We start from the raw sequence: 55,411 nt of genomic DNA, 5'->3' as shown, positions 1-55,411 counted from the left end.
GTCTTCAAGGCGCTCGATGAAGAGGAAAAGGCGGCTCAACTCAAGCGTCGGCCCGTCGATTTCAAGACGTACGGCGTCGGCGCGCAGATTCTGCGCGATCTCGGCGTCGGCAAGATGCAAGTCTTGTCGAACCCTCGCCGGCTCGGCAGCATGTCGGGCTACGGCCTCGAAGTAACGGGTTTCGTGCCGATGCCGGGCGCACCCGTGCGGCCTGGCGCATAATCGCCGGCAACGCATCGACGCACACCTTTTCTCACCTTTCTACGGACTCCTTATGGAAATCGGACAATACCAACCGAACCTCGACGGCGACGGCCTGCGCGTCGGCATCGTTCAGTCGCGTTTCAACGAGCCCGTCTGTAACGGCCTGGCCGATGCCTGCATCGAAGAACTCGAACGCCTCGGCGTCGCGGGTGAAGACGTGCTGCTCGTCACCGTGCCCGGCGCCCTCGAAATCCCGCTCGCGCTGCAAAAACTCGCCGAAAGCGGCCAGTTCGACGCGCTGATCGCGCTTGGCGCCGTCATCCGCGGCGAAACGTACCACTTCGAACTCGTCTCCAACGAAAGCGGCGCCGGCGTCTCGCGTATCGCGCTCGACTTCGGCATCCCCGTCGCCAACGGCGTGCTGACGACGGAGACCGACGATCAAGCCGTTGCGCGCATGACCGAAAAGGGTCGCGACGCCGCCCGCGTGGCCGTCGAAATGGCGAACCTGTCGGTCGCGCTCGAGCAACTCGGCGGCGATGAAGACGAAGACGAGGATGAAGAAGAAGAGGACGAGGCATGAAGAGCGCCCGCCGACGCTCCCGCGAACTGGCCACGCAGGGGCTTTACCAGTGGCTGCTATCGGGCGCGCCCGCCGGTGAAATCGACGCCCAGCTACGCGGAGCGCAAGGCTTCGACAAGGCCGATCACGAGCACCTCGACGCATTGCTGCAAGGGGTGATCCGCGAAAACGCCGAGATCTCGGCCGATCTCGCACCGTGCCTCGATCGGCCGATCGAACAGCTCTCGCCCGTCGAGCGGGCCGTGCTGCTCGTCGCCGCGTTCGAATTCAAGCATCACGTGGAAATTCCGTATCGCGTCGTCATCAACGAAGCGGTCGAACTCGCCAAGACGTTCGGCGGCTCCGACGGCTACAAATACGTCAACGGCGTGCTCGATAAGCTCGCCGTGAAACTGCGGGCCACGGAAACGCAGGCGGGGCGAGCCAACCGCTGAGCCCTCGCCGGTCACGTCTCTCGTACGTGTGCCGCTACCCGCGGCCGCGTCGATCGAATCCGGAAAACTATGAACACCGCAGCAGAACCGCTCACGAAGCTCGCGTCGCGCGTCGACGCGATCGCTCCGTTCCACGTCATGGAGCTCGCCAAGGAAGCCCGGCAGCTCGAGTTGGCTGGGCGCCACATCATCCACATGGGCATCGGCGAGCCTGATTTCACGGCGCCCGAGCCCGTCGTCGAAGCTGCCGCGCAAGCGCTGCGCCGCGGCGTCACGCAGTACACGGGCGCGCTCGGCATCGCGCCGCTGCGCGAAGCCATCGCCGCGCACTACCAGCGCAGCTACGGGCTCGTCGTCGATCCCGCGCGCATCGTCATCACGGCCGGCGCGTCGGCTGCCCTGCTGCTTGCCTGCGCGGCGCTCGTCGATCGCGACGACGAAGTGCTGATGCCCGACCCGTCCTACCCCTGCAATCGCCACTTCGTGGCCGCGACCGAAGGCAAACCCGTGCTCGTGCCGAGCGGCCCCGAGGCGCGGTTTCAGTTGACGGCCGCCGACATCGAACGCCTCTGGGGCGAAAGAACGCGCGGCGTGCTGCTGGCGTCGCCGTCGAACCCGACGGGCACCTCGATCGAGCCCGCGGAACTCGAACGCATCGTCAGAGCCGTGCGGGCACGCGGCGGGTTCACGATCGTCGACGAAATCTATCAAGGGCTGTCCTACGACGCGCGCCCGGTATCGGCGCTTTCGTTCGGCGACGACGTCGTCACCGTCAACAGCTTCTCGAAGTACTTCAACATGACGGGCTGGCGGCTCGGCTGGCTCGTCGTGCCGACGTCGATGATCGGCGCATTCGAAAAGCTCGCGCAGAACCTGTTCATCTGCGCGTCAGCGCTCGCGCAGCACGCCGCGCTCGCCTGCTTCGAGCCCGAGACGATCGGCATCTACGAGGGGCGCCGCCTCGAATTCAAGCGGCGGCGCAACTTCATCGTGCCGGCCCTCGAACGGCTGGGCTTCTCGGTGCCCGTCATGCCGGACGGCGCGTTCTACGTCTATGCAAACTGCCGCGGCGTCCCCCACCCGGCGGCCGGCGACAGCGCCGCGCTCACGAAGGCCATGCTTCACGATGCCGGCGTCGTGCTCGTGCCCGGCCTCGATTTCGGGCAGCACGCGCCGCGCGACTACATCCGCTTGTCGTATGCAACGGCTTACGCGTCGCTCGAGGAAGCCGTCGAACGCCTCGCACGGCTGTTTGGACATTAAGTGAGGAACTGCGTACCCGGCAAGATCGGTACGCACCCAACAAAAAAAAGCACCCGCGGGTGCTTTTTTTCGTTCGCGTTCGTCGCAGCTCAGGCGCCGAGCTCCGTTTGCGCGTCGCGATGCGGCCCACCCACGTTGACGGCATCGTCGGACGCTGGCGCCGATGAACCGGCGGCGCTCGTCTTGGCTTGGACGGTTGCCGTATGGCTGTTGTCGAGCGCCACCTGAACGCGCTTGGTTGCGGCCACCACTTGCTTTTGCGGCGCCTGCGGCGCGTTGATCGGCACCGAACGGCCGCGCGCCACGTCGCGCAACCGGCCGCGCTCAGCCAATACCTTGGCGCCATAGCCGCCGTCGTCCTGCGAGGTCGAACCGACATAGAGACGCAAACCGTCGGCCAGCGAACCGCCGCGCGCGATGCAGTCTTTCAGCACGACGGCGCCGACCGTGATGTTCGCGAGCGGCTGGAGCGCCGCGCCGGGGCCGCCGAAGTACTGGAATTTGTCGGAGTGAACCTTGGCCATGACTTGCATGAGCCCCTGCGCGCCGACACCGCTTTCGGCATAGGGATTGAAGCCCGATTCGATCGCCATTACCGCGAGCAGCAGCAGCGGATCGAGGCCGACCTGGCGGCCGGTATCGAAAGCGGCCTTGACGAGATCGCCAACGGGCTCCTGCGCAACGTGGTAGCGGCGCGCCAGATACGACGTCACGAGCGACTGCTCGCGAGCCGACACGAGCACGCGATCGTCGCGCGCGTCGGCCGAAACGGGCTGCGACGAGATCATCTTTGCGAGCAAGTACAGATTCGACGGCGTGATGCTCGTCGACAGATGCGTGTCCGCGGGAACGGCAGCACCGGCCAATGCGAGACCGCTCGCACCGCTGCCGTCGAACGCACCGTCATAGCGCGCGTTGTCGAGGCCGGGCACGTCGTCTCCGCTGTCGGGCGTGGCCGCGGCGCCGAATGCCGGTAGCGGGTGTCCGCTCAACAAACGCGCCGGGCCGGCCTGGACCGCGGCTTCGATGAACGGCATCATGCGCGCAGCAAGGGTGCCGCGCACGGTCGGCAAGAGCCACAGCGCGAGCGCGGCGAGCACGGCGCCAGCGCCGACGACGCTGAACAGATGGTGACTGACACGCGTCCCGCGGCGCAGCGCGGTTCTGACCGCTGCGGCGATGCTGCCGTCGGGACGCGACGATAACCAAGTATTCATTCGGTTCCCCCATTGAGCATGGCTCGCCTCGACGGGTACGGCAGCGCGCAAAGCGCCTATCGCGGGAGCCAAGGCATCGCTGGCCTTGGTTGGGACCAGGGCGACGCCGGGATACGGCACGCTACCGCGCAACGCGGCAACGGACCGTGTGGAGAGCCACATCGGAGCAAAAGGACCGGCGGCATATCGTCAGACATGCGCGCGCGTGGCTCTCACGCAAAGCCGACGGCAACGCGCCGGCACAAAGACAACTAATTAGACCAATAGACCGTTAGAGCGCCGTGCAGGGCGGCGTACGGTGGCGCGACACTTCGCGCCGCGAGCTGAAATCGGGGGCAGTGAACACAAAACTACTTGGCCCTGCAGCCAATGTGGGACGGATTCTAGCAGGCTTTTATAGATCGTCAATGCTACAAAATCGTAAAACAATAACAAAATGTAATAAAGAACGGGGCCTGTGCGGCTAAAATCCGCGCCCCGTGCGCGTTTCGACCGTTTTGCGGATATCACCCGTCACGAACGTCCTTGCCGCGCGCAGGTAAAATCGTCGCCTGCCTGGCGCCGACAATCGTCACGGCTCCGTCAGCTCAACTATTACGCTATGAAATACAAGGACTTGCGGGACTTCATCGGCCGTCTCGAGACGCTGGGCGAACTGCGGCGCGTGCCGGAAAGCGTCTCGCCCGTGCTCGAAATGACCGAGCTTTGCGACCGCGTACTACGCGCCGGCGGTCCGGCGCTGCTGTTCGAAGCGCCGGCGGGCCATACCTTCCCCGTCATCGGCAATCTGTTCGGCACGACGCGCCGGATCGCGCTCGGCATGGGCATCGACGAGACGGCGGCCGCCGAGGAAGGGGCGGCGCTGCGTTCGCTGCGCGACGTGGGCCGGCTGCTGTCCGCGCTCAAGGAACCCGAACCGCCTAAGGGTCTCAAGGATGCCGGCAAGCTGCTGACGCTCGCCAAGGCAGTCTGGGACATGGCCCCGAAGACGGTCGGCGCGCCGCCCTGCCAGGAAATCGTCTGGGAGGGCAACGACGCCGACCTCGCTCGGCTGCCGATTCAAACGTGCTGGCCGGGAGACGCCGCGCCGCTCGTCACCTGGGGGCTGACCGTCACGCGTGGGCCGAACAAACCTCGGCAGAACCTGGGCATCTACCGTCAGCAGTTGATCGGGCGCAACAAGCTCATCATGCGCTGGCTCGCGCACCGGGGCGGCGCCCTCGATTTCCGCGAATTCGCGCTGGCGAATCCGGGCAAGCCGTACCCGGTGGCGGTCGTGCTCGGCGCAGACCCGGCGACGATCCTGGGTGCCGTCACGCCCGTGCCCGACACGCTATCGGAATATCAATTCGCGGGGCTGCTGCGCGGCGCACGCACGGAGCTCGCGCGCTGCCTCACGCCGGGCCTCGAGACGCTGCAAGTGCCGGCTCGCGCCGAAATCGTCCTCGAAGGGTTCATCTATCCGCAAGACGGCGAGCCGAGCGCGGCGCCGGCCGGCGCACCGCCGCGGCCCACGCACGGCGCCAGCGCGCGCTACGAGCACGCGCTCGAAGGGCCCTACGGCGATCACACGGGCTATTACAACGAGCAGGAGTGGTTTCCCGTCTTCACCGTGGAGCGCATCACGATGCGCCGCGACGCGATCTATCACTCGACGTATACGGGCAAACCGCCCGACGAGCCCGCGATGCTCGGCGTCGCGCTGAACGAGGTCTTCGTGCCGCTGTTGCAAAAGCAGTTTCCCGAGATCACCGATTTCTATCTGCCGCCCGAAGGCTGCAGCTATCGCATGGCGATCGTGCAGATGAAGAAGAGCTATGCCGGGCACTCGAAGCGCGTAATGTTCGGCGTCTGGAGCTTCCTGCGCCAGTTCATGTATACGAAGTTCATCGTCGTCGTCGATGAAGACGTCGACGTGCGCGATTGGAAGGAAGTCATCTGGGCGATCACGACGCGCGTCGATCCGGTGCGCGACACTGTACTCGTCGAGCGCACGCCGATCGACTATCTCGATTTCGCCTCCCCGGTCGCGGGCCTCGGCTCGAAGATGGGACTCGACGCCACCAACAAGTGGCCTGGCGAAACCGATCGCGAATGGGGACGCCCCATCGCAATGGACGCCGCCGTGAAGACGCGCGTCGACGCTTTGTACGAGCGTCTGGGGCTTGCGCGCTGAACCCGCGCGCAAGCATGCCGATTCGATCCGCAGAGAAGAGACTGTCGCCCGCCATGAATACCGATCTCGCTTCCCAAGTCGCCGCCACGACCTATCGCGGCCCGGCCGTCGAAAACCGGCATCTCGCCCACGTCGCTATCGTGGATGCGACCGGCCGCCTGCTTTACGCGTTCGGCGATCCGCATCGCCTCACGCTGCCCCGCTCGGCCGTGAAGCCCGCTCAGGCGCTGGCCGTCCTCGAAACGGGTGCGCTCGAACGCTTCGGCTTCGATGAAGCCGATCTCGCCTTGATGTGCGCATCGCACAGCAGCGAGGATCGTCACGTCGAGCGAGCGCGTACCATGCTTGCGAAAGCGCACGTGACCGAAGGCGATCTGCGTTGCGGCGGCCATCCGGCCATCTCCGACGACGTTCAACGCGCTTGGATCAAGCGCGATTTCACGCCGACACCCGTTTGCAGCAATTGCTCCGGCAAGCACGCCGGCATGCTTGCGGCCGCGCTGGCCATGGGCGGGCAGATGCAAGACTACGAACAGCCCGAGCATCCGCTGCAACGACACGTCAAGCGCACGCTGGCCGAACTCGTCGATCTCGACGAAACCGACATCGCCTGGGGCACCGACGGCTGCAACCTGCCGACCCCGAGTTTCGCGCTCGACCGCCTCGCGCGCTTGTTCGTGAAGCTCGCCGACGCTGCAGATGCTACCCAGCGCCGGGTACCCGCTGCGCAGGCATCGCCGCGCGAAGCAGCGCTCGCGCGCATCTATCGCGCGATGACGGTGCACCCCGAGCTCGTCGCGGGCAACGGACGGTTCTGCACGGCGCTGATGAGCGCGTTCGGCGGCAACGTCGTCGGCAAGGTCGGCGCCGAGGGCAGCTATGGTCTGGGCGTACGAGCCGGCGCGCACGGCGTCGACGGCGTCGAAGGCCCGATTGGACTGGCCGTCAAGGTCGAAGACGGCAACGGCGCGGTCCTCACCGCCGTCGTCACCGAGCTGCTTCACCAGTTGCAAATCGGCACGCCATCGCAACGCGCGCAGCTCGACAAGTTCCGCGCACCGACGATCAAGAACACGGTCGGGCTCGAGGTCGGGCGCATCGACATAACAATTCCGCTGACACGCCAAGCGACCTGAACGGAATGGGGGCAACGGCGATCACTCACCTACCTGCCCCGGCTTCACTCGACATGCCGACACGACGGTAAACGCCGACGGCGCAACGCGGCGGGAAGCCGGCGTTGCGCCGTCGAGGGACATGCTGTGCGCGTTATCAGGTCAGGCGAGCGCTGGATCGATCATCGCCCTTCATCGCTGCCTCAGCGACGGTAATACCCCCGACGCCAATGGTGGTGGTAGCCGTAATACCCACCGTAGTAGCCGCCGACGACCACGGGCGGCGGGCCATAATAGACCGGGGGCGGCGCATAGACGACGGGCGGCGGCGGGGCGTAATACACCGGCGGCGGCGGTGCATAGACGGGGTAAGCCGGCGCGATCGGAATCCCAATGCCGACGCCGATGGAGACGTGTGCCTGCGCCGTCGCGGCGAACCCCACGCCCAGTGCTGCAACGGCAACTAACGAAACGAGCTTTTTCATTACTGATCCTCTGGCGAATGTGCAACCGCGCTGCCGAAATACCGAGCGGCACGAGCGCAACCTACGCTTTAAATGTATAGAAAAAGCCGGGACGAGGGGCAGGGCATTTGTTGCAAAATGCAATCCTGGCGCGGCTGAGCGGCCATGAGGGGGCGCGCCGGCGGCACGTAGCAGGGCGCAATGGGTGAAGTTTTACCGCCGAAAAGCCAAACAGTGAGACATCGTCGGTAATGTTTAATTACAAATTCGTTGCAAGCGAAAAGCGGTGACGGCCCGCCGTCGTGCGAACACGGACGGCAGGCGGCATTCGATCGTCATGGCACCAAGCTGGCGAACGGCCCTGGCCCATCATCCGACTTTGACGTAAGTGAACTCGCGCGTGATGCTGGGCGGCACGTAGGCCTCCCCAATCCTGACTCGCGGCGTCAGCCGCTTTTTCTGATCCCACCAGTGGCGCCGCTGCGCGCGGCTCAGAAATCGCAAATGCTTGCGATAGGAAAAAACGTTCATCGTGACCTCCCATGCATGACTGCGACGCAAGAACGAAGAACGAAGCGTTCAGTCCGATGCCGCGATGTGACGTTGCGACATGCGGACTACGCATCTCAATACGACGCCGGAAACGCATCGGCGAAAATCGGCACGAACCCCCGTTGCGTGACGGCGCGCGGCGAGGTATGCGCAACGGGTGCACCCCATCGGGGCGCCGATGCGCGATACTGGCGGTTTCGTCGTCTTGGCGCGAACGCGCGACGCCCGCGCTTCGTCCCGTTTGACCATGCCGCTTCCCGCTTTTCCACGACTCGGTTTCATCGGCGCGGGCCGCTTGGCGCGCTGTCTTGCCGCGGGATTCGCCCGCGCGGGCTATCCCGTCGCGGCTGTCGCCGCCCGCACGCCCGACTCCGCTCGGCGTCTCGCGCAGGCGTTGCCGCAGTGCCGCGCCGTGACCGACGCACAAACCGTCATCGACACCTCCGACGTTGTCTTTTTAGCGGTTCCCGATGACAGCATCGGTACGATCGCGAACAATTTGACGTTTGACGGGAGCAATGAACGCACCACCGCGCTCGTGCACTGCAGCGGTGCAACGAGTGTCGCGGTGCTCGCGCCGGCGCGCGAGGCAGGCGTGGCGATCGGCGGCTTCCATCCGCTTTACCTATTCACCGGAGACGAAGCGGACGTCGATCGAATCGCCGGCTGCTCGGTGACGATCGAAGCGCAAGGCGAGCTCGTACCGCTGCTCAGCGCGCTCGCCCGCTCGCTAGGCTGCGAAGTGCTGACGCTCGCGGGCGCGCAGCGCATGCTCTACCACGGCGCGGCGCATTACGCGGCCAGCTTCGCGCTCGCGGCGCTGGCCGAGGCCGTGGACATATGGCGCACGCTGGGCTTCAACGACGACCAATCGCTGCGCGCACTGTTGCCGATGCTGGCGGGTACGGTCGAGGCCGCGCGCGCGAAAGGCTTGTCGAGCGCGCTGGCCGGGCCCGTCTCGCGCGGCGACGCGGCCGTCCTAGCGCGGCAGCTCACGGCATTCGAAACGCTCGGGGAAGACCACGCGATGCTGTACGCGCTGCTCACGCGTCGCGCGCTTTCGCTCGCGCGCCGCCGCACGCATCCCCCGGCATCGATCGACGCGATGACCGACACAGTCGAAGCCGCGCTGGCGCGCTCGCTCGCGCGAGGTGCGAGGGCCACGTAAGCCGTGATATGGTGACGACCGGCGCGGGCGGGCACCTTCATGCCGCCCGCGCCGCCCAGTAACCTGACGAGAACGCAAGAATGATCAAAGTCAGCATCCTCTACCCCTATCGAGAAAACGTTCGTTTCGACATCGACTACTATTGCCGCAAGCATATGCCGCTTGCCGCGAAGTATTTCGGAACGGCGCTGAAAGGATGGTCCGTCGATCAGGGCATGAGCGGCGGCGAGCCCGGCTCGGCGCCCAGCTATGCGGTTGCCGGCCATTTTCTGTTCGATTCGCTGGAGGCGTTCAAGCAGGTATTCGAACCCGTGGCCGGCGAACTCGTGGCCGACATCCCGAATTACACCGATAGCGCTCCGCAGATTTTGATCAGCGAAGTGATTGCGAACGTTTGACGTTCGCCGCTACAGGTAAGAGATAAAGAGAAACACGCCGCACGCCTCGCGTCGGTGCCTGACGTTCGCCAAGCAAGACCCTCAAAGAAGGAAAGGATCGAAGATGTTCGGGGATATTGCCCGCTTTCTGCTCAATACCGTTTTCACGTTGTTCGGTGCCGCGCTAATGCTGCGCGCTTGGATGCAAGTCATCCGGCTACCGCCGTACAACCCTGTGTCGAACGCGATTTTCCAAGCGACGAACTGGCTCGTGCTGCCGCTCAGGCGCATCTTGCCGAGCGCACGCCGCGTCGACGTCGCAAGCATCGTCGCGGCGCTGTTGGCGGCGGTGGTCTACGTCGTCGCGATGGTGGCGATCGCGGGCGTCGATCCGCTCGGGGTCGCGCCCATCATCGCGATCGTATCCTTGCTGACCGTCGTCAAATGGGTGCTGAACCTCGTCATCTGGTTGACGATCCTGATGGCGCTGCTCTCGTGGCTGAACCCGCACTCGCCCGCGATGCCGATCCTCTATCAGTTGACCGCCCCGTTCCTGAACCCGCTGCGACGCGTGATTCCGAATCTCGGCGGCATCGATCTCTCGCCCATCCTGCTGTTCGTCATCGTGCAGGTGCTGTTGATGGTGGTCACGCGGATGGCCGTGTCGCTGACGTTGTTCGGTATCTAGCGAAGCGGCTTGCCGCACACGCCGATCACGCGTCGAGGCCGATCACGCCGAACGTGGTCGGAATCATCGTGTAGACGGCACGTACCTTCTCCTGCGATACGAGATGAATGAGTTGCTGCGCATCGGCCTGCGTGGCGACGAACTCGACTTCCACCGTCAACGATCCTTGCAGTTCGAAGAAGCGGTCCTCGTGCAGGACGCGATGCGCGCCGAAGCCGGCCATCGCACGAAACGCCGAGCCGCCCATGACGCCGAGATCCTTGGCGCAACGCAGCAGCCACTCCCAGAGCAGTTTGCCGTGCAGCCGGTGATTTTCGTGGACGTAGAACCGCAACAACACGTATTGCTCGGATTGCATAAAGCCTCCTGGTGCTAACGTGGCGTGATTCGATTGTGCCTGCGGCTAAGCGCCGCCACAATGATGCCGACGTAGCAGGCGCGGCTGCTCGTCAAGCCGAAACGAGCCACGTGCGCGCCGTCCACATCCCGAGCGCCGTAAGCGAGAACGAGCCGAACAGGTGCACGCCGGCCTCGGCGAGCGCCCAGCCGAACTGGCTTTGCGACATGGCAGTCACGACTTCGGCGGAGAACGTCGAGAACGTCGTCAGGCCACCCATGAAGCCGGTGATGACGAAGAGCCGCCATTCGGGCGGAAGGCCCGCCCGGGTGGTGAAGAACACCGCGGCAACGCCGATGCAATAGCCGCCGATCAGGTTCGACGCGAGCGTGCCGAGCGGAATCTCCGGAAAGACGGCATTCAAGCCGAGGCTCAACACCCAGCGCAGCAAAGCGCCGAGGCCGGCTCCGATAAAAATGGAGAGAATCGAGTAAATCAACGTGCGGTCCTGGTTCGAATCGTGTTTTCAATCGAACCGGAAAGCGGCGCGCCGAACGAGCGAACGCCTACCGATTCCGGCTCGGGGAATGGTAGGCATCATCAGCCACGAGGGCGGTTGAAGGAGGAATGCCATCTCCCGCACAGCGGGACTCGGCCGGAGAGAAAACCGCCCGGCCGCGCAGTGCGACGACACGATACTTTAGGGGTTTGGGCGCCGCTAGGCAATATTCAGCGCTTTGGCTGGACCAGAAAACCCGCGTATGATAGGTGGCAGTTGGTACCATTCGTTGCACGACGCCCAGTCGCTCGTCGCGCCTCCTTCTTCCCCTGTCCGCGCACGCTGCTCCCCGCGCGAGACAATCAGTGCCCCGTCCACCTTCATGCTCCGCGCATGAACCGTGCTCCCTACCAGACATCGGCGAATCGCTGCATGCGTTCGCCAGGAGATTGCCATGAGCATCCATATTTATCGTGGATTCGAGATCCACCCCCTGATCTATCCGCACAACCGCGCCGAGGATGGGCGGGCCCATAACTACGAAGCGGGCTTCGACGCTGCCGTCCGTATCTGCATCAGAGGCACGGACGCCACGCAGACGCAAGCTCGCACGTTCAAGCTCGTCGACAACTCCCCGTTCATGAATGCAGGCGACGCGCGCCGGGCGTCGCTCCAGTACGCGGAAGATGTGATCGACGCGCATGACGGCGGCCAGCAAGTGCTCTGCGAAGCGGGTTAGCCGCCGGGTTGACCGTCACGAACGCACGACGCGCGTATCCATTCGCAGCGCCTGCGTCGCCATTTTCACCATGAGGGTCGAGCACTGTCTCGACGATCCGACATGAACGCGGCGTGACGAGCTCGGATAAACCGCTTGCCCCGAACGTTCTTCCCTCCCTCCACCAAGGAACCACTTGACTACCGTCACCCCCAAGCTCAACGAACCCATCGACGTCGCCCTGCGGCGCTTTCGCCGAGAAATCGAACGCACCGGCCTGATCCGCGAACTGCGCGATCGGCGCAGTTACGAAAAACCGACCACCGCGCGCAAGCGCAAGAAGGCCAGTGCCGTGGCGCGTCTGCGCGCGCAGATCAAGCGCTCGATGCCGCCGAAGAAACGATACTGACGCGAGCCCGTCTCGTTGCATCGATTCGCTTGCTGGGATTCCCTTGTTCGGATTCGCTCGAATAGCGAGCGGGAGATTGTCGTCGTATCGAATATCGTCCATACGACGGCTATCCGACCGTCCGGCCACGCTGATCGTCGATATCGCGCGTGAAACACAAAGAGGACGGCATGACCACACATCTATCGCGCAGGGACAAAGCGTTGGCAACGTCAAAACGAGCCAAGGCGCTGCCTGGGCTCGGCATCGCGCTCAATTGGGTACCACCGCCCAAGGCACCCGCCCCCGTCAAATCGCGCACGAAGACGCATTCATCCAAGACGGAATAGCATACTGCTCAGTGCAAACACCGGCGTGCGTCTCGAAATGAAACGCGCCCATATTCTTTGTTTATTGATCGGTCTTGCGGCCGGACGCGCGTTCGCCGCTTATGCTCAAGCAGGCCACCCGTCATGACGTCGGAACCGGCAAATTCTTGAGAAGACCTTGAGGCGTTCGTCAGAAAGGAAGCCTGCATTTCATCGAAAAAAGCCATAACCCAGAATCGACAGTCGAAGGGGATTTAGGCCAACACGGCGATGATGCCGACGAATTCATGCAGCACTTCTTTGAAGTGTTTTGCTTGGACAGGGGCGATTACGACTTTCATCGCTACTTCCTGATGGAAGGAGAAGGAATGCTTTACCACCTCGTAATGAAGCTAATGAGAAAACCACATTCATTCAAACGGGAAACGATGACTGTTGATATGCTTCATAAGGCACTCGTCGATCGCAAGTGGGACTCAGTCGCGCTCTCGCGGCCGAGCGTCGGCGGACAAAGGTAAAAATCGGTGGGCGACTCGCGTATGCGCACAGCTTGTAGCTGAGCGAAGTCCGCGCTTAAACGGACCTTTACGTGAGTCGCCGTGGCGCTCCTTCTCGATGTGGTCGCCACGGTCATTGCGCGGGGAAGAAAAGTCAAAGTGACGCAGGCATCTCAAAAAGTGCGCATCCAAGGCGGCTTTCATGGTGAGTAGTTTGCCAGCGGTCATTTGCACTTTTCACGCCAGCAGCCATGACACCCCCAGTATTTTCCAATCCTGAGATGAGTCTGAACCTGTAGGTGGTGTGGGGTTCAGGGGTCGCTGTGTCTCTATCGGAAAGCGGGAGTTGTCCACGGCCGGCACGGCGGTGGGCAACTCCCGCCCCCGGATTATGCCGTAGCCACCGGCAGCGGCTCAGGCTCGTTTGCGACGAAACGATGCGAACAGGTTGCGGCGCATGTCCTGAAGCTGCTGGGCGGCCTGGGAGTCGGTCATGGCCATGGCAGTGTCGCTAAGGGTCTGGGCGGTGACGCCGGGCTTGAGGTACTGCTCGAAATCCGGGATCGAGCGCAGCCGGTCCCACGGCGTCATGATCCGCTCGCTCGGGTAGCTCTTGCGGATGCGCCCACGTGCATCCACCGTGTCCACGGCGAAGTAACAGGGCCGGTGGAAGTTCAGGTACGGATTGAGCGCCTGTTCGTGGAAGCGGTTGATCGCCGCGGCATGCCTCTGCGGGATGTGCCCATAGCCGATGAGCTTGCGAACGACCGCGCCGTTCTTGCACTCGGCCAGTGCGTTGTCGTTGGTCTGGCGCGGGCGTGAGCGGGTGAACTCGATGCGCAACTTCTCGAGCAGGCCAGCCACGTCGCGGTTGATGTACTCGCTACCACCGTCAGAGTGAAAGCCGCGCACCACGAACGGAAAACTCTGGAGCATCAGCGCGATGACCGGCAGCAGGTACGCCTCGCTGATGCGCTCGACAGCGGCCACGACCTCCCATTGCGTGACGATGTCCACCGCGTTGACGTGATAGACGCCCTTGACGCCGTCCTGATCGCCTTGATGGACCGTATCGATACGGATATAACCGGGCAGGCCTTCAGGCGCCGGCGCCTTCCTCACGGCGATCTGCACCGGGCTGGGCCGCGTCTTCGTCCATGTGAGGCGCCGCTGGCGGTACGCCTGGCCCGCGCGCAAGTTGTATAGGTGCGACACGGAAATGTGCGACAAGCGTTCGTAGCGCGCATCGCCATACACCTGGCAGGCCCGCCGCGCCAGCGCCCGCGTGGCCGCCCCCGAGAGCGTGTCGTGCAGGCTGTCCAGTTCGACCAGCAAGGCGACATCCTCGTCCGTGTAGCGACGTGGGAATTGGGTGCGCGTGCCGCGTTCACGCTGCTCGAGCGTGCCGCTCTCGCGGTACTGCGCAATGAGTCGAATGACGTGGGCACGTGAGTAGCCCGAGACCCGCTGCACATAGGCGAACAGCAGCCCGCGCTCACCGCGAGACCGCCGAAAATAGCCGAACCAACGCAGCGTGCGCTCAACGAACCGTCGTCGCTCAGCCTCGTCCTGAACGACGTGCAGCTCAACGTCGCAGACCCCCGCCAGGAACTCCCGGACTTGCCCGATCGTCTCCAGCCTTGTCGTATTCATGTCGATCACCATCGCGCAATGATCGACCCCTAAAACTCCCCGCTCAGACTCCTTTGCCGTTGGAATCACGCCGCCCCGCCCAGACTCCTTTGCCATTGGACAAGGCTCCCCCTCCCCAAACCGCCGAAACCCCGGTAGAATTGCGTGTTCTGCGGGCGTCGTATAATGGTAATACCCTAGCTTCCCAAGCTAGAGCCGTGGGTTCGATTCCCATCGCCCGCTCCAGCCTCCCTGCCGAGGCGCCGCAAACTAAGGCGTCATGGCATCAACAGGCAGCATTTCCCCGCACGGCGACTATAGCGGCGATGCGTCATGCCGAGCGTTAACGGAACCCGTTCGAGTCCCGCCCGTCGCTTTCTCGACAACGCGGTGAAGAGCATAAGCAGCAGACCGGACCCCTCGTCCATGAAGTAGCGCCCAGACGCGAAGTCGCCTTCGTCGACCTTGAAGCGGGCGAAAAAGGCTTCCATGAACGCTTCGCCCTCAATACCACTGATACCGAGGGCGTCTTCGAGCGTTGTGGCGGGCGTGATCCCCTTGTGTTTGAGCAAGCCTCGCTCGGTGCGGACGAACGATTCAACCTCGGCCCATAGCGAGTCGTTCATATCCGATCCTCGGGTTTGCACAGACTTGCTATACTGCGCTGCAGTTCGTTTAAGACGTATGAGCTTCGCGCCCGCTCCCTTTCCCGCTATCTGGGATCATCGGGATCCGCGGGATTCTGGGTTGGATTCCGATCGCTCGCTGCAGCATTTCTCCTCGGCGCTTCATCCGGAGTCGGCACGTTGCCTCTGATGACGTGAGCCTGTCATGTCGGCGGAAAAACTAACGAAACGCATTCTGTTCCTGCTCGCTTTTCTCTCGGTGTCGGCCGTCGCGTCCGCGCAAACGCTCACCGAAGAACTGGCCGCACGCAGTGGCATGAGCCCTGGCGCTATCACCACGCTGCTCGCCACCTGCGATGCCAATCAAACCAGCATGAAGTTCTGCGCGTGGCGCGACGAACTCGCAGCCGAGCACGCATTGCAGCAGCTCATCGCCGAGAAACGCGCTACCTCGCCCAAGTGCGGAGCCGTACTCGCGCAAAAAGTCGCCGCCTGGCAAAAACGGCGCGACCAAGCCTGTCGCGAATCGGCGCAAGCGCAATGGGGTGACGGCTCGATGCTGCCGGCCGAGGTGGCGATGTGCGCGACCGACCGCACCAGGCAAATGACGCGTACTCTCTCGGCCAATAGCTGTCCTTAGTCGCTCTGAGTGCCTCCGACCAGGAACGCTCAAGCGGTTCGCCGGGCTTGAAAAATCGCGCGCCACGCACCACTGTGTATGCATCGGTTTCCCCGCCGCACGACTGCGCCGGCCCTCGCACTCGGTCCGCCGCACTCGCCGCGCGGATGGATCGAGCCCCTTCAAGCATCGAGGAATTTCCGGCCCGCTTTGCTGTCGATAGGGAACTCGGCCTATCGCAGCCCAACTCGGGCGCCGCCAGTCCCACTTCCTGCACAATCGATAACGATGGAACGGTATTTCATGTCACGTACGAGCGCCATTGCATTGCTCGTCGACACGCGTCAAGCGCTCGCCGCCGACTCGCGTGAAAAGCCGCAGCATGAAGCCGAGCGCCATCAACAAATGGTGCAAGACGTCGACCGTCTGCTGCTCAATGTGCGCGTCGGGCGCACGCTCGAGTTCGAGTTGGAGTTTCCGAATCGCGTCCATGTGATCGTGTCCAACTGAACGCGCAGCGTCGTCGCCCCATGCGCACAAGCAGCCCTGAGATTTCACGGGCGCCGCGCTCTCGTCTACAATCTCGCCCATTACCCATGCCGGCCGCGCGCCGGCCTGCACCCGACACGCAAGCCGCCCTGTTGGCGGCTTTTTCATGTCGCCGGTCGCCGTTGCCTTACTGTTTGTTAGAACACGATGATTCACGATCCAAACGATACGGGCCTGCCGCCCGAAGCCCTCGGCAATGCCGACCACGCCCACGACGTCCACGATGCCGGCGATGCAACGCCGCCCGCCGGCGACACGCCTGCTTTTCCGCGCCGCATCCGCAGCTTCGTCACGCGCGCCGGCCGCGTATCGACGGGCCAGCGCCGCGCGCTCGACGAACTGGGGCCCCGCTTCGTCGTCCCCTACACCCCCAGCGCCGCGAACTGGGGCACGCTGTTCGGCCGACACGCGCCGCGCGTGCTCGAGATCGGCTTCGGCATGGGCGCCACCACGGCCGAAATCGCCGGCGCACGGCGCGATGACGATTTCATCGGCGTCGAAGTGCACGAACCCGGCGTCGGCGCGCTGCTCAAGCTCATCGACGAGCAGCAACTAACGAACATTCGGATCATCCAGCACGACGCGGTAGAAGTGATCGAGCAGATGATCGAGCCGGGCACGCTCGACGGCGTGCACATCTTCTTTCCCGATCCATGGCACAAGGCGCGGCATCACAAACGCCGGCTGATCCAGCCGCCGTTCGTCGCGTTGCTGGCCTCGCGTTTGAAACCAGGCGCTTATCTGCACTGCGCGACCGATTGGCAGAACTACGCGGAGCAGATGCTCGACGTGCTCGGTGCCGATCCGGCGCTGGAGAACACGGCCGACGGCTATGCCCCGCGGCCCGACTACCGGCCAGTGACGAAATTCGAGCGGCGCGGCCTGCGGCTCGGCCACGGCGTTTGGGACCTCGTCTTCAAACGCCGCGCGCAATAAGCCGCGCAGCGCGAGCGTCAGTAGGGCGACGCGGTTAGCCACCCCAATCGAGCGCGTCGCCGTAGCCGATGACGAGCACGACCATCCCGAACGCGATGCGATACCAGGCGAACGCCGTGAAGTCGTGCGTGGCCAGATAGCGCAGCAGCCATCGCACGCAAACGAAGGCGCTGACGAACGCCGCGAACGTGCCCGCCGTCAGGATGTCGGCCATATCGACGAATGCCGCGCCGCGATGCTTGACGAGCTCATATAGCGTCGCGCCAACGATGACGGGAATGGCGAGGAAGAAAGAGAATTCTGTCGCGACGCGACGTTCGACCCCGAGCAGCATCGCCCCGATGATCGTCGAACCCGAGCGCGACACGCCCGGAATCAAGGCGCAGCACTGCGCGCATCCGACTTTGAGCGCATCGAGCGGGCGAAGCTCGTCGATCGTCCGAATGCGCCCCGACGCGCCGCCTTGCCGGCGCTCGCGCGCTTGAACCCATAGGATTACGATACCGCCCGCCACGAGCGCGAGCGCGACAGGTACCGGCGCAAACAGCGCCTCCTTGATCGCGGCTTCGAAGCAAAGCCCCAGCACGGCAGCCGGGATCGTCGCGATGACGACGTTCAGCGCGAAGCGGCGCTGCGTCGCATCGCCCCACACGCCCGCAGCCACACGGCCGATGCGCCACCGATATTCCCAGCAGACGGCCAGAATGGCGCCGAACTGGATGACGACGTGGAAGGTCTTCGCCGCTTCGTCGTTGAAGTCGAGCAAGCTGCCGACGACGATCAGATGCCCCGTACTCGAGACGGGAAGAAATTCCGTCAACCCTTCGACGATGCCGAGAATCAGCGCCTTGCCGATCAATACCCAGTCCATCGATGCCCTCTCTCGAAAACGCGAGCGGGCCGGATGGTGACGCCTGCGCGGCCTCTCGCGGCCGCGCGCTTGTCATTTTTCGACGATCTGCACGCGTATGCCGTTTGTAAGGATCGTGATTGTACCGGGTTCGAAGTTCACGCCGGCGAACTGCAGTTGCTCGGGCTTGAACGTGTAGATCGGATAGCCGTCGAGCCACTGCGCGGCGGCGAGCCCGCCGGCCGCCTCGATCTGCTGGCGATAGGCGCGCGCCTCGCCATCCACCTCGACGCGCTCGACACTCGGGGAACGCAGCACAACGGCGTGGCTCGGCGCGTCGTACTCGAGCTGGCTCGTCAGCATGAACGCGCCGTCGACCGGCTGCTGCAAGAAGGGGCTTGCGATGTGGGCATCGACGTGGACGGTCACGCGATTGGCACCGGGCTCGAACCCGACGACGGGATTCGTCAGTGCAACGTCGAATAGCTGCGACACCGTGCGCCGGTACGGAAACTTCCGCGCCACCGCCTCCTGCACCTGCGCGCGCGAAAACGTGTAGTGATCGGGGATGAACGGAAACGTCGAACTCCCGCACGCCGAGAGCGGCAAGTTAAGGCTCGCGGCGATGGCCGCCGCGCAAGCCAAGCCCAACAATCTGCGCCGACGGGGCGCAACGGCGTGCGTCATGCATGACCTCCTGATGTCCTGCTTGTTACCTTGACTGCCACTGTCATCGTCATTCGAATCGCCTCGGTCGATTTCGATTCATGGCGCTGCGGTTGCGCGCTGAGCGCGGTGCGAACCGCGGCCAAACCACGGCCAAACATTAAGCGCCGGCCGGCCGCGTGTCCGCTTCGAGTTGCGCGAGCCACGCGAGTGCCTGCGTGCGCGAAGTGCCGCACATCTGCGGATCGGGCTGCAAACCCGAGCAGCAAGCGGGCCGCTCGGGGCGCCCGAAGATGCGGCAGCGCGCTTGCTCGTCGAGCTGGACGCAACGTACCCCGGCCGGCTTGCCGTCCGGCATCCCCGGAATCGGGCTCGTGATCGAGGGCGCGATGCAGCAGGCGCCGCAACCGGGGCGGCATGCGTGCTCGGGTGCGTGCTCAGAGGCGGGAGACGAACGGGAAACATTCACTGCGAGGTTCTCGATTGGGAGCAACACACCGGCGCGCTCGGGCCCGACTTCTGCCCACTTCTGCTCACTTCCGCCGACGCTCCGCGCGCAACGCGGAATGCTGCGACGCGCGGCTTGGTAAAGTAGCGGTTTCTTCCGCGATTTTAGAGGATCGAAGCATGCGCAGCACGCGCGCCATTTACGCGGTGCAAAAGCTCAAGGAGCGCACCGGCAATTCCCACTACGCGGCCATCGGCATGTCGGGCGGCCTCTTTCGTCTCGTCGATCGCGCGAGCGGCGTGGAGCTGCCGCTCTCGGAGCCGCTGCCGCTCGACGCCTTCGTCGCGTACGTCGACGCCGTCTCGCCCGCCAAGCCCAAGCGGGTCAGCAAGCTCGACGCGGCGTTCGAGGCGCAGATCAAGCGCAGCAAACGCTGAGCGCCGCGTCGCGGCCACCCGGTTTGGTACAATCCCGTCGTTTCTTTCCCGCCGCACCGAACCGCTACGTCCAAGTCCGTCAAGTCGCCATCGCCATGAACATCGAGCAAGCCCGTTTCAACATGATCGAACAACAAATTCGCCCCTGGGACGTGCTGGACCAGGACGTGCTGAATCTGCTGTCGATCGTCAAGCGCGAAAACTTCGTTCCCGCCGTCTATCGCGACATCGCATTCGCCGATCTCGAAATACCGCTGCCCGCGGGCGAGCATATGCTCTTCCCGCGCGTCGAAGCGCGCATCCTGCAGGAACTGGCCGTGAAGAAGCACGAGAGCGTGCTGGAAATCGGCGCGGGCTCGGGCTACATGGCCGCGCTGCTGGCGCACCGCGCCCGTCACGTGCTGACCGTCGACATCGAGCCGGAGCTGGTCGAACTCGCCAAGCGCAATCTCGCCGAAAACGGCGTGACGAATGCGGAAGCGGCGCTCGGCGACGGCGCACGCGGCTGGGCCGCGGCGGCCCCTTACGACGTCATCTGCGTGTCGGGCGGCATGCCCGTGCTGCCGCAGGAAATGCTCGAGCAGTTGAAGATCGGCGGCCGGCTCGCCGCGTTCGTCGGTACCGCGCCCGTCATGAAGGCGCAAGTAATCACGCGCATCGACGAAAAACAATTCCGCGTGGCAGACGTCTTCGAAACGTACATCGAGCCGCTAGTAGGCGCCGTTCAGCCGCCGCGCTTCAAGTTTTAATCGGCACGGCGCTTCGTTCAACCAGCGCCGTGCTTCGAGCCGGCGCGGCCGCCTTGGCCGCGCCGTCGTTCAGTTCTCCCGACCGATCGCTATCATGCAAAACCTGACCGCGCCCGCACTCGCCCAATGGCTGGCCGATACGTCACGCCCTGCCCCCGTGCTGCTCGACGTGCGTGAGCCGTGGGAGGTCGCGACCGCGAACATCGCCGGCTGCGTGGAAATTCCGATGCGCGACATCCCCGCGCGCAGCGAGGAGCTCGACGACGAAGCCCAGCTCGTCTGCATCTGCCATCACGGCGCGCGTAGCGCCAACGTGGCGATGTTTCTCGAAGGACGCGGCTTCAAGCACGTGTTCAATCTGCAAGGCGGCATCGACGCGTGGTCACGCCAAGTCGATCCGAAGGTGCCGCTTTACTGATCCTTCTCGCGTATTCGCAGCCTCGCCGCCCGTGGCGAACGCGCGCGACTCCGTGCATTCCCCTCGCAGCCCCGACGGCTGGCAAGCGCGCCTCGAACTAGGCTTCGAGCGCCGCGGTGCGCGCACGACGCTCACGCATCGGTTGCATTCGGGCCCACTGCGTGTGCAAAAGCCGCTATACCCCGAGGGCGAAGCGATTTGCCATGCGGTGATCGTCCATCCGCCCGGTGGAATCGCGGGCGGCGATGCGCTGGCGCTCGACGTGTCGCTCGGCACAGGCACGCATGCCGTGCTGACGACACCCGGCGCGGCGAAATGGTACAAGTCGAACGGACGCCTCGCGCGCCAGCGCATCGACATCGCCGTCGGCAGCGAGGCGAAGCTCGATTGGCTGCCGCAAAACAACATCGTGTTCGATGAGGCGCACGTCGCGCTCGATTTCACGCTGACGCTGAGCGAAGGTGCGACGGCGCTCGGCTGGGACGCTACGCAACTCGGCCGTATCGCCGCGGGCGAGCGCTGGGCCGAGGGCGCGTTGTCGAGCACCGCGCGCATCGTCGGCACGTCGGGCAACGTGCTCTGGTTCGAGCGCGCCGAATTGTCGGGCGACGATGCGCTACGCATCGCGCGCCAGGGGCTCGGCGGCCATCCCGCATACGGCACGCTCTGGGCCGTGGGCCCGGTCTGCAACGACGCGCTCGCCGACACGCTCACACGGCAACTGCCGTTCGACGCAAGCCAACGCGCGGGCGCCTCGTGCGTGACGCCCGGCGTGCTCGTCGTGCGCTCGCTGGCGCATTCGATGGAGGCGCTACAGCAGACGCTCGCGCAGTGTTGGCTTACGCTGCGCCCGCTCGTGCATGGTGTCGACGCGCGTCCACTGCGGCTTTGGAGCACCTAGACCAATCGGGTCGACTATGCCCTTTCGCATGGGCCCGCACTTGCGCAGCACGAAATCGTCAAGGACTCCTCAAGATTTCTCGCGACGTACTCTTGTTCATCACGACGCAGTGCTGCGCGCAGTGCTACGATTACCGCGCACCTCGTCGCGACGCGAATCGCATGGGGTGCCAGCGGCACGAATCGCCGCCGCATGGATCGCCGACGGACGGCAGCCCCATCTTTCAACGACATTACGCCCCAGCGCCGCGCGCCATGAAACTGACGCCCCGAGAAAAAGACAAGCTGCTCGTCTTCACTGCCGCACTGCTTGCGGAACGCCGCCGCGCACGCGGCTTGAAACTGAACCACCCCGAAGCGGTTGCGTTCATCTCCGCCGCATTGATGGAAGCGGCGCGCGACGGCAAGACCGTGGCCGAGGTCATGCACTACGGCACGACGCTGCTCACGCGCGACGACGTCATGGAGGGTGTGCCCGAGATGATTCCCGATATCCAAATCGAGGCGACCTTCCCCGACGGCACGAAGCTCGTCACCGTGCATCATCCGATTCCCTGAGCGAGCGGCCCCATCCATGATCCCCGGTGAAATCCTGACCGACGACGGCGATATCGAACTGAACGCGGGCCGGGAAACGCGCACGCTCACGGTTGCCAACACGGGCGATCGCCCCGTGCAAATCGGCTCGCACTATCACTTCTACGAAGCCAACGCCGCCCTCGCATTCGATCGCGCGCAGGCGCGCGGCTTCAGGCTGAACATCGCCGCCGGCACCGCCGTGCGCTTCGAGCCCGGGCAATCGCGCACGGTCGAACTCGTCGCGCTGGCCGGCGCGCGCATCGTCTATGGCTTCAACGGCAAGGTGATGGGCCCGCTCTAGATCTGGATCGCGGCCCTCCCCGCACGGCGTCAATCCTTCGGACTACGAATCGTCATGACACTACGCATCAGCCGCCGCGCCTACGCGGAAATGTTCGGGCCCACCACGGGCGATCGCATTCGGCTTGCCGATACCGATCTCACGATCGAGATCGAACGCGACTTCACCGTCTACGGCGAAGAAGTGAAGTTCGGCGGCGGCAAGGTCATCCGCGACGGCATGGGGCAATCGCAGCGCGCCGCGCGCGACGTGGCCGACACCGTCGTGACGAACGCGGTGATTCTCGACCACTGGGGCATCGTCAAGGCCGACATCGCAATCAAGGACGGGCGCATCGCCGCCATCGGCAAGGCCGGCAACCCCGATATCCAACCGGGCGTGACGATCGCGATCGGCGCGGCCACCGAGATCATCGCGGGCGAAGGACTCATCGTCACGGCCGGCGGGATCGACACGCACATCCATTTCATTTGCCCGCAGCAAATCGAGGAAGCGCTCGCCTCGGGCGTGACGACGATGCTCGGCGGCGGCACGGGCCCCGCGACGGGCACGAACGCGACGACCTGCACGCCCGGCCCTTGGCATCTCGAACGGATGCTGCAAGCGGCCGACGGCTGGCCGATGAACCTCGGCTTTCTCGGCAAAGGAAACACGAGCCTGCCCGAACCGCTCGTCGAGCAGATCGCGGCCGGCGCGATCGGCCTGAAGCTGCACGAAGACTGGGGCTCGACGCCCGCCGCGATCGACAACTGCCTGAGTGTCGCCGATGCCACGGACACGCAGGTGGCCATCCATACCGATACGCTGAACGAAGCGGGCTTCGTCGAGGCGACGGTCGCGGCCTTCAAAGGGCGCACGATTCACACGTATCACACGGAAGGCGCCGGCGGCGGCCATGCGCCCGACATCATCAAAGTGTGCGGCGAAGCGAACGTGCTGCCTTCGTCGACGAATCCGACGCGGCCCTACACCATCAACACGCTCGACGAACATCTCGACATGCTGATGGTTTGTCATCACCTCGATCCGTCGATCGCCGAGGATCTCGCCTTCGCCGAATCGCGCATCCGTCGCGAGACGATCGCGGCCGAAGACATCCTGCACGATCTCGGCGCGCTGTCGATGCTCTCTTCCGATTCGCAAGCGATGGGGCGCGTCGGCGAGGTCATCATTCGAACATGGCAGACGGCGCACAAGATGAAGATGCAGCGCGGCGCGCTACCGCAAGACAGCGCACGTAACGATAATTTTCGCGCCAGGCGCTATGTCGCGAAGTACACGATCAATCCGGCGCTCACGCACGGCATCGCCCATGAAGTGGGCTCGATCGAAGCGGGCAAATGGGCCGACCTCGTGTTTTGGGAGCCGGCGTTCTTCGGCGTCAAGCCCACGCTCATTCTCAAGGGCGGCATGATCGCGCTCGCGCAAATGGGCGATCCGAACGCATCGATTCCGACGCCGCAGCCCGTGCATTACCGCGAAATGTTCGCGACGCGCGGCGCAGCACTGGCGCGCACGTCGTTGACATTCGTGTCGCAAATGGCGGCCGATGCCGGTATTGTCGAGCGCTATGGCCTGCAAAAGCGCGTCGTGCCCGTCCGCGGATGCCGCAACGTGTCGAAGGCCGACATGATTCACAATGCCTGGCAGCCTTCCATCAGCGTCGACCCCGAAACGTACGAGGTCGTGGCCGACGGCGAACTGCTCACCTGCGAGCCGGCCACGGTCTTGCCGATGGCGCAGCGCTATTTTCTGTTCTGATTCCCGCTATTCCGTTAGCTCGCACGATGCTTAGGCATCCTCACTATTTCCCATGCGAACGATCGACAAACGTATTGCTCCTCCCGTGAAGCTCGCCGCCTCGCTCGTCGCACGCGCGCCCACGCTCACGCTCGCTTACGATGCCCGTTGCAAGAGCCGGCTCGCGGCAACGCTCGATACGGGTGAAGAAGTGGCCCTCGTGATGCCGCGCGGCACCATCCTCGCGGGCGGCGACGTGCTGGTGGCCGACGACGGCGCGCTCGTACGCGTGGTTGCCGCGCCCGAGGCCGTGCTCGTCGTGCGCGCACCCGACGCACTGACACGCACGCGCGCTGCCTACCATCTCGGCAATCGCCATACGCCCGTGGAAATCGGCGTCGATTATTTGAAGCTCGAAGCCGACCCCGTGCTCGAAACCATGTTGAAGCGCTTGGGCGCGCAGGTCGCACGCGAGACGCTGCCGTTTCACCCCGAGGCCGGGGCCTATGGCGGCGGACATCGCCACGGACACGATGCCACGTTCGCCGAGGACTACGCGCTCGCGCAGCAGGTGTTCGCCGAGCATCATGGCCATCACCACCACGAGGGCGAGGACGAGAGCAAGCACGTGCACGGACACAGTCACGACCATGATCACCCCCGCGATCATGATCACGGTGACTGCAATGGTTGCGGAAACAACCATTCTCACGAGCACTGAGAAGATGCGCCTCGCCGAATTGACCGCTCTGCTGCATCTCGCCTCACCGGCTTTGCCGATCGGCGCGTTCAGTTATTCGCAAGGACTCGAGGCCGCCGTCGAGGCACAGTGGATCGGCGATGGCGAGACGGCGCGCGGATGGATCGAAGATGGCTTGCTGCATGTGCTCGCGCGCGGCGAGCTCCCGTTCATCGCGCACCAGCTCGCGCGCTGGCATCGGCATGACGCCGCCGGGCTCGCCGACGCCGATATGCAATTTCGCGCGAGCCGCGAGGCCGCCGAGTTACGGCGCGAGACCGAGCAGATGGGATGGTCGCTGAAGCAACTGGCGTTATCGCTCGAATGGGGCGATGAAGCACGGCGCGCGACGCTCGCCGCACTGGCGCCGCTATCGCAACCGACGGCTTTCGCGTTCGCCGCGGCGGCGTACGGGGTGGCGGCGGACGCGGCACTCGCGGCCTACGCGTTCGCCTGGGCCGAAAACCAAGTCGCCGCGGCCATCAAAGCCGTGCCGCTCGGCCAACTCGCGGGGCAGCGCATCCTCATCGCCGCGCGCGCGGTCATCGATGAAGCCGTCGCGCGCGCGCTCGAGACGCCGCCCGAGCGCATCAACACGTTTTCGCCGCTGCTGGGCGTGCTGTCGGCGCGCCACGAAACGCAGTATTCGCGACTTTTCCGTTCTTGAATCGATAGGGGCGATCTGATGAGGACCAAAAAACTGCCGCCGCTGCGCATCGGCGTGGGCGGCCCGGTGGGCTCGGGTAAGACGACCTTGCTCGAGATGCTCTGCAAGGCAATGCGCGATCGCTACGACCTCGTCGCGATCACGAACGACATCTACACGAAAGAAGACCAACGGCTGTTGACGGTCGCCGGCGCGCTCGCCGCGGAGCGGATCATGGGCGTCGAAACGGGCGGCTGTCCGCATACGGCCATTCGCGAGGACGCTTCGATCAATCTCGAGGCCGTCGACCGGATGCTGACTCGTTTTCCCGACGCGGATATCGTCTTCATCGAATCGGGCGGAGACAACCTCGCGGCAACGTTCAGCCCCGAACTGTCCGATCTGACGATCTACGTGATCGACGTGGCCGGCGGCGAGAAGATCCCACGCAAAGGCGGCCCCGGCATCACGAAGTCGGATCTGCTCGTCATCAACAAGATCGATCTCGCGCCGTATGTCGGCGCGAATCTCGACGTCATGACGGCCGATGCGAAGACCATGCGCGGCGAACGGCCGTTCGTCCTGTGCAACCTGAAAACGCAAAGCGGGCTCGACGAGGTGATCGCGTTCATCGAGCGCAAGGGATTGTTGACCGCCTAGCGCGGCGAAGCGCGAGGCGCCGCGGGCATCGGCAAGCGACACGAGACCCGCTACGCGTCGGCCGCCTCGCCTTGCGACAGCAAGGCCGTCAGCACGTCGACGGTGCGTGCCGTCGCGCCTCGGTGGCGGGCGGCGAACGCCGAAGCCGCCGCGCCCATCGCCACGCGCCGCGACTTGTCGGCAAACAGCTCGCCAAGCACACGCGCCAGATCGGCCGGATCGGCCACTTGCACGGCGGCGCCGGCGGCCACCGCATCCGCCGTCGCTTGCGTGAAGTTGAACACGTGCGGACCGATCAGCACGGGCACCCCCACGGCACAGGCCTCGATGAGGTTCTGCCCACCGAGCGGCAGCAAGCTGCCGCCGATGAACGCGACGTCCGACGCCGCGTAGTAGGCGCCGAGTTCTCCCATCGAATCGCCGAGCAGCACCGTCACGTCGGGTGGCAGCGGCTCGCTCGCCACGTGCGCCACGGCGGCGGCCGCGAGCGGCGCGCCGCCCCACGCCGAGCGCCGCATGCCGCGCAGCCCCCGTCGCTCGACGAGCGCGACGACTTCATCGAAGCGCTGCGGATGACGCGGTACGAGAATCAAGAGGGCGTCTTCCGTCTTCAATGCCGCGAACGCGTCGAGCACGAGCGCCTCCTCGCCCTCGCGCGTACTCGCGGCGACCCAGACCGGCCGCGTGCCGATCGCGGCGCGCCAGGCGCGCCCGCGCGCGACGATGTCGGGCGGGGACGCCATGTCGAATTTCAGATTGCCGAGCACGACGACGCTGCGCGCGCCGAGCGTCGTGAGCCGCTCGGCGTCGGACGGGCTTTGCGCGAGCACGCGCGTAAAGCCGCCGAACACCTCGCGCCCGGCCGTGCCGAAGCGCGCCGCGCGCTTGAACGAGCGCGCCGACATGCGTGCGTTCGTCAGGACGAGCGGTAGGTCCGCCGCGCGGCACTCGTCGATCAGCGTCGGCCACACCTCCGTTTCCATGACGATACCGAGCGAGGGCCGCCAGGCCCGCAAGAAACGCCGCACGGCGCACGGCAAATCGTACGGCAGATAGCACCGCAGCACGCGTTCGCCGAAGAGCTGTACGCTCGTGGCACGCCCGCTCGGCGTCATGTGCGTGATGAGCAGGCGCGCATCGGGGCGCGCTTTCATCAACGCGGCGATCAGCGGCTCGGCCGCACGCGTCTCGCCGACGGACACGGCATGCACCCAGATGAGCGGCGCGTCGTCCTCGGGTACGCGAGCGCGCGCATAGCCGAAACGCTCGCCGATATGCTCGCGATAGCCGCGTTCGCGGCGCGAGCGAATCAACAGGCGCAAGACGGCAAGCGGCGCGACGATCCACCACAACGTCCGGTAGAGGATTCTCAGCATGGGCGCCCTCCGGGCAACGCGAAGCACTGCCCGAGCACAGCAGCTACAGGTACCGAGCATGCCGCCCACGCCATGCACCCCTTGCACGTTCCGCACATCGAACGCGCGCCGCGCGGCATCGCCGTCAAACCAGCGCGCGGCCTTCGAGCCGCTCGAGAATGCCGAGCGGCGCGCATTCGGGCTGAACCATCGCGCGCACCGGCAGGAAGAACGTCTGCTCGAGCATGTACTGTCCCGACATGGCGGCGTGCGACGTCTGATCGGAGAAACAGATCCACGTGCTGCCGGGCGGAAAAGGAATCGTCTCTTGCGGACACGCCTTTTGGTATTCGAGATCGGCCTTCATGCCGTCGTGCAGATTGAGCATCAGATGATCGTAGGCGCTACGGCGCGATTTCGTGATGTGCAGCGCATTGAGCAGCCACGCGGAGCCCGGCAGTTGCCGCTTGATGTTCGGCAAGAAGCGCCGCGCCATCTGCTCGAACGGCTCGCCCACGCGCCACACGCGCGGCTCGCTGTGCGGGTTGACGTTCGCGAACACGCGCATGATGCGCTCGCCGCGGTTGGGCCGGGAAGGAAACGCGTCCACGTGCAACCGGCTGTCGTCCTTGCGCCAGGACGTGTGCCGCGTTTCCACGCGCCTGAGCCGCAGGCTCGTCGGCGCAGGCCGCAGCGCGCTGCCGTACTCCGGCAACAAATAGTCGACGAGCGTGCGTGCCTGCGCTTGATAACGCGCAACGAGCGCGCGCACCGCCGATTGCGTGACGGCATCGCCCGCTACGCCATGCAGCGCGCCGCCGTTCGGATCGAGGCTGATGTTCTTGCGTTTCGGATCGGCGAGCGCCGGATCGAGCAACGCCGTCTCGCCGCCTTCGATCGCGAAGCGCAGATTCGGAAAGTAGACGACTTTGCCCGTTTCGAGCGCGACGCGCAGCGTATCGCGCGTGACCGAGAGGTCGGCGCCCGCCCAGTCCGTGCAATTGACTTCGAGGATTTGCGATTCTTTCATGGTCCCGTTGAGCGCGAGCGGTTACAGCAAGCCGAATTCGGCCAGTGCGGCCTTGACCTGCCGTAGCGTCGGCGGATCGCCGGCGGTGCCGAGATTGACGACGCACGGCGACCAATAGCCGCCCGTGCGCCACGCGGTCGCGAAATTGTACAACTCGATCGTGGGCCGCTTCAGCGCAGCGGCAATGTGAACCAGGCCCGTATCGACACCGACCGTGGCCGCCGCCCCATCGAGCAGGCCGACGACGGCCGACAACGGCAAGCGCGGCGGCACGACCGCCGCGGCGCCGAATTCCTTGGCGAGCCGCTCGCTCGTCGCCCGCTCCGCTTCGCTGCCCCACGGCAGCACGAGCGAGGCGCCGCGCGCAACGAGCGCGCGGCCGAGTTCGATCCACGACGCATCGGGCCATTGCTTGTCCGCACGGGACGTTGCATGCACGAGCACGACGTAAGGCACCGGCAGATTCAACCCCACCTCGGCCAAGGCGCGCGCCGCACGCGAGGTATCGAGCCCGAAGTCGATCTCGTCGGTCGGCGCCGGCCGCGGCGCGCCGATCGCCTGCGCGACGAGTTGGCGCGTGCGTTCGACCACGTGCGTGCGCGACTCGATCGGCACGCGCCGGCCGTAGAAAAAGCGCACGGGCCACTCGTAGCCGGCGCCGTCGGTGCGATTGCCGAGCCCGACGAGCGGCCCGCGGGCCCAGCTCGCGACCCAGGCTGTCTTGATCAGGCCCTGACAGTCGATCACGAGATCGTAGCGCTCCGCGGCCAGCGCGCGCCGAAAGGCGCCGATCTCGCGCCAAGTCGACAGCGAAAACAGACGCTTGCGCCAGCGCCGCAATGAAAACGGAATCGCACGGCGCACGCCTTGCACGAGCGTAACGAGGTCGGCGAAACCTTCTTCGACGAGCCAGTCGATTTGCGCATCGGGGTAGACGCGCCGTATGTCGGCAACGGCCGGCATGTTGTGAACGACGTCACCGAGCGACGACACGCGAACGAGCAGTATCTTTTGCACGCTGAAAGAAAAAAGAAAGGTTCGGCATTGCAGGCGCGGAGGTGTTCCAGAGGACGCCTTCGCCGAGCGCTGCCCGAAGGGCTGGGATTCTACCGCGCCGACGCGCGGTTTTTGGCGCGGCGTATCCGATGCGCCAGCGCCACGGTGTCGCTGGGCGAATGATCCGCGCCTTATATTCGATTGCCCGGATGGCACTACAATGCTCGTCGTTCGAATCACGCGCTTGCCGAGCGCAGTACCTTCCACGCATTATGCCTAGTTCGTTCCGCCTAATCCGCGCGGCCCTGTCCTGCGCGGCGCTTACGGTTTTCGCCGCGTGCTCGAGCGCGCCGCAGCCGAAATTCCAGCAAGAACTCTTCGATTCGGGGGCGAGCCCGTTTTCGCGCAGTTTCACGGCCGGCAGCGCCGATGCGTGCGAAGCGGCGCGGCGCGCCCTGCTCAATCAAGGCTATTTGACGACGCTCACGCAATCGGATCGCATCGATGCGACGAAGGATTTCCAGCCGAACGGCGACTCGCACGTCACGGTGGAATTTCACGTCGTCTGCACGCCGGGCGTCGATGCCGACGGCACGAGCATCGTCTATGCGAACGCGATCCAAAGCGGCTACACGCTGAAAAAGAGCGACACGTCGGCGAGCGTGGGCCTGAGCGTGCTCGGCTCGCTTTCGCTGCCGATCCGCTCCAACAGCGACGCGATGGTGAAAATCTCGAGCGAGACGATTCAATCGAACGCGTTCTACGACCGCTTCTTCGATTCGGTCGGCCACTATGTAGTCACGCTGATCAAGACGATGCCGGTGCCGACCTCGGCCGTCACGACGACGACGCTGCCCGGTTCGCCGACCGTGATCGCGGAGCCGCCGGCACCGATCGCGACCGCGCCGGCGGCCCCTGTCGTACCCGTCGTACCCGTCGTTCCAGCGACCACGCCTATCATGCCGACGGCTGTCCGTACGCAACCCGTGCAACCCGCACAGCCCGCGGCACCGGCCGCGCCGCAATAACGATTGAGGGCCGCTTGCGCAGCCCCTGGCGCACGCTCAGAACGGCAGCTTGGCGTCGGGCTTGGCCGCGACGATCACCCGGCGGAAATCGTTCTGAATGCGAGCGAGCGCATCGGCATTGTCGGCCTCGAAGCGCAGCACGACGACCGGCGTCGTGTTCGACGAGCGCGCGAGCCCGAAACCATCCGGATATTCGACGCGCAAGCCGTCGATCGTGATGACTTCATCGGCACCCGTAAAGCGCGCCTCCTTCTGCAGACGACCGATCAGCGCGAAGTTCTCGCCTTCCTCGAGCTTGATCTGCAACTCCGGCGTGGACAACGAGTTCGGCAGCTCGTTGAGCACTTTGCTCGGATCTGTCTCGCGCGAAAGCAGCTCGAGCAGGCGCGCGCCCGTGTAAAGACCGTCGTCGAACCCGTACCAGCGGTCCTTGAAGAACACGTGGCCGCTCATCTCGCCCGCGAGCGGGGCGCCGGTCTCGCGCAGCTTCGCCTTGACGAGCGAATGGCCCGTCTTCCACATCACCGGATCGCCGCCCTTCGCGCGGACCCACTTCGCCAGATTGCGCGTGCATTTGACGTCATAAATGACCTGCGCGCCCGGATTGCGCGACAGCACTTCTTGCGCAAGCAGCATGAGCTGACGGTCGGGATAGATGATCTGGCCGTCTTTCGTCACCACGCCGAGACGGTCGCCGTCGCCGTCGAATGCATAGCCGATTTCCGCGTCGGTCTCTTTCAGCGCGCGGATGACGTCCTGCAGGTTTTCCGGGTGAGCCGGATCGGGATGATGATTCGGGAAATTGCCGTCGATCTCGGTGAACAGTTCGACGAGTTCGCAGCCGAGCGCCTTGAACAGGCGCGGCCCCAACGCGCCGGCCACGCCATTGCCGGCATCGACGACGATCTTCATGGGCCGCGCGAGCTTCACGTCGCTCACGATGCGCTCGATGTATTTGTCCGCGATGTCGTGTTGCTCGTAGCTGCCGCTGCCGCTCGCGAAATCGTCCTTCGCGATGCGGTGGTAGAGCGCTTGAATCTGCTCGCCGTAAATGGCTGCGCCGCGCAGCACCATCTTGAAGCCGTTGTAGTCGGGCGGATTGTGACTACCCGTCACGACGATGCAGGAATCGACGCTACGCTCGCCTTGCTCGAGCGCGAGCGGCACGCTCGCGGCGAAGTAGCCCACGGGCGTCGGCACCATGCCGATATCGACGACGTCGACCCCGGCCGCGCGCAAACCTTCCGCAAGCGCGGCGATCAGCGAGGGGCCGGACAGGCGGCCATCGCGCGCGACGACGACGGCATCGCCCCCTTGTGCGCGCACTTCGCTGCCGAACGCCCTGCCGACCCGCCGCGCGACGTCCTCATCGAGCGTTTTGCCGACGACGCCGCGGATGTCGTACGCTTTGAAGATGGATTGCGAAATCATTGATAGCTCTCTTTTGGCTGCGATTGGAAAAGGTGCTGCCGCCGGCAACCCACTTATAATTGCGGTTTTTCGATCGGCGCTTCGCGCCCATTTTAATGCGCTCATGCCCTTTCGCTATACGGCCGTACGAGATGACGGCCGAAAAGCGCGCTATTTCCTTGCCGGCTCAAGCACGGCGAGCAAGATTCCTGCCTCGCTCCCCATGCTGAAGCGCATTGCGCACCCCGATATCGCGAAAGCGGCTGCGAACATCGTCTGGCTCGGGCTCGAGCGACTGACGCAAATCGCCGTCGCAATCGCCATCGCGGGGCTGCTGGCGCGCTACTTCGGGCCCGACGTCTTCGGCAAATGGCAATACGCGAACACGCTGCTGCTCGTGCTCGCGCCCATCACTTGGGTCTGCGGCGCCGAAATTCTCGTGCCGACGATCGTTCACCGCGGCGAAGCCGATCTCGGCACGGTGCTCGGCAGCGCGTTCGTCTTACGTTTCGCGGTTTCGGCGCTCGCGCTTGCCGCGACTTGGGCCGGCATCGCCGCTGACCTCACCGACCCCGTCGTCGGCGCGATGCTCGCGGGGCTCGCGGTCACGATGCTCTTTCGCGAGCCGTTCATCGGCGTCGTCAACTCGTGGCTGCAAAGCCTCACCTACAGCAAGCCCCAGCTCGTGACGAGCATGGCGACGGCGCTCGCCAAGCTCGCGCTCGTCTATCTGTTCGTGCGCATGACCCTCAGCGCGCCGCGCTTTGCATGGTTGTGGGCGCTCGAAGCCGCCGTCATCGGCACCGTGCTGCTTGCCTACTATGCGCGCCGGCACGGCGGCAAGCTCGGCTGGCATGTCGAACGCGGCCTCCTGCGCCATTTCGCGAGCGCCGGCACGGTGTTTTGGATCGGCCTCGTCTGCATGTACCTGTTCTTGAAGCTCGACCGGCTGATGCTCGAGCGGACGATCTCATTCGCCGATCTGGGCCGCTACTCGGCCGCTCAGCAGATCAACGAAAACTGGATCGCGCTCGCGCTGATGCTTGCGCAGACGATCGCACCGGCGTTCGTCTATCGCGTGCACGAACGCACGCATCTGATGCGCAACGTCCTGCGGCTCGTACTGCTCGCCGCAGCGGTGATGACATCCGGCGCGCTCGTACTCGATGCGCTCGCCCCGCTCGTCATCACGCACGTGTTCGGTCCGAACTACACGGGCGCGATCCCGATCTTTCGGTGGTGCGTGTGGCTCTCGGTGCCGGCCGGCATCGAGGCGATCGGCAACCTCGTGCTGCTCAAGTATCAGGCAAAGTTCGTACTCCTAACGAAATGGCTGCTGGCGCTGGTGGCCGCATTCGCCGTGAACGTGTTCGCCATCCCGCGCATCGGCGCCTACGGGGCGCTCGCCGGCCTCGCGGCCGGCTATTGCGCGGCAGTTGCGGTGAACGTCTACTACATCCGCTTCAAGCTGTGCCCATGACGACACCTTCCTCCCACGGCCCGCAGCTCGACATGCTCACCGATGTCGCCGTCTTGATGCCGGCTTACAACGGGCAGGCCGACGTCGAACGCACGCTCGCCTCGTTCGACGAACGCGCGCGCGTGCGCGTGCTGATCGTCGACGACGGCAGCACGCCGCCGATCGTCGCGCCGACGCTGCCGAACATGGACGTCGAGATCGTGCGCATGCCGCAAAACGGCGGCATCGAGCGCGCATTGCAGGCGGGGATCGAAGCGCTTGCCGCGCGCGGCTATCGCTACGCGGCCCGCATCGACGCGGGCGACCTCGCGGCGCCGGACCGGCTGGCCAAGCAGCGCGCCTATCTCGAAGCGCATCCCAACGTGGCGGGCCTCGGCATGTGGACGCAAGTCGTCTCGCGCGACGGCCGGCCGCTGTTCATGCTCCGGCCCGCGGCCGAGCCGGCGGCCGTGCGCCGTCTGCGCTTTTTTCGCACCTCGCTCGTGCACCCGGCCATGATGCTGCGCGTCGACGCGGTGCGCGCGGTCGGCAACTATCGCGTCGCCTATCGCGCGGCCGAGGACCTCGATCTTTTCCTCAGATTGATGGAACGCTACGACTGTGCGAATCTGCCCGAAGTCGGCCTTTACTACGAACTGAACGAAGGCGGCATCAGCGCGACGAAACGACGCCGGCAGATCGTCTCGACGCTCAAGCTCCAATGGCGCCACTTCAACGCCGCCAACCTGTACGACTGGCTCGGGCTCGCAAAGAACCTGCTCCATTTCGTCACGCCGTATGCAGCGCTGCAAAAAATCAAGCGCGCGGTGTTCGCGACGCACGCCTCCTGACCGTATGAAGTCATCGCTATCCACCGCCGCCCGGCAAGACGAATCGCCGACGGTCTGCCTCGTCTGCAATACGGGCTTTGCCATCTACACGTATCGGCAAGGGCTCATTCGCATGCTCGTCGCGAAGGGCGTGCGCGTCGTCGTGCTCGCACCGCGCGACCGCACGTTCGCGCCGCTCGAGCAAATGGGCTGCCGCTGCATCGAATTGTCGGTCGCATCCAAAGGCACGAATCCGCTCAACGATCTACGCACGCTTGCCGCGCTCTACCGGCACTATCGAACGATCCGACCGCAGGTCGTCTTCCATTACACGATCAAGCCGAACATATACGGCTCGGTCGCCGCATGGCTCGCTCGCGTGCCATCGATCGCCGTGACGACCGGTCTGGGCTACGTGTTCATTCAAAAGAGCCGGGCGGCACGCATCGCCAAGACCCTCTACCGCATCGCATTCCGCTTTCCGCGCGAAGTCTGGTTCCTCAACCGCGACGACGAAGCCGCGTTCCTGCGCGAGCGCCTGCTCGTCCATCCCGAGCGCGCGAAACTGCTGCACGGCGAAGGCGTCGACATCGATCATTTCAACCTCGCGCCGCTGCCGGGCGCCGCGCACTTCACGTTCGTATTGATCGGACGGTTGCTGTGGGACAAAGGCGTCGGCGAGTACGTCGAGGCTGCCCGCATGCTGCGCGCGCGCTATCCGCATGCGCGCTTTCAACTGCTCGGGCCCGTTGGCGTCGACAATCCGAGCGCGATCGCGCAGACCGACGTCGACGGTTGGAGCAAGGAAGGGGGGATCGAGTATCTTGGGGAAGCGCACGACGTGCGCCCCGTTATCGCGAAAGCCGACTGCGTCGTGTTGCCGTCGTATCGCGAGGGGGTGCCGCGCACGTTGATGGAGGCATCCGCGATGGGCCGGCCTATCGTCGCGACCGACGTGCCGGGCTGCCGCGAGGTCGTCGCCGACGGCGTCACGGGGCTGCTGTGCGAAGCGAAGAACGCGCAAAGCCTCGCGGACAAACTCGGGCGAATCCTCGAGATGAGCGAGGAGGCGCGCCGCGAGATGGGGTTGCGCGGACGTGACAAAGTCGTGGCGGAGTTCGACGAGCGACTCGTCGTCGAGCGCTATCGGCAGACGTTGCACGCGCTGACCGGCGCCGCCGCATTCAAGGGAGAACCACAATGACTTCGAAAGCCCCGCGGGGCGCCATTCTCGTGACCGGGGGAGCCGGCTTCATCGGATCGCACACTGCTGTCGAATTGATGTCGAGCGGCTACGAAGTCGTGCTCGTCGACAACCTCGTCAACAGCAAACGCGAAGCCGTGCACCGCATCGAACGGATCGTCGGACGCCCGGTGCCGTTCTATGAAATCGACGCACGCGACGCAGCCGCGCTCGTGAAGGTGTTCGATGCGCATCCGATCGGCGCGGCGATTCATTTCGCGGCGCTCAAGGCCGTCGGCGAGTCGGTCGCCAAACCGATCGATTACTACCGCAACAACCTGGACAGCCTGCTCGTGCTGCTCGATACGATGCGCGCGCGCGACGTCAAGCGGCTCGTGTTCAGTTCGTCGGCAACGGTCTACGGGATGCCCGAGCGTTCGCCCGTCGACGAATCGTTTCCGCTGTCGGCGACGAACCCTTACGGCCAATCGAAAGTCATCGCCGAGCAAATCCTGCGCGACGTCGAACGCGCCGATCCGAGCTGGCGCATTGCGACGCTGCGCTATTTCAATCCGGTCGGCGCGCACGAAAGCGGCCTCATCGGCGAAGATCCGGCTGACGTGCCGAACAATTTGATGCCCTACGTTGCGCAGGTCGCCGTCGGCAAGCTCGACAAACTGCGCATCTTCGGCGGCGACTACGCCACGCCCGACGGCACCGGCGTGCGCGACTACATCCATGTGGTCGATCTCGCGCGCGGGCACATCGCGGCGCTCGACGCGCTCGACGCGCGCGATGCCAGCCTCGTCGTCAATCTCGGTACGGGGCGCGGCTATTCGGTGCTCGAGGTCGTGCGCGCGTTCGAAGCGGCATCGGGCCGCGCCGTGCCGTACGAGATCGTGGCACGCCGCCCCGGCGACGTAGCGGCATGCTATGCGAGCACCGCGGCCGCCGAGCAGTTGCTCGGCTGGCGCGCACAGTACGGGCTCGAACGGATGTGCGAGGACCATTGGCGGTGGCAGGCGACGAATCCGCGCGGCTACGCCTGATCGGAAGCGCGGCAACGGCCCGCCGCGCACCGTACTCGAGAGCGTGACGCACGCGTCGGAAGGCGGCGGCCCAGCCGGTATAATTCGCCGTCCGCTCACAGGCCACGTTTATGCTTAGTTTCGCGCTCGGTTTTCTCGTCTCGCTCTTCCTCACGCTGCTGATCGTGCGCTATGCGCATTTGCACGAAAAATTCTCGATCGACAGCGACCTGGGCGGCGTGCAGAAATTCCACGCGCGACCGGTTCCTCGCGTGGGCGGCATCGGGATTCTGATCGGCCTCGCCGCCGCTGCACTGCAGTTGAATTGGCCCTACCCTGCGGTCTCGCACGGCATCCTCGCGCTCGTTGCTTGCGGCTTGCCCGCCTTCGCCTCCGGGCTCATCGAGGATCTCACCAAGCGCGTTTCACCCACGGCTCGGCTCGTTGCCACCATGAGCGCCGCCGCGCTGACCTATTTCGCGCTACACGTGGCCGTCGTGCGGATCAGCGTGCCGCCGCTCGATTTTCTGCTGTCGTACGCGGCCGTGTCGTTCGTCGTCACGGTGTTGGCCGTCGCGGCGCTCGCCAACGCCATCAACATCATCGACGGCTTCAACGGCCTGGCATCGATGGTCGCGCTGATGATGTTCGCCTCGCTCGCTTATGTCGCGTTCCGGCTCTCGGACCCGATCGTGCTGTCGGCGTCGCTGATCATGATGGGCGCGGTGCTGGGGTTTTTCATTTGGAATTTCCCCGCCGGCTTGATTTTCCTCGGCGACGGCGGTGCCTATTTCATCGGCTTCATGCTCGCCGAGCTCGCGATCATGCTCGTGATGCGGCACCGCGAGGTGTCGGCGTGGTACCCGGTACTGCTGTTCGTTTATCCGATCTTCGAGACGTGCTTCTCGATCTATCGGAAGAAGTTCGTGCGGGGAATGTCGCCTGGCATTCCCGATGGCGTGCATCTGCACATGCTCGTGTATAAGCGGCTGATGCGATGGGCCGTGGGGGCGGCGACAGCGCATGAACTGACGCAGCGCAACTCGATGACGTCGCCGTACTTGTGGCTGCTCTGCTTGATCGGCGTGATTCCGGCCACGCTCTTTTGGCAGCATACGGTGCATCTTTTCTGTTTTGTCGTGGTGTTTGCGGCGACGTATGTGTGGCTTTATGTGAGCATCGTGCGGTTCAGATCGCCGCGATGGCTCGTGTTTCGGCGCCGCAACCGGCATTGATGGCGCTGGCACCGCCGGTCGGGCAAGCGCGCGCCGTATCGCAGCAACGCGTCGCCAACCGACATGCCTATCGGGTCACGTGGCCGGCCGTCGGCGGCGGTTGAACTGCGCTGAGGGCTGGCATCACGGCCGGCACATACTCGGGCACCCAGCGGCGCAAATCGCGGCGCACCTCGTCGTCCGGCAGTATGCGATGCTGCATGAGCCATGGCAGCAACTCGTCGAGCAGCCCATCGTCGACTTCCCTTGCGCGTGCGATGCGCAATTTGGGATGCGGCGTACGCGTGGTCGTCTCTTCGTCGGCGAGCAGTTCTTCATAGAGCTTTTCGCCGGGGCGCAATCCTGTGAATTCGACCCGAATCTGCTCCTCGGTGTATCCATACAAGCGAATCAGATCGCGCGCCAAATCGACGATACGCACGGGCCGCCCCATGTCGAGAATGAAGATCTCGCCGCCGCGCCCCATGCTCGACGCCTGCAGCACGAGTTGCGATGCCTCCGGAATCGTCATGAAAAAGCGCGTGATTTCGGGGTGAGTCACCGTCACCGGCCCCCCCTTGGCGATTTGCTGCTGGAACTTCGGGATCACACTGCCGGCACTACCGAGCACGTTGCCGAAGCGAACCGTCTCGAACCGCGTGTGATCGCTCGTTTGCTGCAGCGCCTGGCACGCCATCTCCGCCAGCCGCTTGCTCGCGCCCATGACGTTGGTCGGATTGACGGCCTTGTCCGTCGAGATCAGCACGAAACGCGTGACGCCGTTGCGAATAGCCGCGCGCGCGACACGGTAGGTGCCCAGTACGTTGTTGCGCGCCGCCTGCCACGTGTTCAGCTCTTCCATCAGCGGCACGTGCTTGTAAGCTGCCGCGTGATAAACGATATGGGGCACGTAGCGCGACATGACCTGATCGAGCAGCAGCGAATCCTTCACATCGCCGATGATCGGCACGACCGACAATTCCGGAAAGCGTTCGCGCATTTCCTCGGTCAGCCGATACATGGCGAACTCTGACGCATCCAAGACCACGAGTTGAGCCGGCACGAAACGCAGAATCTGACGGCATAGCTCCGAGCCGATCGAACCGCCCGCCCCCGTCACCATCACGACGCGGCCTCGCAGCAGCGCCTCCACGTGCGGCGTGTCGATCGTCACGGGATCGCGCCCGAGCAGATCCTCGAGGTCTATATTGCGGACCTGCGAGAGGAAATCCTGCCCCGGCACGAGGGCGGCCAAAGCCGGCAGCACCATGGCTCGAACGCCTACGCGCACGCACAGCGTAGCGACGCGGCGCTGCGCCTCGACCCCGGCGGAAGGAATCGCGATGATCGCGTGCTCGACCTTCAACTCTGCCGCGACCCGCTCGAGATCGTCGAACGAGCCCAAGACCTGATGACCGTAGACCTCGCGGCCCTGCTTGGCAGGGTCGTCGTCGAGCAACCCGACCAGACGCCATTCGCTGGAACGCGAGAGCTCCCGCGCGAGACTGGCGCCAGCCCCCCCTGCACCGAGGACGATGACGGGTTTGCCTTGAGCAACGAGCCCGCCGTAGAGGTAGAACTCCTTCGTCGCGCGGTAAAGCGCGCGGGCCCCCCCCATCGCGAGAAACACGAGTAGCGGCGAGAGCACGAGCACGGAACGCGGGACGACGGGCTCGGGCTGCACCATGACTGCGAGCACCGTCACGAGCAGCGCGCCAGAGGCGACCGCTTTCGAAATGCGCACGAAGTCGGGCAAACTCGCAAACACCCACATGCCGCGATACAGGCCGAATACGCGGAACATCACGCCATAGGCAGGGAGCACCCAGACAAGCGCCCGCAGCGCGCCGCCGAAGAAATCGTCGGGAATCATCCCGTTGAAGCGAATGACGTAGGCAGCCACCCATACGCTAGCCACGACCGACACGTCGTACATGAACGCGCACAGCGATAGCCATGAAGCTTTGTAGCGGAATATCGGCATTACACCTCGCGGCTCGTCGATGATGAAAGGAAGGCTTCCGAACGTCGCCAGCGAATGTCGATGGCAACGCCGGCCGTCAACAATGCGATGGCCCAAACGACAGCCAGCCCCAATTGGACCCCGAAGGATTGGCCGAGCGCGAGGCACGCCAGGACGATGCCTGCAACCATCAACGCGTACCAGCACAGCGCCGTTCGCGCGTGCCCCATACCGAGACGCACCATGCGCTGATAGTAGTGCTCGCGGTGCGCTTGCCAAAATTTTTCACCGCGGGCCAAGCGTCGCAGCAGTGTCACGGTAGCATCGGCGATGAACGGCGAAAACGCCATCGCTGGAAACCAAAAGGGCCAGGTGCCTTCGCGCCAGCCCCAGTAACCGAGCGCACCGGCCAGAAAACCGAGCGGAATCGATCCGGCGTCGCCGAGAAAAATTCGGGCCGGATGAAAATTGAAAACCAGGAAGCCCGCGGCCGCACCGGCAACGGCCGCGCACGCGCAGGCCAGCGCCGGGTCGGGATGCTGGCCGATCAATGCCGCCAACGCATAGCCGCCGAAGCCGAACAGCGCCATACCGCCAGCCAGGCCGTCCGAACCATCCATGAAATTGTAGAGATTGATGAGCCAGACGAGCGCGAACGCCAGTGGTATCAGCACCCACCAGGGCGACGCAGGGCGCATTGTCGCCAACAGCACTGCCGCTGCCGCGAAGTGTGCCATAAAGCGCACACGCGCCGACAACCCGCGCCGATCGTCGACTTGCGACATTGCGGCAAGCGCGAGCGCGCAAAGCGGGATGACCGCAAAGCGGGGCGCCGTGAGAACCATCACCACGACGACTGCGGGAACGATGCCCCAACCTCCGACGCGCGGCGTGGGACGCTCATGCAGCGAACGCTGATTGGGGACGTCGGTCGCTAGCCGCCAGGCCAACCCGGTCCTCAGCAGCAGCCAAAGAATCGCCGCACAAACGCAGCCGGCCGCTAACGCTGTTGAGCCTACGGTGACGAGATACGTGATCCAAGGCGAACTGATCATGATTTCAATGCGTTGAGCGATACCAAGCGGTCGTTTCCCGCAAGCCGTCCTCGACGGTATACGGTGGCTGCCAGCCAAGTACGCGACGAATGTGCGAGCCGTCGAGTTGCAATTCGCCGACGAGCCGTTCGACCTGAGCCGAACGCCCGAGGATGCGCCCCGCCAGGCGCAGCCACGACGACCGCACCGGAATCAGCCGCGCCGGTGCGCGTAGCTGCACTGCCAGCATACGGGCCAGCTCCGTCACGGTCGGGTCGTAACCGTCGGTGACGTGAAACGTCTCCCCGGCAGCGCGCTCGTCTATCGCACAATGCAACAACGCATCGACGAGGTTACCGACAAAGACAAAGCTGCGCCGCGCGCCGACGGCGCCTAGCGGCAACGGAATGCCACGCGCGATCGCGCTCATGAGTTGCAGGAAGTTGGCGCGCACGCCGGGACCGTAGACGAGCGGCGGGCGCACGATGACGCATTCCAGGCCCGATTCGCGCGCAAATTCGCGCAATGCTCGTTCGGCCTCGAGCTTCGATTGCCCGTAAGGATCATCAGGCATGGGAGGCTCGCCTTCGCCGAGCGGATGGCCGCGATCGGCATCTCCCAGGGCTTTGATGCTGCTGAGGAGCAGCAAACGCCGAGCGCCGTTCGCGTGCGCGGCCCGTGCCACACGCAGCATGCCGTCGACGTTCGCGGCCCGATACGAGGCCAGCGGATCGATCGCGGTATCGCGCATGACATGCACGCGCGCGGCGAGGTGAATCACGCAGTCGGCCCGTGCCGTGCCGAGCCATGCCGATTCGAGCCCCTCGAAATCGGACGCCGAATGCACCCATTCGCTCACGCCCTCCACGCAGCCGCCGGAGCGACGCACGAGTCCCGTGACCGCGTGTCCGCGCGCAACGAGAGTCGCGCAAAGCGCGCGGCCGACGAAGCCGTTGGCGCCCGTCACGACAAGGGTCTTCACAGCCATTTCCAGCCGAATCGGTTATAGAACTTGAATGCCGACGAAATGAACATGCGGATATGCTTGCCACCCTTGCGCGCGGCACCCCCGCCATAGTGCAAGACCCGAACGTCGGGAACGTACGCGATGCGAGCCGCCTGACGAGCGCGAAGGCTCAAATCGTAGTCTTCGAAATAGAGAAAGTAGCGTGGATCGAAGCCTGCCAGGCTTTTGAGCAGTTCCGTCCGAAATAACATGAAGCAGCCGCTAATGATGGGCGGGTCCCAGACGACGTCGCGCTCGTTGACGACATCACGCATTTCGTAGCGCATCATACGCGCATCGAACAGCTTTCTGACCCGGCTCGGACAAAAGCCGCGAACCCAAAGGTCTAATAACGTGGGGTAGCGACGGCACAGATACTGCAGCCGCTTGTCCTCACCATCGATGCGCGGCGCGAGCAATCCGACCTCAGGATGCGCATCGAAAAAACGCAACGCATTAACGAGTGCCTGGCGATCGATGTCGATATCGGGATTGAGGATCAGATGGTAACGGCCGCGCGTCGACTCGACGGCAAGATTGTGGCCACGACCGTAGCCGATGTTTCCGTGGCCGGCGATGACGGTCGAGCTGACACCCTTTTCCGCAAGTTCCGCTAGAACATCGGCAATGTCCGGAAGGCCACCGTTGTCGATCAGATACAAATGCGAACGCTGGCTCGGCCGATCGCGCCTCAACGCACCGCAGGCGTCGCCCAGGCTCCGCAGAGTCTGTACGAGCACGGGTACATCGGGCCGATAGACGACTACCGACGCGGTAAACCCACCCGCGTCGTCCGGCTGCGCATGAAGGAGGCTCTCGTTATGCAAGAAGTTGTCGATAAATGGCGGAAACGAATTAATCAAGCCGCTGCGCCGTCGGAATCAAGGAACGCTGCCCACTGACGATAGAAGCGATTCACGCAGTACTCGTAGAGCATCAAATCGTGCGAGGAGGCGCGCATCATCAGGTCGACGGCACGCAGCGACAGCGCCCTTTGATGGCGTGCCACGACCACGTCCCCGCTGCGCTGCATATCGCGCAGCGGAATCAATTCCGCAGCCCCCGTCGTACGACGATGCGCCTCGAACTCCTCCGAATGCACTTCCGAGAGGATAGCCGCCGCACTTCCGAGGTGCTCGAGCGGAGCAACCAAATAAAACGACGACAACGCCTCGAGCGCTACCTGATAAGCGTGCTCGACGGGCGCAGTGATCAGCGAACGCCATACGTCGTGCTTGACGACGTTACCGTCGAGCAGGCACGCGAAGAAATACGTGTAGATGTTGAACACGCTGACGTCATCGAGCTTCGCTTCGATGAAATCTTCCAGCGAAACGTCCGGAAGACAACCGAACCGCGTGTCCCCCGTTTCCCGATAAATTTTCAAGCACCACTCGTAGTACGAGATGATGCGATCGAACGGATGGCGCAACGTCGAGAAATAGGCCACCCGCTCGTCGCGCACGTACGTTTGAAGATCGACCGGCACGTGGATGTGCACGAACCGGTGCGTCGCAAACTCGCGCGCAAACGCACCGCTATCACGCAGCTCGGCAAATATCGAAAAGCGCTTGGCCTCGACGAAAGTGTCGAGCACGCGGTTGCGGCCAACATTCGCAAACAGGAAATCGAGCAATGCACTGCCGCCCGTGCGGGGCATGTGCACGAAGCAACATCTGTCGACGCCATCGAGTTGGGCTTTGGCAGCGAAAACGGCTTGCTGGCGCTCAGTCGGGAAGACTTTGATCTGGGCGCTGCCGCCGGAAGCGGCTTTCTGACGTTCGGTCGCGAAAAGCTTGCGTATCACAGAAATTGCGCCAACCGGCGATACAGGTCATCGGGAAGATCGGGCGACATCCGATGCAATGGGTTCGACGCCATGCCCGTCGGCGTGACACGGCTCGTGATCTTCGGGAAGTAAGTCTGCTCGGGATCGATCGTCACGATGAACGCGGCCGGTCCTTCAGCCTCGAACCGAGCGCGAAATTGCGCGTCGTTCTCGTACCCGACACCAACCCGCACCGCCGGGACGCCATACGCCGCGAACAACGCTTCCCAGTTCGGCAATCCAAGCCCCGTTTGCAGATCGCAACCAACGTAGCGTCCACCGAAGTAGTTGCGCTGCGTCATGCGAATCGACGCGTAGCCAGAATCATCGAACACGAACATTTTCAAGTTCAGCTTGTTGACCGCAACAGTCCCGACTTCCTGAAGGTTTTGCGAAAACCCGCCATCGCCCTCCACGAGCAACACCCGGCGATCGCGATTGGCCACCGCCGCCCCGATGGCCCCGCTCAAGCCGTAGCCCATCGACGCGAGGCCCTTGTTCGTCACGATCCGTTGGCCCGCCTTCTGCGCGAAGATTTGCATCATCACCGTGAACGCACCACCGCTGCTGCACGGAATCACGACGTCGTCGGCACGCGCAAGCATCGACAGACGCTCCACGAAACGGAACGGCGACAGGTAACCCTGGTGCGTCACGTTCTCCTCGACGAGCGGCAAAGCCTCTTTGACCTGTTCGCAGAACTGCTTCCACTCCGACCAGCGCCCACTGACCGTTTCGAGGAAAGGCGTCATCCAGCGATTGACGTCGTCGCAAATCGGCACATCGACGCGCGGGTGGCCCTTGGTGAGTTCGGCGGGATCGCAATCGACCTGGACGACTTTGCCAACCGAACCGAATTCCTGCCAGTTGAAACCGCTCTGCTGCAACCCGAGGCGCGTTCCGAGCGCGAGAATGACGTCGGCCTGCTGCAACAGCAGGTTGGCGTAACGCTGCCCCCACGTATTGGGACGCCCGAAATAGCACGGGTGATCGGCCGGTACGCGATCCATGCCGTTCCACGTCGTGAGCAACGGCAAATCGTGCTTCGCGGCAACCGCTGCGAGCGCCTCGGCCGCCGGGTGCGAAACGCCGCCGCCGATCAGCACGGCGGGCCGCTTCGCCTCGGCCAGCAACGCGGCAACGGCCTTGATGGAGTCCGCCCCCGTCAATACGCCGGGCGGTAGTTGCGGTTCGCTCGGCGGCGTAGCCGGCGTCTTGGGCAACTGCGTCTCGTCTAGTTGCAGCCCTTGCACGTCCAGCGGCATTTCGATAAAGACCGGCCCGTGACGGCCATGATCCGTCGAAGCGCACAGCGCCAGGAATTCGGCCTGCGAGACCGGCGCGTCGAGCCGCGTACTGACGACCGACAGGGGCCCGGCAATCGCCACGCCGTCGACTTCCTGAATGCCGCGCTGGCGCACTTCGCCGCGGTTCAAGTCGCTCGTTTTCACTTGCCCGCCGATCACGAGCAGTTCGCGGCTCTCGAGATACGCGCCAGCCAGCGCCGTTACGATGTTGGTGAGGCCCGGGCCGGCGGTGACCAGCGCGAGCGCCTTTTCACCCTTCGCGGACGTCGCAGTGAAATATTCGGCGGCAACGCCTGCCGCGACTTCATGCACGACCGGAATGCAGGTCAAATGATGGCTGATGCTCTCCAGCAAATGCATGATGTTGCCGCCGGCAACGAAGAAGCAATGCGTGTATCCGGCTTCCTTCAGCCACTGTGCAATCCAATCGCTATATTTTTTCTGCATGATGATGCTCGTTGAGTTGTTCCACTGATTCTTCACGCACGATCTTGCCGTGCGACACATGCAAGATCCGGTTGCACGTGCGTGCCAGCAAATCCTTATCGTGCGACGCGATCACGACGATTGCGGAACGATTGATCAAATGCGTCAGACGTTCGGACACGCGGGCTTTGAAGTCGTCGTCGCCCACGCTGAGCCATTCGTCCATCAGCAGAATGTCCGAACCCACCGAAGTCGAAATGGAGAATGCCAGCCGCATCATCATGCCGCTGGAATAGGTCCTCACGGGCAGCTTCAGGTATTCGCCGAGGCCGGAAAACTCCGCGATCTCGTCGATGTGCGGACGAATCCGCTTCGGCGCGTGCCCCATCGTGATGCCGCGCAAAATGATGTTTTCGTAGCCTGTCGCGTCGGTGTCGAATCCAGTCGCGATATCGAGCAGCGACGTCACCGTTCCCGAGACGTCGAGCCGGCCGGAGGTCGGTTCGTAGATGCCGCTCAGCGCACGAAGCAGCGTAGTCTTGCCCGAGCCGTTATGCCCATACAATCCCACGCGCTCTCCGTCGGGGATGTGAAGCGATACGCCGTCGACCGCTCGTACCGTCACCCGCTTGTCCGTGCTCGACATTTTCCCGCCCGTCGCGGCCATCAGGAACGTCTTTCGCATCGAACGCTGCGCGCCTTGATAGATCGGGAACTCGACGACAAGCTCCTCTGCGGTGATATGCGCCATGACTTACAACCAGTACACGATCCGCGAACGGAAACGCGAAAAGAAAACGAACGAAACCAAGATCGTCGCGACCTGCACCGCGGCGACACCTACCCAAGCATGCCAGTTGAATGCCTCGCCGAGCAAAGGATTGCGCACGAGCTCGAGCATGTAGAAGAACGGGTTCACTTTCGCGATCCAAATATGGTGCTTCAATACATCGGCGCGCCACATGATCGGCGTCATGAAGAACACGACCTGAAGAACGTTCGCGACGATTTGCGGAATGTCGCGAAAGCGCGCGCTCAGTAGACCGACGAGCAACGCGAGCCAGAACAGAAAGATCGACGTGATAAACAGGCCGAAAACCGACAGGGCGAGCCCCAACGGCTTGAACGGCAGGAACCAAAGCACCACCGCGATCAATACGACTGCGTTGTGCATAAAGATGATCACGTTGCGCCAGATGAGCCGCAAGACATAGGACGAAATCGGAATCTGTCCCGACTTGATGCTTCCTTCCGCGCCCATGAATACGGTACAGCTTTCCGTGATCACGGCGGCCATGAAGTTCCATGTGATCATCCCGGCCGCCAGATACGGAATGTAGTGCGAGACGTCCATATGGAACAATCCCGCATACATCACGCCCAGGCCACCGACGAGCATGGCGGTACTAATCGTGATCCAGAACGGTCCGAGGACCGAGCGGCGATAGCGCTGCCGGATATCGTGCCACCCGAGAAACAGCCAAGTCTCGGTGGCACGCAGCGCCTTGACGAGATCCCGAGCGGCCTCCGCCATACGCGTGGAGAGCGACTTTTGCACTTCTCGTCCTATCAGAAATTAACGCCGGCGAACGTTTCGAGACGGTCGACCACGTAATCGAGCATCTCGTTCGTCAAGCCGGGGAACACACCGAGCCAGAACGTCTGATTCATGATTCGGTCCGTTTGCTCGAGCGTGCCCGCTACGCGATAGTTGAGCCCCTTCATGTAGGGCTGCCGAGTCAAGTTACCGGCGAACAAGAGCCGCGTACCGACCTTGTACTGGTCCAGGTAGGTAAGCAGATCGACGCGATTGAACGGCGCCGACTCGCGGATCGTGACGGGGAAACCGAACCACGACGGCTCGCTGCCCGGCGTTGCCTCGGGCAGGATGAAGAACTCCTCGCACGAAGCGAGCTTCGATTTCAGATAGTCGAAGTTGTGCTTGCGCGCCTCGATGAACCCGGGCAGCTTGTCCATTTGCGCGAGTGCGCATGCGGCCTGCATGTCCGAGATCTTCAGGTTGTAGCCGAGGTGCGAGTACGTGTACTTGTGGTCGTACCCGTACGGCAAATCGCCGAGCTTCCAGCAAAAACGCTTGCCACACGTATTGTCTTTGCCGGGCTGGCAATAGCAATCGCGGCCCCAATCGCGAATCGATTCGACCGCACGGCGCAGGTCGGCGTTGTTCGTGAACACCGCTCCGCCTTCGCCCATCGTGATGTGATGCGCGGGGTAGAAGCTCAGCGTCCCGATATCGCCGAACGAACCAACGAGCTTACCGTCGTAACGCGAGCCCAGCGCATCGCAGCAGTCTTCCACGAGCCACAGGCCATACTTGTCGCACAGCTCACGCACCACCTTCAGGTTGTACGGATTGCCGAGCGTATGCGCGAGCATGATCGCCTTCGTCTTGGGCGTGATCGCAGCTTCGAGCAGTTGCGGGTCGACGTTGTACGTCGGAATGTGCACGTCGACGAACACTGGGATCGCGCCGTTCTGAATGATCGGGTTGACCGTCGTGGGAAAACCCGCGGCCACGCCGATGATTTCGTCGCCGGGACGCACGGCACGTTCGCCGAGCGTTGGCGAACACAAAGCCGTGAAGGCGAGCAGATTCGCCGACGAGCCCGAATTGGTCGTCAGCACGTGCTGGACGCCCAGGAACGCCGCCAGCTTCGCTTCGAAAGCTTCGTTAAAGCGGCCGGTCGTAAGCCAGCCGTCGAGCGCCGCCTCGATCATCAAGCTGACCTCGGCGCCGTCGATGACCTTGCCCGACGGCGGAATAACGGTCACGCCCGGCTCGAAATCGCGCCTGCGGAACGCTTCCTGCGAGTACTGGCGGGCGAGCTCGCCAATCTGCTTTCTCAGTGCATCTTGAGTCATTGTGAGGACTTCCATGAATGATCACGCTTCACAAAAGCGCGAAATTTGTTGAAGGCAGACGTCTCGGACGTCGTCGCGCTCGAGGTAGGCGCGGTGCCACGACACCACCTCGTTCAGCGCGCGCGACAAATCCCAACGCGGTTGCCAGGACAGCCGGCTGCGTGCCTTCGAGCAATCGAGCTTCAGGTAGTGCGCTTCGTGCGGATGAGACGTCGTCTCGTCGATCCGATAGGCGGCGTCACCGCCCCAGACCTGTGCCATTTGCGCAGCGATCCATCCCACCGGTTTCGCGTCGACATCGTTGGGCCCGAAATTCCAGCCTTCCGCGAACTCGACACCATCGCGATGCAGACGTTGCGCCAAGACCAAATATCCCGAAACGGGTTCGAGCACGTGTTGCCACGGACGGATCGCGTGCGGATTGCGAATGAGCGCGGGCTTGCTCGTCTCGAACGCGCGCAACAAGTCCGGAACGAGACGATCGCTCGCCCAGTCGCCGCCGCCGATGACGTTGCCCGCACGCGCACTCGCCAGCGCGACGCCATGCTGTGCGTGGCTTGCGGGATTGAAATACGAATTGCGATAAGCCGCCGCAACGAGTTCCGTACACCCCTTGCTGCTGCTGTACGGATCGTACCCGCCCATTGCCTCGTTTTCCCGATAGCCCCAGGGCCACTCGCGGTTCTCGTAGCACTTGTCCGAGCTCACGATCACGCACGACCGCACACTCGGGCACGCGCGCACCGCTTCGAGCAGGTGCACCGTACCCATGACGTTGGTCGAATACGTTTCGACGGGCGCCTCGTACGAATAACGCACGAGGGGCTGCGCGGCAAGGTGCAGCACGATTTCGGGCCGCGCCTGTCGCACGGCATCGGTCAGCGCCGTCAGATTGCGGATGTCGCCGATCAGCGAGGTCATCTCCTGCGCCACGCGCGCCGTAGTGAACAAGTTCGGCCCTTCGGGCGGCGCCAGCGCAAAGCCGGTCACCTGCGCGCCCAAACTTTGCAGCCACAGCGAAAGCCAGCCGCCTTTGAAGCCCGTATGCCCAGTCAGGAAAACGCGCTTGCCGGCCCAAAACGCGGAATCGATCACCACGTTTTCCACGGCGCCTCCCCGCGTGCCCACAACTCTTCGAGATGGTGCTTGTCGCGCAACGTATCCATCGGCTGCCAGAATCCGCGATGCTCGTGGGCTTGCAGTTGGCCTTGGCGCGCAAGCGTTTCGAGCGGAACGCGTTCCCAGATCGTGTCGTCGCCGTCGATGAGATCGATGACTTCGGGCTTGAGCACGAAATATCCGCCGTTGATCCAGGCACCGTCGCCTTGCGGCTTTTCACGGAAGCTCTCGACGCGCCCTTGTTCGATATTCAAAGCGCCGAAGCGACCAGGCGGCTGCGTGGCCGTGATCGTCGCCAGCTTGCCGTGCGCACGATGAAAATCGATCAACGATGCGATATTTACGTCGGCGACACCGTCTCCGTAGGTGAAGCAGAACTCCTTCTCGCCGACCAGATACTCTTTGACGCGGCGCAGCCGCCCGCCCGTTTGCGTGTCCGCGCCCGTCTCGACCAGCGTGACCCGCCACGGCTCGGCATTGTTTTGATGAACCTCCATACGGTTGTTGGCCATATCGAAGGTCACGTCGGACATGTGCAGGAAGTAATTCGCAAAGTACTCCTTGATCACATACCCTTTGTAGCCGAGGCAAATGATGAAGTCGTTGACTCCGTAGCTCGAATAGATTTTCATGATGTGCCAGAGGATGGGGCGGCCGCCCACCTCGACCATCGGCTTCGGTCGCAAACCCGTTTCTTCGCTGAGTCGAGTGCCCAAGCCCCCGGCCAAAATCACTGCCTTCATCACCCCTCCAAACTGCCGCGGCTGCAATTGCGATTGCCCGCTCGACGGCGCACGATTCGTTAAATGTTTACCACCGACGCAAGATGCGTCTCAACACGCGGCGCCCAAAGTATCCGGCCCGGCGCAGCGGGTTGAAGACGAGATTAGCGGCCACCCGTACCGGAACGGTCGTTTGACGGCTGATCTCCACGCGGGCCACATATTGCTCCAGAACATCCTGGCTGACACCCAGGAATTGCCGCCCGAGGTGAAGCCACTCGCCCCTCGCTCGATGCTCGACGAAATCCTTGATCTGCGACGACGCACGACGATACTCAGTAAGACGAGCAACCAGCCGGTCGAAATCGCGATCCACCCAGACGTAGGGTGGCGCCTCCGCGACATCGAGGACGGCCAGCACGCTCGGTACACCGCCGGGCACGTCCGGGTCGACCGCTACCCACCCGATCGGCATTTCGTAGATATCGAACCCGTGCCGATGACAACGCCGACAATTGCGGTAGGGGTCGTCGTCGTGCTTGGCATAGGTCTTGTGAAAGAGCCTGGTCCATTTGCGCAACTCGCTCCGCGAGCGCTTGCCCTCGGCAATTTCCTGGATCCTCTCGATCGGCACGAAGAGGTCGTAGCTGAACAAATCGCAGCTAACGATAAAGTCCCGCACCGTTCGAAACGTACCCGACTCGACCTTGTTGCGACTCTCGCCCGTGACGACCGACGCCTCGACCTGGCAAAAGATCTTGTGAATGCAGTCGTGCAGGAACTTGAATCGCGTGCCGTCGCGACGGCCCTCGAAAATCACCGCAACGGTAGACGGCTTGAATACGCCCCTCGATATCAAATGGCGTAATTGTAACGCGAGGCCGATGCCCCAGAAATGATAGTCGCCGAGCTCGTGACGTTTGGCGAATCGCCGGAAGTGCTCGAACTGCTGCGCATCGCCAGCATGACGATAGAACACCAACGGACGATTGACGATCCGCGCGCGCCGTGGGCTGAAGCATTCGAGAATCCAGCACACGTGCGAATAAATCTTTTGAATCGTCAAGGCTTCGCGCGCGATCTTCACATCGGCGTACTCGCGCCGCATGATGACGTTCGAAATACCGGCCAGCATGAACATGAAGCCGACCGACCGCACCAGCGCATCGCCCGTCACGTCGAAGTGGTCACCATGCATCGGCACCATGTGCTCGGCCAATGGAGCGCCGTCATCGTCGATCAACCGCGAATTGAAGATGAACACGTCCGCAGCGTCGGCCTTGATGAGCCGCACGACTTCAAAGATGGTGTCGCAAATGGGGATCTCGTCATCCCCATGAAACCAGACGTAGTCGCCCCGGCAAAATTCGAGCGACTCGAACATGTTCTCTTCGGCTGTCGGCAAGAATTCGACGCGATTGACGAGTCGCACCTTGTCTGACACCAAGGGTTCGATCAGGGTTTGGGTATCGTCGTTCGAGCAATTGTTGACGACGATGATCTCGACATCGTCGGTATGCGGCAAAAGGTTTTGCTGCAAATACAGCACGAGCGCATGGACACGCGCACCCCGGTTGTAGGTGGGGATGCAGATGGTCAGCGCCACACGCTGCTCAGGAGGCAGCATATCGATCGATACCGCCGTGGCTGTCGGATGCGGATTCATGCTTCGTAGAGTTTGATACGTCCCGACTTGAGCCGGTTCTTGATGACGTTGGCCGTATAGAGAAGGCCCCTCTCCCTGACCATCAGCCAAATGGTGCGGACCACGCTGAAGTATCGTTCGGAGGCCTTGATCTTCGGTACGTACGCGTCCGACATGGGCTCGTCATAAGTCACTTGCTGAACCGCGGCCTGGGTACCGTCGACGAAACGCCGCACCTCCTGCTCGGCCAGTGCGAACAATTCCATATAGCGCTCGCGCGCCTGCACGACCGTTTCCTTGGCGCGCGCGAGGCCAGCGGGATCGTCGCCCCAGACGTAGCCGTACGTACCCAGCTCGGCCTTACCGATCAGATCCGTGAAGTGCTCGTTCGGCAAGAACACGACAGGGCAGCCACACAACATGGCCTCGATAGCCAATGCCGAATTCTCATAGCAATAGAAAACCTCGCAGCGTCGGAAGAGATCGCGGATTTGATCGGGCGTCTGAGCGTCGGGACGATCGCGCAGGATTTCCTCCATCCCCTCCGTTACCGGGGATGTCTTGCCACCGTGATAGTACTTGTACTTCCCCGCGTAAAAACATCCCCCTTGACGCTTCGTACCCGCGGGAGGAGGCGTGAACAATTGCGGATCGGACGCGGGGACGAAGATCGTGTGGCGCGATCGAGGCACCGTGGCCGCGATGGCTTCGCTGTACGAGATGCAGTATTCGCTTTCCGGATACGCTTCGTCGCCGCCCAGCAGTCCCGCATAGTTCAGCACATAACGAACGACGAACGGCGCATTGAGCGGATTACCTCGCATGTTCTCGGGATAGATCGTAATCGGAGTGAGGCCGCTCTCGCGGTGATAGTCCATCACGCGCTTGGTCAACAGCGGCGTATTCAACGCCGGATGCGTCGACAGATAAGGCGGCGAATGCGGATAAATGATCAGGAACGCTGTTTCCCCCATGCGATTGAGCGCGTGGCAAAGGAAATGGAGAACCTTGATTCCGGCGGACGTGCGCACATAGCGCGGCGCAACCACGTAGTACGGGTTGCGCCGCTTGGCGAAGAAAACCGTTTCTAACTCACTCACACGTGTGCCTTTTTAGCCAAACCGGTCAAGTAGGCAGCCGTATCGACGATCTGCTCGTCCAGCGAACGAGGCGCAAAGCTAAAGCGCTGCTCGAGCGCGCGGATGCGCTCCGGATCACCGACGTAATAGTTGTTGGGGATGGCCTTGACGTGTGGCCGCTCGACGCTGGAACCCAACGCTCCGAGGACGCTCCGGCACCGCTGCGCAAGCTCACCGATCTCGATAACTTCCGTCCCGACGGTATCGAAGAGTGCCGAGCTGTCGAGTCCGCCGTCGAGCATCGCCGCCATGCCGAGGCGTATCAGATCCTCGACGGCGTAATACGACCGCCACACAGGGTGCGTAGCCTGGATGCGAATTGGCCGCCCTTCGAGGCAAGCGAGAATGATCGACGACAGCGCGTAGAGTTCGTGCTTGTTGATATAGGCGCCGCTCAGATTGAAGACGCGCGAAATAATCGCCGGAAAGCCTCGCTGGGCAGCCTTGTCGCCGAACAGATGCTCGTCGTCAAGCTTGCAGCGGCCGTAGATGGCACCATCGGATCGATTATCGGGATCAAGGCCCGCATAAGCCGCACCGCTCGACGGAATGAACATGCCCGCCACCTCGTGCCCGTCGATGAAGCGGATGACGGCCTGCCGAATGCCCTCGTTACTGCTCAAATACTCGTCGAGCGTCATCTTGCCGACGCTGTCCTTCGTCCGGAACGCATAGTGGAAGACGATGGCCGGCCGCTCGAGCATCAGACTAGGCAGATCGTCGAGCGCGCGAACACGAATAGGCACGCCCGCACCGAGCGTCAAGGCGCGCTCGCTCGATGCGAACGCATGCACCCGCTTGCTCGCATCGCGCCCAAACTCGCGATAGAGGTAAGCCAGCGTTGCTTGCCCCAACCATCCGGTGGCGCCGGCAACGACAAAGTCGAAGTCGGTATCGATAGCCATCGGATCGCCAGTCAGAGCTCGCTCAAACTGCAAGCGAAAGCTTCGGTAATCGCCGCGCTCGTCGCGTCATTGCGCTCCAGCGAAATGCGCTCCAATTCGCCGTCACGCACCGGCACGATGACGCGATAGTGGGTCTGCGAGTGCTTCTTGTCGCTCTTGAAATGTTCGAACAGCGATTGCGGCGAGATGCGCTCGAGTGACGAAAGCGTATGGCGCACAGGCCCGAGCAAAGCGCGCACGTGCTCCATCAAGGCGCCGGCCAGCGCTTTACCGTGCTCCGACAGCCGCCCCGCATCCTCGGCGAATCGATATGCCGTCAACATGCCGACACCGACCGCAATACCGTGCGGAACATCGAAATGGGTAGCCGATTCGAGCGCATGTCCAAACGTGTGACCGAAATTGAGCAGTAGCCGTTCGGCCTGATCGAATTCATCCGTTTCGATGAACCACTTCTTGGCCCGCAAGCTTTGCTCGATGATGCGCGCGGCCTTATCGCGGCCAAGCGGAACGGCAGGCGCGAGCTTCAGATAGGTGCCAAATTCTTCCGCACCGCGCGCGTAGCAAATCTTGACAGACTCCATCAGCCCGCTCGTCAATTGCACGGCGTCGAGACTATCGACGAATGCGAGATCGATCAGGATTTGCGCGGGAGGATGAAAGTTACCGACGAGGTTCTTGTACATCCCCACGTTGATCGACGACTTGCCCCCAATACAGGAATCCACCATGCCGAGCAGCGTGGTCGGGCAATAGTGCCAGCGTAGGCCTCGCATATAGACGGACGCGACGAACGTAGCGATGTCCTGCACGATGCCGCCGCCCACGGCGACGATTTCCGTTTCGCGCGTGGCGCCGAAGCGCTTCAGTTGCTCGATGACGGGCGCCATCCGCTCGAGCGCCTTGTTCTCCTCGGACGCTTCGATCTCGATGATGGGATCGGTGATGAATTGCACCTGCGGCAGCAAGCGCCGATCGACGATGAAGATCCGATGCGTCGGCGCAGCGATCGCCGCGCGCACCAAATCCTCACCGATAGCGACACGGTATGCCCCCGAGGCGCTTTGGATATCAAAGGATGCGCGCATAGGAAAACCCTTTATCGACGGTAATGAACTGCCCCGTGATCGCGCGGTGTGCGGTCGAGCAGCAAAACTCCACGGCTGCCGCAACGTCGTCGACCCCAGCCAGACGTCCGGCAGGCGTCGCCGCCTCCAGCCGCTGGATCTGCTCCGCGCTCAGGTTCGCTCGCGTCATCGGCGTATCGAGCGCGCCGGGCAACACGGCATTGATCACGTGCCCCGCCGGCGCAAGATCGATCGATGCAGAGCGTATCAGCCCTTGCAATGCCGACTTGGTAATGCAATAAGACAGCTTGTTTTGCCGCGCGATGTTCT

General features: G+C 63.6%; 62 protein-coding genes, 1 tRNA gene and 1 riboswitch (2 of these 64 cut by a window edge). Of the genes, 33 read left to right on the top strand and 30 right to left on the bottom strand.

What is annotated here, in order from left to right; all coding sequences use genetic code 11:
* The 4 genes from ribBA to J3485_RS05015 form a co-directional block, all read left to right on the top strand.
* Positions 1-222, top strand: the 3' end of a protein-coding gene (gene ribBA, locus J3485_RS05030) for a bifunctional 3,4-dihydroxy-2-butanone-4-phosphate synthase/GTP cyclohydrolase II (RefSeq protein ID WP_206951456.1). Its footprint begins 909 nt before the window's first position; only the last 222 of its 1,131 coding nucleotides appear in the window; the start codon falls outside the window, past its left edge; the stop codon is at positions 220-222.
* A 52-nt stretch (positions 223-274) separates the two neighbouring features.
* Positions 275-787 carry a 6,7-dimethyl-8-ribityllumazine synthase gene (gene ribH / locus J3485_RS05025; protein ID WP_206951455.1) on the top strand — a complete coding sequence of 171 codons (513 nt, stop codon included), beginning with the start codon at positions 275-277 and terminating at the stop codon, positions 785-787.
* On the top strand, positions 784-1,221 hold the full coding sequence (gene nusB / locus J3485_RS05020) for a transcription antitermination factor NusB (protein ID WP_206951454.1): 438 nt from the start codon (positions 784-786) through the stop codon (positions 1,219-1,221). The genes ribH and nusB overlap by 4 nt, the downstream gene beginning before the upstream one ends.
* A 69-nt stretch (positions 1,222-1,290) precedes the next feature.
* Positions 1,291-2,484, top strand: a complete 1,194-nt coding sequence (locus J3485_RS05015; protein WP_206951453.1) for a pyridoxal phosphate-dependent aminotransferase — start codon at positions 1,291-1,293, stop codon at positions 2,482-2,484.
* An 89-nt stretch (positions 2,485-2,573) separates the two neighbouring features.
* Here J3485_RS05015 and J3485_RS05010 read toward each other — a convergent pair whose 3' ends face one another.
* Entirely contained in the window at positions 2,574-3,701 is a 1,128-nt protein-coding gene (locus J3485_RS05010; RefSeq protein ID WP_206951452.1) for a transglycosylase SLT domain-containing protein, read from the bottom strand.
* Positions 3,702-4,302: 601 nt separating this feature from the next.
* On the opposite strand from J3485_RS05010, the gene J3485_RS05005 reads away from it, so the two are divergent.
* Together J3485_RS05005 and J3485_RS05000 are read left to right on the top strand one after the other, a co-directional pair.
* Positions 4,303-5,877: a UbiD family decarboxylase gene (locus tag J3485_RS05005; RefSeq protein WP_206951451.1), complete on the top strand. Its 1,575-nt coding sequence runs from the start codon at positions 4,303-4,305 to the stop codon at positions 5,875-5,877.
* 53 nt (positions 5,878-5,930) lie between these two features.
* The gene (locus J3485_RS05000; protein WP_206951450.1) at positions 5,931-7,013 is read left to right on the top strand and encodes an asparaginase; all 1,083 of its coding nucleotides are present in this window, start codon (positions 5,931-5,933) and stop codon (positions 7,011-7,013) included.
* A gap of 182 nt (positions 7,014-7,195) precedes the next feature.
* On the opposite strand, the gene J3485_RS04995 is transcribed toward J3485_RS05000, so the two are convergent.
* Together J3485_RS04995 and J3485_RS04990 are read right to left on the bottom strand one after the other, a co-directional pair.
* Entirely contained in the window at positions 7,196-7,477 is a 282-nt protein-coding gene (locus tag J3485_RS04995; protein ID WP_206951449.1) for a hypothetical protein, read from the bottom strand.
* Positions 7,478-7,825: 348 nt separating this feature from the next.
* A complete protein-coding gene (locus J3485_RS04990) occupies positions 7,826-7,987 on the bottom strand; it encodes a ubiquitin family protein (RefSeq protein WP_206951448.1) in 162 nt (53 codons plus the stop codon).
* A gap of 268 nt (positions 7,988-8,255) precedes the next feature.
* Here J3485_RS04990 and J3485_RS04985 point away from each other — a divergent pair, with 268 nt between their 5' ends.
* The 3 genes from J3485_RS04985 (at position 8,256) to J3485_RS04975 (ending at position 10,241) form a co-directional block, all read left to right on the top strand.
* Positions 8,256-9,176 carry a Rossmann-like and DUF2520 domain-containing protein gene (locus tag J3485_RS04985; protein ID WP_206955654.1) on the top strand — a complete coding sequence of 307 codons (921 nt, stop codon included), beginning with the start codon at positions 8,256-8,258 and terminating at the stop codon, positions 9,174-9,176.
* Positions 9,177-9,256: 80 nt separating this feature from the next.
* The gene (locus J3485_RS04980; RefSeq protein WP_206951447.1) at positions 9,257-9,574 is read left to right on the top strand and encodes an EthD family reductase; all 318 of its coding nucleotides are present in this window, start codon (positions 9,257-9,259) and stop codon (positions 9,572-9,574) included.
* A 103-nt stretch (positions 9,575-9,677) separates the two neighbouring features.
* Positions 9,678-10,241, top strand: coding sequence for a YggT family protein (locus J3485_RS04975; RefSeq protein WP_206951446.1), 564 nt, complete (start codon positions 9,678-9,680; stop codon positions 10,239-10,241).
* A 25-nt stretch (positions 10,242-10,266) separates the two neighbouring features.
* On the opposite strand, the gene J3485_RS04970 is transcribed toward J3485_RS04975, so the two are convergent.
* Positions 10,267-10,599 (bottom strand): DUF190 domain-containing protein, encoded by a 333-nt coding sequence (locus J3485_RS04970; RefSeq protein ID WP_206951445.1) that lies wholly within the window; start codon positions 10,597-10,599, stop codon positions 10,267-10,269.
* A gap of 91 nt (positions 10,600-10,690) precedes the next feature.
* Positions 10,691-11,077 (bottom strand): fluoride efflux transporter CrcB, encoded by a 387-nt coding sequence (gene crcB, locus J3485_RS04965; RefSeq protein WP_206951444.1) that lies wholly within the window; start codon positions 11,075-11,077, stop codon positions 10,691-10,693.
* Positions 11,078-11,162: 85 nt separating this feature from the next.
* Positions 11,163-11,225, bottom strand: a riboswitch (Fluoride riboswitch).
* Between the two features lie 306 nt (positions 11,226-11,531).
* Between crcB and J3485_RS04960 the strand changes: the two genes are divergently transcribed.
* The 4 genes from J3485_RS04960 (at position 11,532) to J3485_RS04945 (ending at position 13,030) form a co-directional block, all read left to right on the top strand.
* Positions 11,532-11,816 (top strand): hypothetical protein, encoded by a 285-nt coding sequence (locus J3485_RS04960; protein ID WP_206951443.1) that lies wholly within the window; start codon positions 11,532-11,534, stop codon positions 11,814-11,816.
* A 175-nt stretch (positions 11,817-11,991) separates the two neighbouring features.
* Positions 11,992-12,204 carry a 30S ribosomal protein S21 gene (rpsU, locus tag J3485_RS04955; RefSeq protein ID WP_206951442.1) on the top strand — a complete coding sequence of 71 codons (213 nt, stop codon included), beginning with the start codon at positions 11,992-11,994 and terminating at the stop codon, positions 12,202-12,204.
* Positions 12,205-12,374: 170 nt separating this feature from the next.
* Positions 12,375-12,533, top strand: coding sequence for a hypothetical protein (locus J3485_RS04950; protein ID WP_206951441.1), 159 nt, complete (start codon positions 12,375-12,377; stop codon positions 12,531-12,533).
* 182 nt (positions 12,534-12,715) lie between these two features.
* Positions 12,716-13,030, top strand: a complete 315-nt coding sequence (locus J3485_RS04945) for a DUF1493 family protein (RefSeq protein ID WP_242538672.1) — start codon at positions 12,716-12,718, stop codon at positions 13,028-13,030.
* Positions 13,031-13,423: 393 nt separating this feature from the next.
* Here J3485_RS04945 and J3485_RS04940 read toward each other — a convergent pair whose 3' ends face one another.
* Positions 13,424-14,674, bottom strand: coding sequence for an integrase catalytic domain-containing protein (locus J3485_RS04940; RefSeq protein WP_206950637.1), 1,251 nt, complete (start codon positions 14,672-14,674; stop codon positions 13,424-13,426).
* A gap of 139 nt (positions 14,675-14,813) precedes the next feature.
* Between J3485_RS04940 and J3485_RS04935 the strand changes: the two genes are divergently transcribed.
* Positions 14,814-14,887 (top strand) — tRNA-Gly (locus J3485_RS04935).
* A gap of 32 nt (positions 14,888-14,919) precedes the next feature.
* On the opposite strand, the gene J3485_RS04930 is transcribed toward J3485_RS04935, so the two are convergent.
* Positions 14,920-15,267, bottom strand: coding sequence for a DUF1493 family protein (locus tag J3485_RS04930; RefSeq protein WP_206951440.1), 348 nt, complete (start codon positions 15,265-15,267; stop codon positions 14,920-14,922).
* A 205-nt stretch (positions 15,268-15,472) separates the two neighbouring features.
* On the opposite strand from J3485_RS04930, the gene J3485_RS04925 reads away from it, so the two are divergent.
* The 3 genes from J3485_RS04925 to trmB all read left to right on the top strand — a co-directional run bounded on the left by J3485_RS04925 (position 15,473) and on the right by trmB (position 17,371).
* Positions 15,473-15,907 (top strand): lysozyme inhibitor LprI family protein, encoded by a 435-nt coding sequence (locus J3485_RS04925; RefSeq protein ID WP_206951439.1) that lies wholly within the window; start codon positions 15,473-15,475, stop codon positions 15,905-15,907.
* 282 nt (positions 15,908-16,189) lie between these two features.
* Positions 16,190-16,396 (top strand): hypothetical protein, encoded by a 207-nt coding sequence (locus J3485_RS04920; RefSeq protein WP_206951438.1) that lies wholly within the window; start codon positions 16,190-16,192, stop codon positions 16,394-16,396.
* A 186-nt stretch (positions 16,397-16,582) separates the two neighbouring features.
* Positions 16,583-17,371 carry a tRNA (guanosine(46)-N7)-methyltransferase TrmB gene (gene trmB, locus J3485_RS04915; RefSeq protein ID WP_206951437.1) on the top strand — a complete coding sequence of 263 codons (789 nt, stop codon included), beginning with the start codon at positions 16,583-16,585 and terminating at the stop codon, positions 17,369-17,371.
* Between the two features lie 34 nt (positions 17,372-17,405).
* Here trmB and J3485_RS04910 read toward each other — a convergent pair whose 3' ends face one another.
* The 3 genes from J3485_RS04910 to J3485_RS04900 all read right to left on the bottom strand — a co-directional run bounded on the left by J3485_RS04910 (position 17,406) and on the right by J3485_RS04900 (position 19,356).
* The gene (locus J3485_RS04910) at positions 17,406-18,242 is read right to left on the bottom strand and encodes an undecaprenyl-diphosphate phosphatase (protein WP_206951436.1); all 837 of its coding nucleotides are present in this window, start codon (positions 18,240-18,242) and stop codon (positions 17,406-17,408) included.
* Between the two features lie 72 nt (positions 18,243-18,314).
* The gene (locus tag J3485_RS04905) at positions 18,315-18,908 is read right to left on the bottom strand and encodes a DUF1439 domain-containing protein (RefSeq protein WP_206951435.1); all 594 of its coding nucleotides are present in this window, start codon (positions 18,906-18,908) and stop codon (positions 18,315-18,317) included.
* 139 nt (positions 18,909-19,047) lie between these two features.
* The gene (locus tag J3485_RS04900; protein WP_206951434.1) at positions 19,048-19,356 is read right to left on the bottom strand and encodes a YkgJ family cysteine cluster protein; all 309 of its coding nucleotides are present in this window, start codon (positions 19,354-19,356) and stop codon (positions 19,048-19,050) included.
* A 158-nt stretch (positions 19,357-19,514) separates the two neighbouring features.
* Here J3485_RS04900 and J3485_RS04895 point away from each other — a divergent pair, with 158 nt between their 5' ends.
* The 10 genes from J3485_RS04895 (at position 19,515) to ureG (ending at position 26,504) form a co-directional block, all read left to right on the top strand.
* A complete protein-coding gene (locus J3485_RS04895) occupies positions 19,515-19,772 on the top strand; it encodes a hypothetical protein (protein WP_206951433.1) in 258 nt (85 codons plus the stop codon).
* A 95-nt stretch (positions 19,773-19,867) separates the two neighbouring features.
* A complete protein-coding gene (locus J3485_RS04890; protein ID WP_206955653.1) occupies positions 19,868-20,521 on the top strand; it encodes a protein-L-isoaspartate O-methyltransferase family protein in 654 nt (217 codons plus the stop codon).
* A 94-nt stretch (positions 20,522-20,615) separates the two neighbouring features.
* Positions 20,616-20,939, top strand: a complete 324-nt coding sequence (locus J3485_RS04885) for a rhodanese-like domain-containing protein (RefSeq protein WP_206951432.1) — start codon at positions 20,616-20,618, stop codon at positions 20,937-20,939.
* Between the two features lie 52 nt (positions 20,940-20,991).
* Complete coding sequence (locus J3485_RS04880; RefSeq protein ID WP_309476978.1) at positions 20,992-21,840, top strand: urease accessory protein UreD; 849 nt, start codon at positions 20,992-20,994, stop codon at positions 21,838-21,840.
* 254 nt (positions 21,841-22,094) lie between these two features.
* Entirely contained in the window at positions 22,095-22,397 is a 303-nt protein-coding gene (locus J3485_RS04875) for an urease subunit gamma (protein ID WP_206951430.1), read from the top strand.
* Positions 22,398-22,413: 16 nt separating this feature from the next.
* Complete coding sequence (locus tag J3485_RS04870; protein ID WP_206951429.1) at positions 22,414-22,719, top strand: urease subunit beta; 306 nt, start codon at positions 22,414-22,416, stop codon at positions 22,717-22,719.
* A gap of 54 nt (positions 22,720-22,773) precedes the next feature.
* A complete protein-coding gene (ureC, locus tag J3485_RS04865; protein WP_206951428.1) occupies positions 22,774-24,480 on the top strand; it encodes an urease subunit alpha in 1,707 nt (568 codons plus the stop codon).
* Between the two features lie 52 nt (positions 24,481-24,532).
* The gene (gene ureE / locus J3485_RS04860; protein WP_206951427.1) at positions 24,533-25,180 is read left to right on the top strand and encodes an urease accessory protein UreE; all 648 of its coding nucleotides are present in this window, start codon (positions 24,533-24,535) and stop codon (positions 25,178-25,180) included.
* A gap of 4 nt (positions 25,181-25,184) precedes the next feature.
* Positions 25,185-25,865 (top strand): urease accessory protein UreF, encoded by a 681-nt coding sequence (locus J3485_RS04855; RefSeq protein WP_206951426.1) that lies wholly within the window; start codon positions 25,185-25,187, stop codon positions 25,863-25,865.
* An 18-nt stretch (positions 25,866-25,883) separates the two neighbouring features.
* The gene (gene ureG / locus J3485_RS04850) at positions 25,884-26,504 is read left to right on the top strand and encodes an urease accessory protein UreG (protein ID WP_206951425.1); all 621 of its coding nucleotides are present in this window, start codon (positions 25,884-25,886) and stop codon (positions 26,502-26,504) included.
* A 50-nt stretch (positions 26,505-26,554) separates the two neighbouring features.
* Here ureG and waaA read toward each other — a convergent pair whose 3' ends face one another.
* From waaA to waaC, 3 genes are all read right to left on the bottom strand, one after another.
* Complete coding sequence (gene waaA, locus J3485_RS04845) at positions 26,555-27,880, bottom strand: lipid IV(A) 3-deoxy-D-manno-octulosonic acid transferase (RefSeq protein WP_206951424.1); 1,326 nt, start codon at positions 27,878-27,880, stop codon at positions 26,555-26,557.
* 124 nt (positions 27,881-28,004) lie between these two features.
* Entirely contained in the window at positions 28,005-28,889 is an 885-nt protein-coding gene (gene kdoO, locus J3485_RS04840) for a Kdo hydroxylase KdoO (protein ID WP_206951423.1), read from the bottom strand.
* A 21-nt stretch (positions 28,890-28,910) separates the two neighbouring features.
* The gene (waaC, locus tag J3485_RS04835; RefSeq protein WP_242538671.1) at positions 28,911-29,852 is read right to left on the bottom strand and encodes a lipopolysaccharide heptosyltransferase I; all 942 of its coding nucleotides are present in this window, start codon (positions 29,850-29,852) and stop codon (positions 28,911-28,913) included.
* A 305-nt stretch (positions 29,853-30,157) separates the two neighbouring features.
* Between waaC and J3485_RS04830 the strand changes: the two genes are divergently transcribed.
* Positions 30,158-30,913, top strand: coding sequence for a DUF2242 domain-containing protein (locus J3485_RS04830; protein WP_206951422.1), 756 nt, complete (start codon positions 30,158-30,160; stop codon positions 30,911-30,913).
* A gap of 36 nt (positions 30,914-30,949) precedes the next feature.
* On the opposite strand, the gene J3485_RS04825 is transcribed toward J3485_RS04830, so the two are convergent.
* The gene (locus J3485_RS04825) at positions 30,950-32,344 is read right to left on the bottom strand and encodes a phosphomannomutase/phosphoglucomutase (protein ID WP_206951421.1); all 1,395 of its coding nucleotides are present in this window, start codon (positions 32,342-32,344) and stop codon (positions 30,950-30,952) included.
* 202 nt (positions 32,345-32,546) lie between these two features.
* Between J3485_RS04825 and J3485_RS04820 the strand changes: the two genes are divergently transcribed.
* From J3485_RS04820 to J3485_RS04800, 5 genes are all read left to right on the top strand, one after another.
* Complete coding sequence (locus J3485_RS04820) at positions 32,547-33,803, top strand: oligosaccharide flippase family protein (RefSeq protein WP_206951420.1); 1,257 nt, start codon at positions 32,547-32,549, stop codon at positions 33,801-33,803.
* The gene (locus tag J3485_RS04815; protein ID WP_206951419.1) at positions 33,800-34,633 is read left to right on the top strand and encodes a glycosyltransferase; all 834 of its coding nucleotides are present in this window, start codon (positions 33,800-33,802) and stop codon (positions 34,631-34,633) included. The genes J3485_RS04820 and J3485_RS04815 overlap by 4 nt, the downstream gene beginning before the upstream one ends.
* Positions 34,634-34,637: 4 nt before the next feature.
* Positions 34,638-35,816: a glycosyltransferase family 4 protein gene (locus J3485_RS04810; protein ID WP_206951417.1), complete on the top strand. Its 1,179-nt coding sequence runs from the start codon at positions 34,638-34,640 to the stop codon at positions 35,814-35,816.
* Entirely contained in the window at positions 35,813-36,844 is a 1,032-nt protein-coding gene (gene galE, locus J3485_RS04805; RefSeq protein ID WP_206951416.1) for a UDP-glucose 4-epimerase GalE, read from the top strand. Before J3485_RS04810 ends, galE begins: the two co-directional genes overlap by 4 nt.
* Positions 36,845-36,954: 110 nt before the next feature.
* A complete protein-coding gene (locus J3485_RS04800; RefSeq protein ID WP_206951415.1) occupies positions 36,955-38,058 on the top strand; it encodes an MraY family glycosyltransferase in 1,104 nt (367 codons plus the stop codon).
* A 67-nt stretch (positions 38,059-38,125) separates the two neighbouring features.
* Here the strand turns inward: J3485_RS04800 and J3485_RS04795 are convergent, their stop codons facing one another.
* The 16 genes from J3485_RS04795 to J3485_RS04720 form a co-directional block, all read right to left on the bottom strand.
* A complete protein-coding gene (locus J3485_RS04795) occupies positions 38,126-40,015 on the bottom strand; it encodes a polysaccharide biosynthesis protein (protein WP_206955651.1) in 1,890 nt (629 codons plus the stop codon).
* A 5-nt stretch (positions 40,016-40,020) separates the two neighbouring features.
* Positions 40,021-41,055 carry an MraY family glycosyltransferase gene (locus tag J3485_RS04790; protein ID WP_206951414.1) on the bottom strand — a complete coding sequence of 345 codons (1,035 nt, stop codon included), beginning with the start codon at positions 41,053-41,055 and terminating at the stop codon, positions 40,021-40,023.
* A gap of 4 nt (positions 41,056-41,059) precedes the next feature.
* Positions 41,060-42,016, bottom strand: a complete 957-nt coding sequence (locus J3485_RS04785; RefSeq protein ID WP_374192406.1) for a UDP-glucose 4-epimerase family protein — start codon at positions 42,014-42,016, stop codon at positions 41,060-41,062.
* Positions 42,013-42,867 (bottom strand): glycosyltransferase family 2 protein, encoded by an 855-nt coding sequence (locus J3485_RS04780; RefSeq protein ID WP_206951412.1) that lies wholly within the window; start codon positions 42,865-42,867, stop codon positions 42,013-42,015. Before J3485_RS04780 ends, J3485_RS04785 begins: the two co-directional genes overlap by 4 nt.
* Positions 42,868-42,899: 32 nt before the next feature.
* On the bottom strand, positions 42,900-43,847 hold the full coding sequence (locus J3485_RS04775) for a sulfotransferase family protein (RefSeq protein ID WP_206951411.1): 948 nt from the start codon (positions 43,845-43,847) through the stop codon (positions 42,900-42,902).
* Positions 43,844-45,622: a thiamine pyrophosphate-binding protein gene (locus J3485_RS04770; RefSeq protein ID WP_206951410.1), complete on the bottom strand. Its 1,779-nt coding sequence runs from the start codon at positions 45,620-45,622 to the stop codon at positions 43,844-43,846. The genes J3485_RS04775 and J3485_RS04770 overlap by 4 nt, the downstream gene beginning before the upstream one ends.
* Complete coding sequence (locus J3485_RS04765) at positions 45,606-46,352, bottom strand: ABC transporter ATP-binding protein (RefSeq protein ID WP_206951409.1); 747 nt, start codon at positions 46,350-46,352, stop codon at positions 45,606-45,608. Before J3485_RS04765 ends, J3485_RS04770 begins: the two co-directional genes overlap by 17 nt.
* Positions 46,353-46,355: 3 nt before the next feature.
* Entirely contained in the window at positions 46,356-47,159 is an 804-nt protein-coding gene (locus J3485_RS04760) for an ABC transporter permease (protein ID WP_206951408.1), read from the bottom strand.
* A gap of 11 nt (positions 47,160-47,170) precedes the next feature.
* Positions 47,171-48,484, bottom strand: coding sequence for a lipopolysaccharide biosynthesis protein RfbH (gene rfbH, locus J3485_RS04755; protein WP_206951407.1), 1,314 nt, complete (start codon positions 48,482-48,484; stop codon positions 47,171-47,173).
* A 21-nt stretch (positions 48,485-48,505) separates the two neighbouring features.
* Positions 48,506-49,591 (bottom strand): CDP-glucose 4,6-dehydratase, encoded by a 1,086-nt coding sequence (gene rfbG, locus J3485_RS04750; RefSeq protein WP_309476977.1) that lies wholly within the window; start codon positions 49,589-49,591, stop codon positions 48,506-48,508.
* Positions 49,576-50,346, bottom strand: coding sequence for a glucose-1-phosphate cytidylyltransferase (gene rfbF, locus J3485_RS04745; RefSeq protein ID WP_206951406.1), 771 nt, complete (start codon positions 50,344-50,346; stop codon positions 49,576-49,578). The genes rfbG and rfbF overlap by 16 nt, the downstream gene beginning before the upstream one ends.
* A 67-nt stretch (positions 50,347-50,413) precedes the next feature.
* Positions 50,414-51,991, bottom strand: a complete 1,578-nt coding sequence (locus tag J3485_RS04740) for a glycosyltransferase family 2 protein (RefSeq protein WP_206951405.1) — start codon at positions 51,989-51,991, stop codon at positions 50,414-50,416.
* Entirely contained in the window at positions 51,988-53,070 is a 1,083-nt protein-coding gene (locus tag J3485_RS04735) for a glycosyltransferase family protein (protein ID WP_206951404.1), read from the bottom strand. The genes J3485_RS04740 and J3485_RS04735 overlap by 4 nt, the downstream gene beginning before the upstream one ends.
* The gene (locus J3485_RS04730; protein ID WP_206951403.1) at positions 53,067-54,014 is read right to left on the bottom strand and encodes an NAD-dependent epimerase/dehydratase family protein; all 948 of its coding nucleotides are present in this window, start codon (positions 54,012-54,014) and stop codon (positions 53,067-53,069) included. Before J3485_RS04730 ends, J3485_RS04735 begins: the two co-directional genes overlap by 4 nt.
* 11 nt (positions 54,015-54,025) lie before the next feature.
* Positions 54,026-55,102, bottom strand: coding sequence for a 3-dehydroquinate synthase family protein (locus tag J3485_RS04725; protein ID WP_206951402.1), 1,077 nt, complete (start codon positions 55,100-55,102; stop codon positions 54,026-54,028).
* Positions 55,086-55,411, bottom strand: partial view of an SDR family NAD(P)-dependent oxidoreductase gene (locus J3485_RS04720; protein WP_206951401.1) — the 3' end only. 391 nt of this gene lie beyond the right edge of the window; only the last 326 of its 717 coding nucleotides appear in the window; its start codon lies beyond the right edge, outside the window; its stop codon occupies positions 55,086-55,088. The genes J3485_RS04725 and J3485_RS04720 overlap by 17 nt, the downstream gene beginning before the upstream one ends.

This window comes from Trinickia acidisoli (assembly GCF_017315725.1).
Lineage (GTDB): Bacteria > Pseudomonadota > Gammaproteobacteria > Burkholderiales > Burkholderiaceae > Trinickia > Trinickia acidisoli.
Note: the sequence above shows the minus strand (reverse complement) of the source record. Positions and strands in the feature narration are given on the sequence as shown.

Coding starts and splice junctions, on each gene's coding strand:
- ribH (WP_206951455.1), top strand. CDS start 275: ATGGAAATCGGACAATACCAACCGAACCTCGACGGCGACGGCCTGCGC.
- nusB (WP_206951454.1), top strand. CDS start 784: ATGAAGAGCGCCCGCCGACGCTCCCGCGAACTGGCCACGCAGGGGCTT.
- J3485_RS05015 (WP_206951453.1), top strand. CDS start 1,291: ATGAACACCGCAGCAGAACCGCTCACGAAGCTCGCGTCGCGCGTCGAC.
- J3485_RS05010 (WP_206951452.1), bottom strand. CDS start 3,701: ATGAATACTTGGTTATCGTCGCGTCCCGACGGCAGCATCGCCGCAGCG.
- J3485_RS05005 (WP_206951451.1), top strand. CDS start 4,303: ATGAAATACAAGGACTTGCGGGACTTCATCGGCCGTCTCGAGACGCTG.
- J3485_RS05000 (WP_206951450.1), top strand. CDS start 5,931: ATGAATACCGATCTCGCTTCCCAAGTCGCCGCCACGACCTATCGCGGC.
- J3485_RS04995 (WP_206951449.1), bottom strand. CDS start 7,477: ATGAAAAAGCTCGTTTCGTTAGTTGCCGTTGCAGCACTGGGCGTGGGG.
- J3485_RS04990 (WP_206951448.1), bottom strand. CDS start 7,987: ATGAACGTTTTTTCCTATCGCAAGCATTTGCGATTTCTGAGCCGCGCG.
- J3485_RS04985 (WP_206955654.1), top strand. CDS start 8,256: ATGCCGCTTCCCGCTTTTCCACGACTCGGTTTCATCGGCGCGGGCCGC.
- J3485_RS04980 (WP_206951447.1), top strand. CDS start 9,257: ATGATCAAAGTCAGCATCCTCTACCCCTATCGAGAAAACGTTCGTTTC.
- J3485_RS04975 (WP_206951446.1), top strand. CDS start 9,678: ATGTTCGGGGATATTGCCCGCTTTCTGCTCAATACCGTTTTCACGTTG.
- J3485_RS04970 (WP_206951445.1), bottom strand. CDS start 10,599: ATGCAATCCGAGCAATACGTGTTGTTGCGGTTCTACGTCCACGAAAAT.
- J3485_RS04960 (WP_206951443.1), top strand. CDS start 11,532: ATGAGCATCCATATTTATCGTGGATTCGAGATCCACCCCCTGATCTAT.
- J3485_RS04950 (WP_206951441.1), top strand. CDS start 12,375: ATGACCACACATCTATCGCGCAGGGACAAAGCGTTGGCAACGTCAAAA.
- J3485_RS04940 (WP_206950637.1), bottom strand. CDS start 14,674: ATGGTGATCGACATGAATACGACAAGGCTGGAGACGATCGGGCAAGTC.
- J3485_RS04930 (WP_206951440.1), bottom strand. CDS start 15,267: ATGAACGACTCGCTATGGGCCGAGGTTGAATCGTTCGTCCGCACCGAG.
- J3485_RS04925 (WP_206951439.1), top strand. CDS start 15,473: ATGTCGGCGGAAAAACTAACGAAACGCATTCTGTTCCTGCTCGCTTTT.
- J3485_RS04920 (WP_206951438.1), top strand. CDS start 16,190: ATGTCACGTACGAGCGCCATTGCATTGCTCGTCGACACGCGTCAAGCG.
- trmB (WP_206951437.1), top strand. CDS start 16,583: ATGATTCACGATCCAAACGATACGGGCCTGCCGCCCGAAGCCCTCGGC.
- J3485_RS04910 (WP_206951436.1), bottom strand. CDS start 18,242: ATGGACTGGGTATTGATCGGCAAGGCGCTGATTCTCGGCATCGTCGAA.
- J3485_RS04905 (WP_206951435.1), bottom strand. CDS start 18,908: ATGACGCACGCCGTTGCGCCCCGTCGGCGCAGATTGTTGGGCTTGGCT.
- J3485_RS04895 (WP_206951433.1), top strand. CDS start 19,515: ATGCGCAGCACGCGCGCCATTTACGCGGTGCAAAAGCTCAAGGAGCGC.
- J3485_RS04890 (WP_206955653.1), top strand. CDS start 19,868: ATGAACATCGAGCAAGCCCGTTTCAACATGATCGAACAACAAATTCGC.
- J3485_RS04885 (WP_206951432.1), top strand. CDS start 20,616: ATGCAAAACCTGACCGCGCCCGCACTCGCCCAATGGCTGGCCGATACG.
- J3485_RS04875 (WP_206951430.1), top strand. CDS start 22,095: ATGAAACTGACGCCCCGAGAAAAAGACAAGCTGCTCGTCTTCACTGCC.
- J3485_RS04870 (WP_206951429.1), top strand. CDS start 22,414: ATGATCCCCGGTGAAATCCTGACCGACGACGGCGATATCGAACTGAAC.
- ureC (WP_206951428.1), top strand. CDS start 22,774: ATGACACTACGCATCAGCCGCCGCGCCTACGCGGAAATGTTCGGGCCC.
- ureE (WP_206951427.1), top strand. CDS start 24,533: ATGCGAACGATCGACAAACGTATTGCTCCTCCCGTGAAGCTCGCCGCC.
- J3485_RS04855 (WP_206951426.1), top strand. CDS start 25,185: ATGCGCCTCGCCGAATTGACCGCTCTGCTGCATCTCGCCTCACCGGCT.
- ureG (WP_206951425.1), top strand. CDS start 25,884: ATGAGGACCAAAAAACTGCCGCCGCTGCGCATCGGCGTGGGCGGCCCG.
- waaA (WP_206951424.1), bottom strand. CDS start 27,880: ATGCTGAGAATCCTCTACCGGACGTTGTGGTGGATCGTCGCGCCGCTT.
- kdoO (WP_206951423.1), bottom strand. CDS start 28,889: ATGAAAGAATCGCAAATCCTCGAAGTCAATTGCACGGACTGGGCGGGC.
- waaC (WP_242538671.1), bottom strand. CDS start 29,852: ATGCCGGCCGTTGCCGACATACGGCGCGTCTACCCCGATGCGCAAATC.
- J3485_RS04830 (WP_206951422.1), top strand. CDS start 30,158: ATGCCTAGTTCGTTCCGCCTAATCCGCGCGGCCCTGTCCTGCGCGGCG.
- J3485_RS04825 (WP_206951421.1), bottom strand. CDS start 32,344: ATGATTTCGCAATCCATCTTCAAAGCGTACGACATCCGCGGCGTCGTC.
- J3485_RS04820 (WP_206951420.1), top strand. CDS start 32,547: ATGCTGAAGCGCATTGCGCACCCCGATATCGCGAAAGCGGCTGCGAAC.
- J3485_RS04815 (WP_206951419.1), top strand. CDS start 33,800: ATGACGACACCTTCCTCCCACGGCCCGCAGCTCGACATGCTCACCGAT.
- J3485_RS04810 (WP_206951417.1), top strand. CDS start 34,638: ATGAAGTCATCGCTATCCACCGCCGCCCGGCAAGACGAATCGCCGACG.
- galE (WP_206951416.1), top strand. CDS start 35,813: ATGACTTCGAAAGCCCCGCGGGGCGCCATTCTCGTGACCGGGGGAGCC.
- J3485_RS04800 (WP_206951415.1), top strand. CDS start 36,955: ATGCTTAGTTTCGCGCTCGGTTTTCTCGTCTCGCTCTTCCTCACGCTG.
- J3485_RS04790 (WP_206951414.1), bottom strand. CDS start 41,055: ATGATCAGTTCGCCTTGGATCACGTATCTCGTCACCGTAGGCTCAACA.
- J3485_RS04770 (WP_206951410.1), bottom strand. CDS start 45,622: ATGCAGAAAAAATATAGCGATTGGATTGCACAGTGGCTGAAGGAAGCC.
- J3485_RS04765 (WP_206951409.1), bottom strand. CDS start 46,352: ATGGCGCATATCACCGCAGAGGAGCTTGTCGTCGAGTTCCCGATCTAT.
- rfbH (WP_206951407.1), bottom strand. CDS start 48,484: ATGACTCAAGATGCACTGAGAAAGCAGATTGGCGAGCTCGCCCGCCAG.
- rfbF (WP_206951406.1), bottom strand. CDS start 50,346: ATGAAGGCAGTGATTTTGGCCGGGGGCTTGGGCACTCGACTCAGCGAA.
- J3485_RS04740 (WP_206951405.1), bottom strand. CDS start 51,991: ATGAATCCGCATCCGACAGCCACGGCGGTATCGATCGATATGCTGCCT.
- J3485_RS04730 (WP_206951403.1), bottom strand. CDS start 54,014: ATGGCTATCGATACCGACTTCGACTTTGTCGTTGCCGGCGCCACCGGA.
- J3485_RS04725 (WP_206951402.1), bottom strand. CDS start 55,102: ATGCGCGCATCCTTTGATATCCAAAGCGCCTCGGGGGCATACCGTGTC.